Annotated in this window: 63 protein-coding genes (2 of these 63 only partly in view); 25 read left to right on the top strand and 38 right to left on the bottom strand. The window is 61.0% G+C overall.

The window, feature by feature from the left end; translation table 11 throughout:
- The 8 genes from SPHINGO391_RS10325 to SPHINGO391_RS25235 form a co-directional block, all read right to left on the bottom strand.
- Positions 1 to 1,389, bottom strand: partial view of a hypothetical protein gene (locus SPHINGO391_RS10325; RefSeq protein WP_152008752.1) — the 5' portion only. It extends 921 nt beyond the left edge of the window; the window shows 1,389 of its 2,310 coding nt (coding positions 1–1,389); it begins with the start codon at positions 1,387 to 1,389; the stop codon falls past the left edge of the window.
- 122 nt (positions 1,390 to 1,511) lie between these two features.
- On the bottom strand, positions 1,512 to 2,795 hold the full coding sequence (locus SPHINGO391_RS10320; protein WP_152008751.1) for a flavin-dependent oxidoreductase: 1,284 nt from the start codon (positions 2,793 to 2,795) through the stop codon (positions 1,512 to 1,514).
- A 106-nt stretch (positions 2,796 to 2,901) separates the two neighbouring features.
- Complete coding sequence (locus tag SPHINGO391_RS10315) at positions 2,902 to 4,050, bottom strand: NADH:flavin oxidoreductase/NADH oxidase (protein ID WP_152008750.1); 1,149 nt, start codon at positions 4,048 to 4,050, stop codon at positions 2,902 to 2,904.
- Positions 4,051 to 4,236: 186 nt separating this feature from the next.
- Entirely contained in the window at positions 4,237 to 5,031 is a 795-nt protein-coding gene (locus SPHINGO391_RS10310) for a heme ABC transporter ATP-binding protein (protein WP_152008749.1), read from the bottom strand.
- 1 nt (position 5,032) lies between these two features.
- Complete coding sequence (locus tag SPHINGO391_RS10305; protein ID WP_152008748.1) at positions 5,033 to 6,124, bottom strand: iron ABC transporter permease; 1,092 nt, start codon at positions 6,122 to 6,124, stop codon at positions 5,033 to 5,035.
- A complete protein-coding gene (locus tag SPHINGO391_RS10300; RefSeq protein ID WP_152008747.1) occupies positions 6,114 to 7,031 on the bottom strand; it encodes an ABC transporter substrate-binding protein in 918 nt (305 codons plus the stop codon). Before SPHINGO391_RS10300 ends, SPHINGO391_RS10305 begins: the two co-directional genes overlap by 11 nt.
- Positions 7,028 to 8,101 carry a ChuX/HutX family heme-like substrate-binding protein gene (locus SPHINGO391_RS10295; RefSeq protein ID WP_152008746.1) on the bottom strand — a complete coding sequence of 358 codons (1,074 nt, stop codon included), beginning with the start codon at positions 8,099 to 8,101 and terminating at the stop codon, positions 7,028 to 7,030. Before SPHINGO391_RS10295 ends, SPHINGO391_RS10300 begins: the two co-directional genes overlap by 4 nt.
- Before the next feature lie 8 nt (positions 8,102 to 8,109).
- The gene (locus SPHINGO391_RS25235) at positions 8,110 to 8,301 is read right to left on the bottom strand and encodes a hemin uptake protein HemP (RefSeq protein ID WP_244615162.1); all 192 of its coding nucleotides are present in this window, start codon (positions 8,299 to 8,301) and stop codon (positions 8,110 to 8,112) included.
- 230 nt (positions 8,302 to 8,531) lie between these two features.
- Here SPHINGO391_RS25235 and SPHINGO391_RS10285 point away from each other — a divergent pair, with 230 nt between their 5' ends.
- The 8 genes from SPHINGO391_RS10285 to SPHINGO391_RS10250 all read left to right on the top strand — a co-directional run bounded on the left by SPHINGO391_RS10285 (position 8,532) and on the right by SPHINGO391_RS10250 (position 14,668).
- Entirely contained in the window at positions 8,532 to 10,658 is a 2,127-nt protein-coding gene (locus SPHINGO391_RS10285) for a TonB-dependent receptor (RefSeq protein WP_210385781.1), read from the top strand.
- 18 nt (positions 10,659 to 10,676) lie between these two features.
- Positions 10,677 to 11,117, top strand: coding sequence for a hypothetical protein (locus tag SPHINGO391_RS10280; RefSeq protein WP_152008745.1), 441 nt, complete (start codon positions 10,677 to 10,679; stop codon positions 11,115 to 11,117).
- Complete coding sequence (locus SPHINGO391_RS10275; RefSeq protein ID WP_152008744.1) at positions 11,114 to 11,755, top strand: MotA/TolQ/ExbB proton channel family protein; 642 nt, start codon at positions 11,114 to 11,116, stop codon at positions 11,753 to 11,755. The genes SPHINGO391_RS10280 and SPHINGO391_RS10275 overlap by 4 nt, the downstream gene beginning before the upstream one ends.
- Positions 11,756 to 11,786: 31 nt before the next feature.
- Entirely contained in the window at positions 11,787 to 12,131 is a 345-nt protein-coding gene (locus SPHINGO391_RS10270) for a biopolymer transporter ExbD (RefSeq protein ID WP_210385780.1), read from the top strand.
- Positions 12,132 to 12,138: 7 nt separating this feature from the next.
- Entirely contained in the window at positions 12,139 to 12,543 is a 405-nt protein-coding gene (locus SPHINGO391_RS10265; protein WP_152008743.1) for a biopolymer transporter ExbD, read from the top strand.
- A 32-nt stretch (positions 12,544 to 12,575) separates the two neighbouring features.
- The gene (locus tag SPHINGO391_RS10260) at positions 12,576 to 13,514 is read left to right on the top strand and encodes an energy transducer TonB (RefSeq protein WP_152008742.1); all 939 of its coding nucleotides are present in this window, start codon (positions 12,576 to 12,578) and stop codon (positions 13,512 to 13,514) included.
- A gap of 179 nt (positions 13,515 to 13,693) precedes the next feature.
- Positions 13,694 to 14,008, top strand: a complete 315-nt coding sequence (locus SPHINGO391_RS10255) for an antibiotic biosynthesis monooxygenase (protein ID WP_152008741.1) — start codon at positions 13,694 to 13,696, stop codon at positions 14,006 to 14,008.
- Positions 14,009 to 14,299: 291 nt separating this feature from the next.
- Positions 14,300 to 14,668 (top strand): hypothetical protein, encoded by a 369-nt coding sequence (locus SPHINGO391_RS10250; protein ID WP_152008740.1) that lies wholly within the window; start codon positions 14,300 to 14,302, stop codon positions 14,666 to 14,668.
- 30 nt (positions 14,669 to 14,698) lie between these two features.
- On the opposite strand, the gene SPHINGO391_RS10245 is transcribed toward SPHINGO391_RS10250, so the two are convergent.
- Positions 14,699 to 15,493: a creatininase family protein gene (locus SPHINGO391_RS10245; RefSeq protein ID WP_152008739.1), complete on the bottom strand. Its 795-nt coding sequence runs from the start codon at positions 15,491 to 15,493 to the stop codon at positions 14,699 to 14,701.
- A 19-nt stretch (positions 15,494 to 15,512) separates the two neighbouring features.
- Positions 15,513 to 15,899: a RidA family protein gene (locus SPHINGO391_RS10240; RefSeq protein WP_152008738.1), complete on the bottom strand. Its 387-nt coding sequence runs from the start codon at positions 15,897 to 15,899 to the stop codon at positions 15,513 to 15,515.
- 296 nt (positions 15,900 to 16,195) lie between these two features.
- Here SPHINGO391_RS10240 and SPHINGO391_RS10235 point away from each other — a divergent pair, with 296 nt between their 5' ends.
- From SPHINGO391_RS10235 to SPHINGO391_RS10205, 7 genes are all read left to right on the top strand, one after another.
- Positions 16,196 to 17,197 (top strand): ABC transporter substrate-binding protein, encoded by a 1,002-nt coding sequence (locus SPHINGO391_RS10235; protein WP_152008737.1) that lies wholly within the window; start codon positions 16,196 to 16,198, stop codon positions 17,195 to 17,197.
- Positions 17,198 to 17,269: 72 nt separating this feature from the next.
- The gene (locus tag SPHINGO391_RS10230; RefSeq protein WP_152008736.1) at positions 17,270 to 18,055 is read left to right on the top strand and encodes an ABC transporter ATP-binding protein; all 786 of its coding nucleotides are present in this window, start codon (positions 17,270 to 17,272) and stop codon (positions 18,053 to 18,055) included.
- Positions 18,042 to 18,893, top strand: a complete 852-nt coding sequence (locus tag SPHINGO391_RS10225) for an ABC transporter permease (RefSeq protein ID WP_152008735.1) — start codon at positions 18,042 to 18,044, stop codon at positions 18,891 to 18,893. The genes SPHINGO391_RS10230 and SPHINGO391_RS10225 overlap by 14 nt, the downstream gene beginning before the upstream one ends.
- Positions 18,894 to 20,216: a cytosine deaminase gene (locus SPHINGO391_RS10220; RefSeq protein ID WP_244615161.1), complete on the top strand. Its 1,323-nt coding sequence runs from the start codon at positions 18,894 to 18,896 to the stop codon at positions 20,214 to 20,216. It abuts the gene before it with no gap.
- A gap of 3 nt (positions 20,217 to 20,219) precedes the next feature.
- Complete coding sequence (locus SPHINGO391_RS10215; RefSeq protein ID WP_152008734.1) at positions 20,220 to 21,617, top strand: FAD-binding oxidoreductase; 1,398 nt, start codon at positions 20,220 to 20,222, stop codon at positions 21,615 to 21,617.
- A gap of 9 nt (positions 21,618 to 21,626) precedes the next feature.
- The gene (locus SPHINGO391_RS10210; protein WP_152008733.1) at positions 21,627 to 22,208 is read left to right on the top strand and encodes an NAD(P)H-dependent oxidoreductase; all 582 of its coding nucleotides are present in this window, start codon (positions 21,627 to 21,629) and stop codon (positions 22,206 to 22,208) included.
- A complete protein-coding gene (locus SPHINGO391_RS10205; RefSeq protein WP_152008732.1) occupies positions 22,208 to 22,795 on the top strand; it encodes an NAD(P)H-dependent oxidoreductase in 588 nt (195 codons plus the stop codon). Before SPHINGO391_RS10210 ends, SPHINGO391_RS10205 begins: the two co-directional genes overlap by 1 nt.
- A gap of 1 nt (position 22,796) precedes the next feature.
- Here the strand turns inward: SPHINGO391_RS10205 and maiA are convergent, their stop codons facing one another.
- The 7 genes from maiA to hmgA all read right to left on the bottom strand — a co-directional run bounded on the left by maiA (position 22,797) and on the right by hmgA (position 29,524).
- Positions 22,797 to 23,438: a maleylacetoacetate isomerase gene (gene maiA / locus SPHINGO391_RS10200; protein WP_152008731.1), complete on the bottom strand. Its 642-nt coding sequence runs from the start codon at positions 23,436 to 23,438 to the stop codon at positions 22,797 to 22,799.
- Between the two features lie 11 nt (positions 23,439 to 23,449).
- Positions 23,450 to 23,992: a VOC family protein gene (locus SPHINGO391_RS10195; protein ID WP_152008730.1), complete on the bottom strand. Its 543-nt coding sequence runs from the start codon at positions 23,990 to 23,992 to the stop codon at positions 23,450 to 23,452.
- A gap of 16 nt (positions 23,993 to 24,008) precedes the next feature.
- Positions 24,009 to 24,203 carry a DUF2783 domain-containing protein gene (locus tag SPHINGO391_RS10190; protein WP_152008729.1) on the bottom strand — a complete coding sequence of 65 codons (195 nt, stop codon included), beginning with the start codon at positions 24,201 to 24,203 and terminating at the stop codon, positions 24,009 to 24,011.
- 3 nt (positions 24,204 to 24,206) lie between these two features.
- Positions 24,207 to 25,814 carry an FAD-dependent oxidoreductase gene (locus SPHINGO391_RS10185; RefSeq protein ID WP_152008728.1) on the bottom strand — a complete coding sequence of 536 codons (1,608 nt, stop codon included), beginning with the start codon at positions 25,812 to 25,814 and terminating at the stop codon, positions 24,207 to 24,209.
- Between the two features lie 239 nt (positions 25,815 to 26,053).
- Positions 26,054 to 27,004 (bottom strand): MBL fold metallo-hydrolase, encoded by a 951-nt coding sequence (locus tag SPHINGO391_RS10180; RefSeq protein ID WP_152008727.1) that lies wholly within the window; start codon positions 27,002 to 27,004, stop codon positions 26,054 to 26,056.
- A gap of 9 nt (positions 27,005 to 27,013) precedes the next feature.
- A complete protein-coding gene (locus SPHINGO391_RS10175; protein ID WP_152008726.1) occupies positions 27,014 to 28,024 on the bottom strand; it encodes a fumarylacetoacetate hydrolase family protein in 1,011 nt (336 codons plus the stop codon).
- A 168-nt stretch (positions 28,025 to 28,192) separates the two neighbouring features.
- A complete protein-coding gene (hmgA, locus tag SPHINGO391_RS10170; protein WP_152008725.1) occupies positions 28,193 to 29,524 on the bottom strand; it encodes a homogentisate 1,2-dioxygenase in 1,332 nt (443 codons plus the stop codon).
- A 196-nt stretch (positions 29,525 to 29,720) separates the two neighbouring features.
- On the opposite strand from hmgA, the gene SPHINGO391_RS10165 reads away from it, so the two are divergent.
- A complete protein-coding gene (locus tag SPHINGO391_RS10165; protein WP_152008724.1) occupies positions 29,721 to 30,245 on the top strand; it encodes a hypothetical protein in 525 nt (174 codons plus the stop codon).
- Positions 30,246 to 30,291: 46 nt separating this feature from the next.
- Here the strand turns inward: SPHINGO391_RS10165 and SPHINGO391_RS10160 are convergent, their stop codons facing one another.
- The 8 genes from SPHINGO391_RS10160 to SPHINGO391_RS10125 form a co-directional block, all read right to left on the bottom strand.
- Positions 30,292 to 30,789: a GNAT family N-acetyltransferase gene (locus SPHINGO391_RS10160; protein ID WP_244615160.1), complete on the bottom strand. Its 498-nt coding sequence runs from the start codon at positions 30,787 to 30,789 to the stop codon at positions 30,292 to 30,294.
- Between the two features lie 202 nt (positions 30,790 to 30,991).
- Positions 30,992 to 31,846, bottom strand: coding sequence for a 3-hydroxyisobutyrate dehydrogenase (gene mmsB, locus SPHINGO391_RS10155; protein ID WP_152008722.1), 855 nt, complete (start codon positions 31,844 to 31,846; stop codon positions 30,992 to 30,994).
- Positions 31,847 to 31,892: 46 nt separating this feature from the next.
- Entirely contained in the window at positions 31,893 to 32,915 is a 1,023-nt protein-coding gene (locus tag SPHINGO391_RS10150) for an enoyl-CoA hydratase/isomerase family protein (protein ID WP_152008721.1), read from the bottom strand.
- Positions 32,912 to 34,060, bottom strand: a complete 1,149-nt coding sequence (locus SPHINGO391_RS10145) for an acyl-CoA dehydrogenase family protein (RefSeq protein ID WP_152011509.1) — start codon at positions 34,058 to 34,060, stop codon at positions 32,912 to 32,914. Before SPHINGO391_RS10145 ends, SPHINGO391_RS10150 begins: the two co-directional genes overlap by 4 nt.
- A gap of 46 nt (positions 34,061 to 34,106) precedes the next feature.
- Positions 34,107 to 35,606, bottom strand: a complete 1,500-nt coding sequence (locus tag SPHINGO391_RS10140; protein WP_152008720.1) for a CoA-acylating methylmalonate-semialdehyde dehydrogenase — start codon at positions 35,604 to 35,606, stop codon at positions 34,107 to 34,109.
- A 118-nt stretch (positions 35,607 to 35,724) separates the two neighbouring features.
- Positions 35,725 to 36,501 carry an SDR family NAD(P)-dependent oxidoreductase gene (locus SPHINGO391_RS10135; protein WP_152008719.1) on the bottom strand — a complete coding sequence of 259 codons (777 nt, stop codon included), beginning with the start codon at positions 36,499 to 36,501 and terminating at the stop codon, positions 35,725 to 35,727.
- A gap of 3 nt (positions 36,502 to 36,504) precedes the next feature.
- Positions 36,505 to 37,530, bottom strand: a complete 1,026-nt coding sequence (locus SPHINGO391_RS10130; RefSeq protein WP_152008718.1) for a phosphotransferase — start codon at positions 37,528 to 37,530, stop codon at positions 36,505 to 36,507.
- 1 nt (position 37,531) lies between these two features.
- Entirely contained in the window at positions 37,532 to 38,365 is an 834-nt protein-coding gene (locus tag SPHINGO391_RS10125) for an SDR family oxidoreductase (RefSeq protein ID WP_152008717.1), read from the bottom strand.
- A 190-nt stretch (positions 38,366 to 38,555) separates the two neighbouring features.
- On the opposite strand from SPHINGO391_RS10125, the gene SPHINGO391_RS10120 reads away from it, so the two are divergent.
- The 6 genes from SPHINGO391_RS10120 (at position 38,556) to greA (ending at position 43,787) form a co-directional block, all read left to right on the top strand.
- Complete coding sequence (locus tag SPHINGO391_RS10120; protein WP_193217253.1) at positions 38,556 to 39,215, top strand: TetR/AcrR family transcriptional regulator; 660 nt, start codon at positions 38,556 to 38,558, stop codon at positions 39,213 to 39,215.
- 24 nt (positions 39,216 to 39,239) lie between these two features.
- Positions 39,240 to 40,484, top strand: coding sequence for an acyl-CoA dehydrogenase family protein (locus tag SPHINGO391_RS10115; protein ID WP_152008715.1), 1,245 nt, complete (start codon positions 39,240 to 39,242; stop codon positions 40,482 to 40,484).
- Between the two features lie 6 nt (positions 40,485 to 40,490).
- On the top strand, positions 40,491 to 41,456 hold the full coding sequence (locus SPHINGO391_RS10110; RefSeq protein WP_152008714.1) for an NADPH:quinone oxidoreductase family protein: 966 nt from the start codon (positions 40,491 to 40,493) through the stop codon (positions 41,454 to 41,456).
- A gap of 23 nt (positions 41,457 to 41,479) precedes the next feature.
- Positions 41,480 to 42,517, top strand: a complete 1,038-nt coding sequence (locus SPHINGO391_RS10105; protein ID WP_152008713.1) for a zinc-binding dehydrogenase — start codon at positions 41,480 to 41,482, stop codon at positions 42,515 to 42,517.
- 169 nt (positions 42,518 to 42,686) lie between these two features.
- The gene (locus SPHINGO391_RS10100; protein ID WP_152008712.1) at positions 42,687 to 43,121 is read left to right on the top strand and encodes a DUF4864 domain-containing protein; all 435 of its coding nucleotides are present in this window, start codon (positions 42,687 to 42,689) and stop codon (positions 43,119 to 43,121) included.
- Between the two features lie 183 nt (positions 43,122 to 43,304).
- Positions 43,305 to 43,787: a transcription elongation factor GreA gene (gene greA / locus SPHINGO391_RS10095; RefSeq protein ID WP_152008711.1), complete on the top strand. Its 483-nt coding sequence runs from the start codon at positions 43,305 to 43,307 to the stop codon at positions 43,785 to 43,787.
- Between the two features lie 78 nt (positions 43,788 to 43,865).
- Here greA and SPHINGO391_RS10090 read toward each other — a convergent pair whose 3' ends face one another.
- Positions 43,866 to 44,057: a hypothetical protein gene (locus SPHINGO391_RS10090; RefSeq protein WP_152008710.1), complete on the bottom strand. Its 192-nt coding sequence runs from the start codon at positions 44,055 to 44,057 to the stop codon at positions 43,866 to 43,868.
- A gap of 47 nt (positions 44,058 to 44,104) precedes the next feature.
- Entirely contained in the window at positions 44,105 to 44,362 is a 258-nt protein-coding gene (locus SPHINGO391_RS10085) for a hypothetical protein (RefSeq protein ID WP_152008709.1), read from the bottom strand.
- 271 nt (positions 44,363 to 44,633) lie between these two features.
- Here SPHINGO391_RS10085 and SPHINGO391_RS10080 point away from each other — a divergent pair, with 271 nt between their 5' ends.
- A complete protein-coding gene (locus tag SPHINGO391_RS10080; RefSeq protein WP_152008708.1) occupies positions 44,634 to 44,966 on the top strand; it encodes a hypothetical protein in 333 nt (110 codons plus the stop codon).
- 8 nt (positions 44,967 to 44,974) lie between these two features.
- Here SPHINGO391_RS10080 and tgt read toward each other — a convergent pair whose 3' ends face one another.
- The 8 genes from tgt to SPHINGO391_RS10040 form a co-directional block, all read right to left on the bottom strand.
- On the bottom strand, positions 44,975 to 46,111 hold the full coding sequence (gene tgt / locus SPHINGO391_RS10075) for a tRNA guanosine(34) transglycosylase Tgt (protein WP_152008707.1): 1,137 nt from the start codon (positions 46,109 to 46,111) through the stop codon (positions 44,975 to 44,977).
- A complete protein-coding gene (gene queA, locus SPHINGO391_RS10070) occupies positions 46,108 to 47,184 on the bottom strand; it encodes a tRNA preQ1(34) S-adenosylmethionine ribosyltransferase-isomerase QueA (RefSeq protein ID WP_152008706.1) in 1,077 nt (358 codons plus the stop codon). Before queA ends, tgt begins: the two co-directional genes overlap by 4 nt.
- 72 nt (positions 47,185 to 47,256) lie before the next feature.
- The gene (locus tag SPHINGO391_RS10065) at positions 47,257 to 47,772 is read right to left on the bottom strand and encodes a peptidylprolyl isomerase (protein ID WP_152008705.1); all 516 of its coding nucleotides are present in this window, start codon (positions 47,770 to 47,772) and stop codon (positions 47,257 to 47,259) included.
- 36 nt (positions 47,773 to 47,808) lie between these two features.
- Positions 47,809 to 48,372, bottom strand: a complete 564-nt coding sequence (locus SPHINGO391_RS10060) for a peptidylprolyl isomerase (RefSeq protein ID WP_152008704.1) — start codon at positions 48,370 to 48,372, stop codon at positions 47,809 to 47,811.
- A 177-nt stretch (positions 48,373 to 48,549) separates the two neighbouring features.
- Positions 48,550 to 49,044, bottom strand: coding sequence for a pantetheine-phosphate adenylyltransferase (gene coaD / locus SPHINGO391_RS10055; protein ID WP_152008703.1), 495 nt, complete (start codon positions 49,042 to 49,044; stop codon positions 48,550 to 48,552).
- A 113-nt stretch (positions 49,045 to 49,157) separates the two neighbouring features.
- On the bottom strand, positions 49,158 to 49,418 hold the full coding sequence (locus tag SPHINGO391_RS10050; protein WP_152008702.1) for a DUF1488 domain-containing protein: 261 nt from the start codon (positions 49,416 to 49,418) through the stop codon (positions 49,158 to 49,160).
- 34 nt (positions 49,419 to 49,452) lie between these two features.
- A complete protein-coding gene (locus tag SPHINGO391_RS10045) occupies positions 49,453 to 49,593 on the bottom strand; it encodes a hypothetical protein (protein WP_193217252.1) in 141 nt (46 codons plus the stop codon).
- 113 nt (positions 49,594 to 49,706) lie between these two features.
- The gene (locus SPHINGO391_RS10040) at positions 49,707 to 49,919 is read right to left on the bottom strand and encodes a hypothetical protein (RefSeq protein WP_152008701.1); all 213 of its coding nucleotides are present in this window, start codon (positions 49,917 to 49,919) and stop codon (positions 49,707 to 49,709) included.
- A 376-nt stretch (positions 49,920 to 50,295) separates the two neighbouring features.
- Here SPHINGO391_RS10040 and SPHINGO391_RS10035 point away from each other — a divergent pair, with 376 nt between their 5' ends.
- Both SPHINGO391_RS10035 and SPHINGO391_RS25345 read left to right on the top strand, forming a co-directional pair.
- Entirely contained in the window at positions 50,296 to 51,207 is a 912-nt protein-coding gene (locus tag SPHINGO391_RS10035; RefSeq protein ID WP_152008700.1) for a transglutaminase family protein, read from the top strand.
- 118 nt (positions 51,208 to 51,325) lie between these two features.
- Positions 51,326 to 51,451 (top strand): hypothetical protein, encoded by a 126-nt coding sequence (locus SPHINGO391_RS25345; protein WP_267661544.1) that lies wholly within the window; start codon positions 51,326 to 51,328, stop codon positions 51,449 to 51,451.
- An 89-nt stretch (positions 51,452 to 51,540) separates the two neighbouring features.
- Here the strand turns inward: SPHINGO391_RS25345 and SPHINGO391_RS10030 are convergent, their stop codons facing one another.
- From SPHINGO391_RS10030 to gyrA, 3 genes are all read right to left on the bottom strand, one after another.
- Positions 51,541 to 51,912 carry a VOC family protein gene (locus SPHINGO391_RS10030; protein WP_152008699.1) on the bottom strand — a complete coding sequence of 124 codons (372 nt, stop codon included), beginning with the start codon at positions 51,910 to 51,912 and terminating at the stop codon, positions 51,541 to 51,543.
- A gap of 85 nt (positions 51,913 to 51,997) precedes the next feature.
- Positions 51,998 to 52,711 (bottom strand): YafY family protein, encoded by a 714-nt coding sequence (locus tag SPHINGO391_RS10025; protein ID WP_152008698.1) that lies wholly within the window; start codon positions 52,709 to 52,711, stop codon positions 51,998 to 52,000.
- A 198-nt stretch (positions 52,712 to 52,909) separates the two neighbouring features.
- A protein-coding gene (gyrA, locus tag SPHINGO391_RS10020; RefSeq protein ID WP_152008697.1) for a DNA gyrase subunit A crosses the window boundary here: on the bottom strand, positions 52,910 to 54,651 show its 3' portion. The gene runs 1,072 nt beyond the window's last position; only the last 1,742 of its 2,814 coding nucleotides appear in the window; its start codon lies beyond the right edge, outside the window; it ends in the stop codon at positions 52,910 to 52,912.

The following is a 54,651-nucleotide window of genomic DNA, read 5'->3' as shown; positions in this document are numbered from 1 at the left end:
TGGCCGCGGCAGAGCAGGCAACGATGCTGCAAACGCTGAAGCGGCAAACAGCGCGATCAGCGGCTGGAAAGTCAACGGGTACCGAGGATTACGGATCGCCGCGTCAGAGCCTGCAAGGGTGATCGCGAAAGCGAAGGCAAACCAGAACAGGATTGCGGTGCCCGATGCCAGCAGGACAGCTACCGATCCGGCCGGAAGCGGTGTTCTGCGCCAATAGGTCGAGACGGCAAGCAGCACAGCACTTCCAATCGCCGCGTAAAGCCAGACTCCGAATCCTTCAAAGTCTGAGAGGCCGCGAAACACCGCTCCCAGACGCTCAGCCAAAGAACTGATGCCGCGCTCCCTCGCCTGCAATTCCAGAAAGGAAAGCGCAGGCAGATTCCAGACCGCATGACTGTCGGAAACCAGTGTCCCTATCTGGCTCAGGTTGCGTAACCACCAGATTCCCACCACAGCGTGGGCAACGCCGATCAGAAGTCCTGTTTCACTATACGCCAGCCGACCTTGCCGTGCGCCGATCAGTAGCACGATGGCGACCGAAGCGCCGAGTGCGAGAACCCCGGCTGAATGCGCAAAAAGAGCCAGACCGCACATCAACCCGGCTGCGACGGCCCTGCGAGGCGTGACCGCAAACCCGGCAAGCAAGATTGCAGATGTGAATGCATAAATCCTCAAGGGATCGATATGGGCGGATGCCACCGAATGCCAGTACCAGAAAGTCGTGAGCAGCATCAGGGACGCGGCGGCTCCGACGGCAGGCCCCGAAACCGCGATGAGCACGACGACAGTTGCGACCGTGAAGTAAGGGGCTATGAGCCGGGAAAGCCCTGTGTGTTCAAAGTCCCCCGGAAAGCTCTGAAGCCATGCCATCATTCCGACGAAAGCCGGAGGGTGTGTCCATGGTCCGTAGACGGTTCCGGGGTCTGTGGACGGGTAGTTCCTGATGGATTCGGTGTTGAAAATCTGACGCGCAACCGCAGCGTATTCGAGCGGATCATTCTGGTTGAAGGGGAGAGAGAAGGCCAGAACAGTCAGAATGGCCGCAATAGCACCAGCAACTGCAAGCATGGGTAGAGCAGAGACGGAACGCCACCCCCATTCCGCATCAATACACCTTGGCAACGGCTTGAGTTCATCCCGCCAGACATAGACCGCTACCGCCAGGATGAGCACCGTCACTAGGTGAGCCGCCAATAGACTGCCATCGATCACCAGCAACGCGGTTGTAAAGATCCAGATCATGGCAATGGGGCCAGCCCCAAACGAAAGCCCTGCCAGGAAACGGGTCTCATCGCGCGACCCCGGTGCAAAAAGCCTGGACGCGAAACAATAGAACGCGAACCACGAGAGGCCAACGAGCGAAACCAAGATCAGCAATTTGACGGCCATGAATTTATCTCTGGAAATTCCGAAGCATGCTTCAATACCATGATTCATGAAAAATGAGCGGGTTGGGCAATTGAGTTCTCACCATGAAAACCCGTCGCAAGGCATGGCTTCGCCGGTCTTTCTCAGGCTCCCACCCGGGCTCCTGCCGCTATCGTCGCAGGCGCGGCGTTCAGGGTGTCGCGGGCAAAGCCTGCGGCGGCCTTGTATTTGCCCATGAACTCGGACCGCTCGGCCTTCGGAATCACCTCTTCGATATCGTCGAATTCGCCGCCGCAGCGGTCATTGACCATGTTGAGCAACCCGAACGGCCCTGCCCCGCGATTGCGCAGGATGAGCGCCGAGACCGGCGCGCACAGCTCGGCATTGTAGGCCTCGAGCGCGTCCTGACCGACGCCATGCGCAAGAAACTTCGCCCCCAGGATCCGCGCATCGATGATCGCCTGGCTCGCACCATTCGAGCCTGTCGGATACATCGCATGTGCCGCATCGCCCATCAGCGCCACCGGCCCGTCCACCCAGGTCGGCACCGGGTCGCGGTCGATCATCGGGTTTTCAAAGGCGATATCGGCGCCACGGATCAGCGCCGGGACATCGAGCCAGTCATAGGTCCAGTCCTCGAAATGGTGAATGAAATCGTCGATTCCGACCGGCCGGAACCAACCCATGGTCTCATGGGCTGAAGGGTCGTCATAGGTGACTTCGGCAATCCAGTTGGTCAGCGCCAGCCCGGTTTCGGGATCGGGAGCCGAAATCGGGTAGATCACCATCCGGTGCTTGTGCGTCCCGAGGCCGATGAAGGACGAGCCGGTCCGGACCGGCTTTGCCAGCGACGTCCCGCGCCACATCACCGCGCCACCCCAGTGGATCGGCGGCTGGCCGGGGTGCATCTGCGCCCGGATCGCCGAATGGATGCCGTCCGCTCCGATCAGCAGGCTGCCGGTTTCGCGGATCTCGCCGGATCTGGTCTGGAACGTCACGGTCACGCCGCCGTCGGGAGCGATCTCATAGCCGGTGGCGCGGCATCCGGGCCGCACCGCGTCGGATCCCGCCAGTTCGACGAAGCGGCGATAGAGAGCCATGTGGAACGCGCCCCTGTGCACGGCATATTGCGGCCAGTCATAGCCCGCCTCCAGCCCACGCGGCTCGGAATAGATGTCCTGGCCTTTCATGCCGACCAAAGCCCACTCCTTGACCGGCACCCCAAGCGTGTTCAGATCGTCGGCTGTAAAGCCGAGATCAAGCAGTTCCCGCACGGCATTGGGCTGCAGGTTGATGCCGACACCGAGCGGCTTGAGTTCGTTGACGGATTCAAAAACCGTACACTCGACCCCGATCTGGTGCAGGGTCAGCGCCAGCGTCAGCCCGCCGATTCCCCCACCGGCGATGATCACCCTGTTTTCCGACATGTCCTGCTTCTCCGCCCCCTGATTGACACGCACTCCAGCGCGCCACCCCCATTACCATATCGGGCAGGCAAGTCGACAGTTTGCAGGCGCCACGCAGGCAAACATCTCAGTCGCGCGGCTGATAGAAATCGGAAGTCTTCTGCCGGCCCGCCAGCCACCAGCCTGATTGCTCCGGCCATGTTTCGAACAGCGTGTCATGGCCGAGATCGCGCGCCGCATGCAGAGCCCAATTCGGATTCACAAGCGCCTCCCGCCCGATGGCAATGAGATCGGCGCGTCCTTCTACCAGGATTTCTTCCGCCTGTTGCGGATGGGTGATCAGCCCCACCGCCATGGTCGTCATGCCAACGTCGTTTCGCACCCGTTCGGCATAGGGCACCTGGAAACCGGGCTGGCGCTTCTGGCCCCCGCCAGCGGTCGCGGCACCGGCGATGCCGCTTGAGGAGCAGTCCATCACGTCAACACCGATGCGCTTGAGTTCGCCCGCCAGAACCACCGTATCGTCAAGCGTCCAGCCTTCCGGCACACCATCAACGGCGGATGTGCGGAAGAACAGCGGCAGATCATCGGGCCAGACGGCGCGTACCCGTTTGGAGATCTCGAGCGCCAGCCGCATCCGCCCCTCGAGGCTTCCGCCGTACCCGTCGGTCCGCTTGTTGGAGAGCGGCGAGAGGAAACTGTGCACCAGATAGCCGTGGGCGCCATGAATTTCGGCAATCTTGTATCCGGCTTCCAGCGCGCGCCGTGCAGCGGCTTCGTAGTCATCCAGCAGTTCGCCGATTTCCTGTACTGTCAGCGCATGCGGCACCGGCCAGCCTTCAGCCACCGGCAATCCGGACGGGCCGACAGGTGTCCACGGCATGTCACCGCGTGCGAAATCGGCATCGTTGAGCGGCCCGTTTCCGAACCACGGCCGCTGCATGCCTCCCTTGCGTCCGGCATGGCCGAGCTGGATCGCCGGAATGGCACCGTTGCGGAGCGCAAACTGCGCCACCCGGGCATGCCCCGGGATCTGGCTGTCTGTCCAGATGCCCGGGCATCCATGGGTGATGCGGCCGCGTTTTTGAACTGCGGTGGCTTCCGTGAAGACGATCCCGGCGCCACCGATGGCGAACCGGCCGAGATGGGTCAGGTGCCAGTCGTCCATGTGCCCGTCATGGGCCGAATACTGGCACATGGGAGAAATCACCACCCTGTTGCGGGTTGAGATCGAGCGTAATGTCAGCGGTTGAAACAGACGGGGGACTGCAGTCATCGGAATTCCTTGCGTGATTTTCGCCAGACGCTATCGCCTGGGTCAGCCAGAGGCAATCGACTGCGGCCAGATTTCAACAAAGCGGCCAGTCGGGCCGCCCGCACCCTGCCGGCCCGATGGATGGAGAAAATCGAACTGCAACAGGGAGAGAAGACGCGATGCGTCGGCCCGGCCGCCTGTGGCGTATCAGGCCGTCTGGCTCGAGCTGATCAGCGGCAGAACGAAGAAATCCATCCCTGCCGGAACAGTACCAACCGCCATCGGACAGCCATAGACAGCCTCGAGGTTGGATGGCGTGAGAACTGCGTGTGGGTGACCGCTGGCATGCACCCTGCCCCCGCTCATCAGCACCACATGGTCGGCGAAATGGGCGGTCAGATTGAGATCGTGCAGGATGGCGATGACGCCGCCGCCAGCCTCGGCATAGCGCCGCGCGATCTGCATGATCTGCAGCTGGTGCCTGATGTCGAGACTGGAAATGGGCTCGTCCAGAAATAGACATCGCGGTTTCCCCTCGAAAACCGGCTCCCAGACCTGGGTGAGAACCCTTGCCAGTTGAACTCGCTGCTGCTCCCCACCGGACAGTTCCTGGTAAAAGCGGCCCCCGAACCCCTGAAGGTCGACCGCGGCCAACGCCTGGTCGACGCGGCTGCCTGCATCGGCTCCGGTCTGGATGCCTGTGGTCAGCCCCAGTCGCACCACTTCATGCACGGTGAAGGGAAACGATAGGTTGGCAGATTGCGGCAGCACTCCGCGCAGGCTGGCAAGCTCCACCGGCCGGGCGCTGGCGATATCGACACCGTTGAGGCTTACATTGCCCTCGAAGCCGATCTCGCCGGTCAGCGCCCGCAGCAAGGTGGTCTTGCCCGAACCATTCGGGCCTATGATCACGGTGAACTGCTCTTTTGCGGCCTGCATGTCGATCCCATGCAGGATTTCGGTCTTGCCCAGACGGACATGAATGTTTCGCACGTCCAGCATGTCAGATATCCATCAGCCCGCGCCTGCGCAGCAGGATCCAGAGAAAGAACGGCGCGCCAATGGCCGCGGTGACGATACCGATCGGCAGCTCCGCAGGCGCCACGATCTGCCGCGCGATCGCATCGGCAAACAGCAGCATCACAGCCCCGAGCAGCGCGCAGGCCGGCAGTAGAAACCGGTGATCCGGACCGATCAGCAGCCGCAACAGGTGTGGCACGACGATCCCGACAAAGCCGATACCGCCCGACACCGCCACACATGCACCGGTGGCCGCGGCAACCATGACAATCGCCACGCGTTTGAAGACCTGGACATTGACACCGAGATGCTGCGCGGTCGCTTCCCCCAGCGTCATGGCGTTCAGCCCGCGCGCCATGAAGGGGGAAAAGACCAGGATAGGAACGATGATCGGGGCAACGGCCAGCACCTTGATCCATGTCGCCCCGGCGATTGAACCCAATCCCCAGAAGGTGAGATCGCGCAACTGCTCGTCATCGGCCCAGAACACCAGAAGCCCTGTAAAGGCGCCCGCCATTGCCCCTAGCGCAATGCCGGCAAGCAGCATGGTCGCAACCGAGGTCCTGCCGTTCCGGGTCGATATCCGGTAAAGCGCCATGGTGAACACCAGGCCGCCGATAAAGGCCGCGAACGGAATGTGGTACATGCCGAGAAAGGACGCCACCGGCGCCAGGGCTCCCGCTCCGAGCACGATGAATGTCACCGCACCGAGGCTGGCGCCGGCCGAAACGCCGACAATGCCGGGGTCGGCGAGCGGGTTGCGGAACAGGCCCTGCATGGTCGCCCCCGACACCGCAAGCGCCGCGCCGATCAGCATGCCCAGCAATGTACGGGGCATGCGGATATCGAGGATCACCACGCGCTCGACCTCGCTGATCAGATCGTCCTGCCCGGAGACAAGCGCCCATGCGACCGAGACCACTGATGTATCGGTGGCGCCCGAAGCAATGCTGAACATCGCCGTCAGCACGAGCACGACCACCAGCGCCAGCAGCATTCTGCGGGCGAACCAGGTCCGGTCGCCCGCATATGCGCCGTGTGGCGGGTTCATGCCGGTTTCAACACTAATGCTCATGGCCGTAGAGCGCCCCTGCAAGCTGGCTGATGGCCTCGCCGGTCCGTGGGCCGAACCCGAGCATCAACAGTCCGTCCATCCTGATGATCCTGCCATTCTTCACCGCCGGCGTCGTCGACAGCGCCGGATGGGCCTCGATCAGCGCGTCCATAGCCGCATGATCGGCGGTCGCACCGCGCCCGTTCATCATCAGGATCACTTCGGGTGCGGCATTGATCACCGCTTCGTTGCTGATCTGCTTGTAGCCCTTGAACTCGCTGATGACATTCTCGGCGCCGGCCAGTTCGATGATGTTGCTTGCCGCGGTGCCGGTGCCGGACGCGTTGACCTTGTCATCCGTCAGCGCCAGCACGAACATGACCTTGCGCTTGTCTTCAACGCTTGCCAGATGCTCGCGGGCCGTGGCGATATCATTGGCGACTTTCCGCTTCAGCGCCTCACCCTTTTCTTCCACACCGAGTTCGCGGGCGATGATGGTGATGTTTTCATCAATGCCTTCAAGCGTGAAGGTGTCGGGCACATCGACCCAGCGCACCCCTGTGCTCTTGAGCACCTCGACCGCTTCGCGCGGGCCGTTGTTCTCGCGGGCAAGAATCAGGTCCGGTTTTACCGACAACACGCCTTCTGGCGAAAGCGCGCGGATGTAGCCCACATCCGGCAAGGCGGTCGCCTCCGGCGGATAGCTAGAGGTCGAATCGCGACCGACCAACCGCTCCTGTTCACCCAGCGCATAGACAATCTCGGTCACCGCGCCACCGATGGCGAGGACCCGCTGCGCCTTGGCGTCGCCGGCAAGGGCAGCACCGGAAGCCAGCGGCAATGCCAAGAAGACAGCGCAGCCGAACCCGGCGAGAAGCGCGCCGCGACGGGTGAAATGGCTTGGCCCTGATGTGTTCACGGGACTCATTGCGCCACCTCCAGACCTTCCATCTCGCTGATGCGCGGCAGCGCATGAATCATGGCGTCCCAGCGCGAGACACGCTCTGAAACATCACCGCCACGACGGTCACCATTGATCAGGATGATCTGCTCGTCATGCTCGTCGAAGACCTCGATCGAAAAGATATCGCCGTTCTTGGTCGGTTTCCGTACAACCCAGATCGCGGCAAACCGGTCCGAGCGAAGATGCAGATGAAAGCCGCTGTCGAGGACGTTCAGCCACGGCCCGACCTGCTTGATGTTGCGCACTGGTCCGGAATGGATCTGCAGGATCCCCGGATTGCGCACAAAGGCCATGATCGGCACCTGTTCCTCGGACAACCGGTCAAACAGGATGTTGACGGCATCACCGGTCAGTCTTTCGGCAAAATCCTCGCCTATCAGACGGATGGCGTCGTGCCGTGAAATCCTGGCCTTGCGCAGCATCGTCTGGAACTGATGCGTGTCTTCCATTCCGGCCCAGCTTTCTCGCAAGGCGGCAACCGCCTTTTCCGCCGGTGCTTCAAATGCCTTGGCGGGCGTGGCCACCTTGAAAACCGGCCCGGCGTCTTCCCTGTGCAGCCGTTCGCGCATCAGGTTCCACTTTTCGAGATCTGTGGCCTCGCGGGCGAAGACCTTGTGGACAGCGTCGCCATGAGCGTCGAAAAACTGGAAGCTGCGCTGCACCGACCCATCATCCAGAGGCTTTGCAACATGATAGGCGTGCTGCCAGTGCTTGGGGAAAATGCGCAGGTCGATGTCTTGCCCCAGCACCATTGATGCGTGTTTTCCCGCCGAAAACTTTTCATAAACACCGGTCTTCTCGTGAACCGCATTGTCGTTGCGTGACAGCGCCATCACTTCCCCGGCTTGATTGAGCATCGGGAAGAACACATCGAGATCGGGTTCAATCCGGTCGACATGGTCTCCGACGAAGGCTTCGAGAAACTGGGCCTCGGATATCCCCAACTGGGTGGCGAGATCTCGCTCGCGCATTTTCAGATTGTTGCGGCGGGCCTCCTTGATGGCGGCCGCGTCGGGAAGAGAATTCGTGTTCATTTGCCAGCTCACTTGTTGAGAATCAATTTGCCTTGCCTGGTGATTTTCAGGCGGTAGACGGCACCGTCATGCTCGATGCCGATCTCTTTGCGATCTCCGAACAGGGCTCGGGATTCGATGATCCGTTCGGCCGAACGGTCCGCTTGCGAAAGCTCGAACCGCTGCGCTGCAGCGCTTTCTTCGCGAGAGTTCTTGTCCATGGTCAACATCCGTGTGTTGGCCTGGCTGGCTTGACGCTGGCTTGGCGAAATTAATTGCGCGTTTATATCTTGACGAAAGCGCTCAAGTTTTAGTAATCGGTGTCTCGCATAAGCTGAGCAAAATTGTCAAGTTTGATTTTGAACTTCGATAAACCGAAAAAGCCAGCAAGCGAGCAAGCGTACCGCCAGCCAGCTAATCATCAATCAGATGGATCCAAGGTAAGGGCGTTATGACTGCTATGAGAATCAACCTAACCCGCACTGCAGTGACATTGGCACTGTGCACCACAACGGCGCTGACGGCGGTGCCGTCGGCACATGCGCAAGAGGAAGCAAAGCCGCAAAATGGCTTTACCCTGCTGCAACGGCTCGTGCTTGGCGCCGGGCGCGCCAAGGTCGCAACCGAAACACCGCAGGCGGTCACCGCCCTCGAACAACAGGATATCGATGAGAGGCAGGCCTCCACGGTGACCGACCTGCTCAAGGACGTGCCCAATGTCAGCGTGATCGGCGGCGCCAACCGCGCACTCGGCCAATCCTTCAACATTCGCGGTATCGGCAAGGGCGAATCCGCCTCCGATGAAGGCCGCATCATTGTAAATGTGGACGGTGTCCCGCAGTTCTTCGAGCAATACAGGATGGGCGGTTTCTTCAATGATCCCGAACTGTTCAAGCGGGTGGAAGTGCTGCGCGGCCCAGCCTCATCGACGCTCTACGGCTCCGGTGCGCTCGGCGGCGTGGTCAATTTCGAAACCAAGGACGCGTCCGATTTTCTCGCGGACGGTCAGACCGGCACACTCAAGCTTAAGGGAACCTATGATTCAAACCCGAACGGCTATCTGACCAGTGCCATTCTCGCTCTCCGCCTCAGCGACTACGCTGAAGTGCTGCTCACCGGCAACTACCGCACGGCTGACGCATTCAGGGACGGCGGCGGGCTCGAGGTGCAGGGCTCAGAGTTCACCACACCGAATGGAATGGCCAAGGGCACGTTCTACCTCGATGAAGCCAGGGAGCGCAAAGTCCAGCTCAGCTACAGCCAGTTTACCAGTGACCAGGACAACCAGGGCTATTCGCAGTTGCAGCCGACCGGCGCCTTTGGCACGGTCGACCGCGTAGTCAACAACAAGCAGGCGCAGATTTCCTACGAGGATGCGGCAACCGACAATCCCTGGCTCGATCTGAAGCTTTCGTTGTCCTACAATAACATCACAAACGAGCAGACCAATGCCTCGCTCGGCGCATTCAGCTCAATCGGCCAGGATTCGACCTACGGCTACGAGAGCTACCAGTTTCTCGGGCAGAACACCTTCGAATGGACCGGCGACACTTACGAGAACTATCTCACCGTCGGCGGCCAGATCATCCGCCAGAACCGTACCACCGGCACGGCCACTCCTCTCGGCCACCATCCCGAAGGCACCGACTTCCAGACCGGGATCTTCGTCCAGAACGAATTCATCTGGAACGACAGGCTGACGCTCATTCCGGGCGTCCGCTTTGATTACCAGCGGCTTAGTGGCGGGGATTCGGTCGGCGTGCTGACAGGCGCCGCAGTGCCCGCGGACAAGTCCGACACCGCCTTTTCTCCAAAGATCGCCGCTCTCTACAAATTCACCGACACTTTCTCGGTGTTCGGCTCCTATGCGCACACCGAGCGGTTTCCCTCGATCGATGAAATCTATTCCAACGATTACGGTGTCGGGCGAACCCCGAACTACAGCCTCGGTCTGAAGAAGGAAAAGTCGAACAATTACGAAATGGGCTTTGTCGTATCGACAACCGACCTGATCCAGGCCGGTGACAGCTTCGATTTCAAGACCACCGGCTTTTACAACAAGATCGATGATCTCATTGTCCGCCAGCGCAACATGTATCCGCAATACGTCAATGTCGGCCGGGCGGAGATTTACGGTGTCGAGTTCGAGGCCGGTTACGAGAGCAACAATTTCTTTGCGGATGCCGGTCTTGGCCTGACGGTGGGAACCGACCTGACCAACAACACGGCGCTGACGGAAGTTGCACCGGCTGAACTCAACATCGGTGCCGGCTATCGCCTGCCCGATCGCGGCCTGAGCTTCGGTTGGGAAGGCCGCTTCGTCTTTGCAGAGACAAAGGTACCCATGCCCACCGCAGCAACGACGGACTTCGCCGCTGAAAGACTCCGCCGCGCGTCCTTCAACACCCATGATGTCTACATCAACTGGCGGCCGGACATGGAAAGCCAGTTCGCCGGATGGGAAGCATCCTTCCGGGTCGAGAACGTGTTTGACACCAGGTACCGGGACTTCCTGTCCAATGACAACGGCAAGGGCCGCACCTTCAAGGTCAGCCTCGCCAAGCAGTTCGGCTGGTAAGTTCCAAGGAGACCAACAATGCCAATCGCAAGCTCCAAACCTGCAATCCTGACGCTCGTCGTAGGGCTTGCGATTGCCGCAACGGCTGCGCAGGCCGATCAACAGGACCGGCCTGCGCTTTCCCTCGACCTCAATGCGCTCGAACAGGTCGGCCCTGCCTGTCGGCTCGTGTTCGTGGCCACCAACAAGACCGGCGTCGAGATCAGCGAGATGTCCCTGGAAACCGTGCTGTTCAACCGCGCCGGCACCGTTGAGCGTTTCGCCCTGTTCGATTTCCAGGCGCTTCCGCAGGGAAAGACGCGGGTACGCCAGTTCGATCTGCCCGAAAGTCGCTGCGGCGACATTGGCCGCGTCCTGATCAACGGCGTCGCATCCTGCAAGGGCGAAGCCCTGAAAGGAAACGAATGCATGGATCACCTTGAGCTCAAGAGTTCCTCAAAGACGGAGATCGTCGGATGACACTTCTCGAAGACCCGATTGCCCGGTTCCGCGACTTCATCGATATCGGCGGCCCTGTGGTCATGCTGCTGCTGTTCTTGTCGGTGATCGCGGTGGCCATGATCCTTTTCAAGCTGTGGCAGTTCAGCTCGCTCCGTCTCGGCACCCAGAAGGGCGTCCATAGCCTCGAAATGCTGGCTGTCCGCCTCAAACGTCAGTCCGCTGAAAGCAACCTTGCCCGGACCGACATCGAGGATGTGCTCGCGGTCAACGCCAATGCGCAGATCAAGGCACTTCAGCGCGGTTTCCGGGTTCTCGACACGATTGCCCAGATCGCCCCGCTGATCGGTCTTTTCGGCACGGTCCTGGGAATGATCACCGCCTTCCAGGCCCTGCAGCAATCGGGCAACAATGTCGATCCCTCGATCCTTGCCGGCGGCATCTGGGTGGCACTGCTGACCACCGCCGTTGGCCTCGCCGTGGCCATGCCGACGAGCATTGCGCTGACCTATTTCGAAAGTCGTGTCGACCGCCATCAGCAGGCCATCGAGATGGCGGTTACCCGCATCCTCAACCCGGTTGCGCATCACTCCTATCAGGACCCGCGCGCATCAGCGTCCATGACAGGTGCCTGGCCTGTTCCCGCCGATGCGGCTTGAAGTCTCCGGTTACAGGCGGCGGCAGATATCGATGACATCGCTCATCGATATCATCTTCCTTTTGCTGTTGTTTTTCATGCTCAGTTCAACCTTCTCACGCTTTGCCGATGTCGAACTTGATGCCTCCAGTGGCGGCAATCCGGCGAAGCAGACAAATGCGCCCGCCTTTCTTAAGCTTTCGGCGGATCGGCTGCTCCTCAACGGCTCAGAGCTGACCACCCTGACACTGCAGGCTGAAATCGAAAGGTTGAAGACGACGTCCAATCTCAACGCCGTCATCTTGTCGGTCGACGAGACCGCGACTTCGCAACAACTGGTCGACACCATGCTGGTGCTCCGGCGCTCCGCCGGTATCAGCTTGCAGATCGTACGGTAGGATCCCGATGCGGCTGGCTACAAGATCATCAAACCGGGCAAAACCCGAACCGACAATTGCCCTGATCAACATTGTCTTCCTGATGCTGATCTTCTTCATCGTCGCAGCCCAGATCGCGCCGCCGCTCGATGGCGAGGTCAAACTTGTCTTGACAGAAAGCCTTGATAACCGTCGGCCGCCGGACGCGCTGGTGGTGATGCCGGACGGATTGATGAAATATCGCGGCGCGCTGGTGACCCCGGCGCATTACGTCACGATCAAGCAGGAATCCGCCCCGGACGATATCAGGGAGATACGGCTGGTCCCCGATCGTGAGCTCCCGGCCGCCAAGCTCATCGACATCGGGCGTGAACTGCGCGGCCTCGGCGCGGAGAAGATCATGCTGGTGACCGAAGAGGGGCTGAAACGTTGATCTCGACTCCATCCCGCTTTCGGCTTGCGGCAGTGTCTGCTTTGCTGGCTTCGTCATTGTTGCATGTTGCGGCAATGGCCGTTTCCCCAGATCTCGGCGAGGAAGTGCTCATCGAGGGCGGAGCCGACGCCCGGGAAGCAACATTGGGCAACAGTTTTGCTGACCTGATCAAGGCCGGAGACACTCTCGACCCTGTTGAAACGACGCAAGCCGCTGGTGCCAGCCCGTCTCCTGTGACACCGCAACCTGCGGAATCCACCGCCATTCAACCGGTCAAGCAGCCACGCGAGCTGGTTTCACCGGCTGCTTCGACGGTCGAGGACGTACCTGCTCAACTCCCAAACAGGCTTGAGCCTGTGAGTGAAGCGGGACTCATCCCACCGTCCAGGACGGATAAACTGGACGTGTCCGTATCCGATGTCTCCGTGACCCTTCCGACCCCCGAAATGACACGTCCGGTCAAACCCGCCGAGAGCTTGAAACCGGTTAAAGACCCACTGCCAGTTGAAACCGCGATCCCGGCCAACGTTCCCACGCCCGTGGCGAAACCCGAACAGCCCAAACAACCACCAAAAAAGACAGCCGGAAACACAAAGTCGAAATCGGAGGTCAACAGCAAGGCCGGCACCCGGGACGGCAAGGCAACAGCCAAAGCGGCATCGAGCGGCAAGGTTGAATCCAGATCGGCATCCGCCAGTTCCGGCAATGCCGCGGCTGCAAATTATCCCGGCAAGGTCTTTGCCAAGATCGCCAGGACCCGGCAGCGCAATGCTGGCGGCAGAGGGGTGGTCCATGTTAGCTTCCACGTCTCCACCAGCGGTCAGGCAGTGCGTGTCACCGTATCAAGAAGTTCGGGCAATGCCCGGGTAGACAAGGCTGCATTGGCGCATATCAAGCGCGCGGCGCCTTTCCCCCGGCCACCTTCGGGCGCGCGCACCCGCTTCGTCATTCCGATCGAATTTCGGAGATAATCGGATGCATCGTTGCCAGAAACTGTTTTGCTTTCAACTTCATCTCGGGCTGTCCACCGATCAGGTTCGGTCAGGCTTGCAGGTGAGGTGCTGGCTGCATCCGTTCGACCGAACCCGCCGGAAGCAATGCTTCCCGCGCGCAAATCAATCCGTACACCAAACACATAGGAGAAGACTGCATGTTTATCGCAATGAACCGCTTCATCATCAATGAAGGCCATGAGGAAGCGTTCGAAAACGTCTGGCGCAACCGCGATTCCAGCCTGAAAGAGGTCCCTGGCTTCAAGACCTTTCACCTGTTGAAGGGCCCGAGAAACGATGCGACCGGACAGACACTGTATGCGTCTCATACAGTCTGGGAGTCACATGGGAGCTTCGTGGACTGGACCCACTCCGAAAACTTTCGCAACGCCCACAAGAATGCAGGCAACAACAAGGCGATGTACGCAGGCCACCCGAATTTCGAGGGGTTCGAGGCCGTACTCGACGCCTGAATTCGCTTTGGTGGTTGAGACAAACACGATCAGGGGCCGGGTGCACAAACCCGGCCCTCTGCCGCGGTGAAGATGATCAATACCCGGAGGCCTGGCCCGCGGCTGCGTTGGGCTGGTCCATTCACTAAACTTTCGGAATTCAAACCACGCCACGCAAACCAAAGGTTGCAGAAACGCGGCCCATCAAGCAACAATGTTCAAGAACCCCTCACTATCGAGCAAATAAATAAACACTTAATTAGCTTCCGGCGGGCAAGAATCAGACTTAGCTAAAAGCGGCTAAGTGAGGATATGTCCATGAAGCCGAAAAATTACTTGATCACCCACAACCTCGATGAGATCAAGGAAGAAAGGCGCGTCTATCCGCGTCGTGATGCCAATTGTCCGGTGATCGCCCGCGTCCGGCAGCGCGGCCGCGAAGAAGAGTTTTCCATCCCCTGCTGGATGGTCAATCTGTGCGAAGATGGCTGCCTGCTGACCTCGGACCATTTTCCCCGCAAGATCGACGATGTGAGCCTGACGATCCCCGGCATATCGACAAAGGTGCGCGGCAAGGCCAGAACGCAGGGCAAGTTCACCGTAAATGTGAAGTTCTCAAAACTTCTCAAGATCGAGATAGTGGATATGGTCGGTCGTATACGGACCATTCCCAAATCGTAAGCATATCAGCGCGCGCTATCACCACACCTCTCAGGCGAGCCAATCCGAGAGCTTCGCCGCCCTGACATCATTCATCAACTTGAGAAAACCTTCGGCCTGATGCCGGGCCGTCGCCTCGCCTTTGGCTGCGGTCGCAAGGGCTGCCTCTCCGACGGCACCGGCGGGATTGACGTCGCTCGCGATCCACGCGAAGGCATGCGTGCCGGTGTGCCGCAGGAGTTCGAATTCCGCCTCGGCACGGCTGACCGCCGAGACGAAGTTTTCCGCCTTGTCAAAGGCAACCAGGTCCGGCTGGAAATGCAGCATCAGCGATGTTTCGACATCACCGCCATGGATGCCGTAGGAGGTCTCAGCCGGGCTGTACAAACCGGTCGGCAGACCAAACCGCATCCATGAGGTCTTGACCGCAAGCATCCGCGCCCGGACCCTGAGTTCACGTGCAACGATCCCCATCACTTCTTCGTTTCCGCCATGGGAATTGACCAGAACCACTTTCCGGATGCCTGCACGCGCCACCGAATGTCCGAGCTCGACCCAATGATCGATCAGCGTCGTGACAGGGATGGTCAGCGTTCCAGGCGCATGCTGGTGTTCGTTGGACTTGCCGACAGACTGGATCGGCAGGATCCTGATATCGAGATCCGCAGAGACGAGGTCGATGACGCTCTCCAGCATGCCCTGCATGATCGAACTGTCCGTCGAGACAGGCAGATGCGGGCCGTGCTGCTCGGTTGCCGCCACGGGCAGCACCGCGATAGTGTTGTCCGGGTCCAGCCCCTCGAACTCGCGCGTGGTAAAGTCACCCCACCAGATCTTCCGCTTCATTTCACCATTCCTTCGATCCTCACGCCGGCGCGGCGGCGATGACTTCAATTTCCACCTTGAAGGCTTCACGCGCAAACCCCGAGACAATCATCAGCGTCGAGGCTGGAGCGGGGTCCCCGAAAAGCCGGTCGCGAACCTTCATGTATCCCGGCAAATGCGCCCGGTCGGTCACATAGGCGTTGATCCGGACGATGTCATCGAGCCGCATTCCCGCCGACGCGAGAATGGCGGCGACATTCTCAAAACAAAGCTCGGTCTGCGCTTCGGCAGATGGCGGGATCGCATCATCCAGCGTGATCGACAACTGCCCGGAACAGATCATCAGCCGGTGTCCGGCAGGCACTTCCACGCCGTGGCTGTAACGGGCAAACGGGGCCCTGATGGTGCTTGGCGTGTGATGCTTCATGGCGGAAATCCTCGGCAGACCTGATTGATGTTCATTAACCCCACAAAGTTTTGTCCGTCTATTCCAAACCGCCCGGGAATGGTTCAATCTGCAAGGGTGTCGCCAGATCGAGGCAGTTTTTTGGGCAGTCAGCCCGCAAAGCAAGCAATGTGTGCGGCAAACCCACGCGGCGAGGTGCCGGAAAACCGTGACACTGAGGATATGGCCTGTGATGGCATGACGCTTGCAAGGTTAGACAGTTGGCAAAATCACGAGGGGTGATTCGCAACCCCCAACCAAACCAAGGGATGGTGTAAATGACGCTTATTCTTCGTTCCTCAGCTGCTCTGGCAGTTGTTCTGGCCTTCGGTGTCCAGGCCTCTGCAGCCGAGAAGGTCACGTTCGGAACAAACTGGCTCGCCCAGCCCGAGCATGGCGGATTCTACCAGTCCGTCGCCGACGGCACCTACGCTGCCTGCGGCCTCGATGTGACCATCGCCCAGGGCGGCCCGCAGGTGAACAACCGCGCGCTGCTGCTTGCCGGCAAGATCGACTTCCACATGGGCGGAAACCTGCTCGAAGCATTTTCCGCCGTCGAACAGAACATCCCGGTCAAGGTTGTCGCTGCCTCCTTCCAGAAGGAGCCGCAGGTGCTCATGACCCACCCCGGTCAGGGCCTCGACACCTGGGAAGACCTCAAGAATGCCGAGCAGTACATTCTCGGCGACGCCGGCTTCCAGAGCTACTTCCAGTGGATGATCACCGAATTTGGGTTCGATGCATCCAAGCGTGTTCCCTACACCTACAACTCGGCACCCTTCATCGCCAATCCGAAGTCGGTTCAGCAGGGCTACATCACATCAGAGCCTTTCGCAGTTCAGCGTGAAGGCGGTTTCATGCCCAACCTGTTCCTTGTCGCCGACTACGGCTTTGACACCTACTCGACCACGATCGAGGCCATGCAGGCAACCATCGACAGCAAGCCCGACGTGGTCAAATGCTTCGTCGAAGGCTCGATCAAGGGCTGGTACAACTACCTCTACGGCGACAATGCTGCCGCCAACGCCATGATCCAGAAGGACAATCCGGACATGAGCGACGAACAGATCGCGTTTTCGATCAAGGAGTTGAAGGAATACGGCATCGTTGATTCCGGTGACACCGAGACCATGGGCATCGGCGCCATGACTGACGAGCGGATTGCCAGCTTCTACGACAAGATGGTCAAGGCCGGGGTGGTCAAGGACGGCATCGACATCAAGGCCTCCTACACCCTTGACTATGTCAACGCCGGGGTCGGGCTCGACCTGAAGAAGTAAGACCTCAACCCGCCCGGATCACACGTGTCCGGGCGGGCCCTCTTGTACTGCTAGACGATCCCCTGGACACCCATGCCCGACCGGACCAATCCCTTTCTGATCCTGCAATCCATCGGCAAGACCTTCGCATCCGGCGTCACCGCGCTGGACCGGGTCAACCTGACCGTCAACGAAGGCGACTTCATGAGCCTGCTCGGACCGTCAGGCTGCGGCAAGTCGACGGCCTTGCGGATTATCGCCGGGTTGTCATCGCCGACTTCCGGCGTCGTCGACTGGCGCGGGCCGCCACTTCAGCAGAATGACATCGGGTTTGTCTTCCAGGAACCGACGCTGCTGCCCTGGGCAAGCGTCTATGACAATGTCTGGCTGCCCCTGCGGCTGCGCGGCGTCTCGCGCAAGGAGGCCGAACCGCAGATTGCCGAAGTTCTCGAACGCGTCCACCTGACAGGCTTTGAGAATGCAGTTCCGCGCGAACTCTCCGGCGGCATGAAGATGCGCGTCTCCATCGCCCGCGGACTGGTGACACGTCCGCGCATCCTGCTGATGGACGAGCCTTTCGCGGCCCTCGACGAGATCACCCGCTTCAAGCTCAACAATGATCTGCTCGAACTCTGGCAGGAACGCCGGTTCACCGTGCTGTTTGTCACTCATTCGGTGTTCGAGAGCGTGTTTTTGTCAAACCGCATCACAGTGATGGCGGCACACCCCGGTCGTGTATTCGAAGAGCTGACGATCGATGCGCCCTATCCCCGGGATGCCGCTTTCAGAACCTCACCGCACTATGCCGAATTGTGCCGCAACACATCGGACACCCTGTCAAGGGCGATGGGCATGGAGGCCGCAGATGCCGTCCATTGAGACTGTCCCGCCCGTCATCGACGCAGAGGAAGCCCGCCGCGAGCGCAGCCGCAAGCTCGAACGCACCGGCCGCTGGCTGCTGCCGCTGCTGATCATGGCCGCAGCGCTTTACTTCTGGGATCGCGTCTGCGTCTGGAACGAGATCCCGCAATATATCCTGCCGCGCCCCGGTGTTGTGCTCAACACCCTGATCGAGGACGCAGGCCTTCTGTTTGCGTCGCTTCTGGTCACCCTCAGGATCACCATGCTGTCGTTGGCGCTGGCCGTTGTCGGCGGCGTCGGGCTGTCGGTTCTCTTTACTCAATCCCGCTGGATCGAGATGAGCCTGTTCCCGTTTGCGATCGTATTGCAGGTCACGCCGATCGTGGCGATCTTCCCGCTGATCAACATCTATGTCGATGACCAGACCACGAAACTTCTGCTCTGCGCCTGGATCGTCGCCTTCTTTCCGATCCTGTCCAACACCACGCTGGGGCTCAATTCCGTCGACCGCAACCTGATCGACTATTTCAAGCTCAACGGCGCCAGCCGCTGGCAGACGCTCTGGCACCTGAGGCTGCCGGCTGCGATGCCGTATTTTCTCGGTGGGCTCAAGATTGCGGGCGGCTTGGCGCTGATCGGTGCCGTGGTCGCGGAGTTCGTCGCCGGTACAGCCGGCCAGTCATCCGGGCTGGCCTCGCGGATCATCGAAGCGGGCTACCGGCTCAATGCCCCGCGACTGTTCGCGGCCCTGATCCTCATTTCCCTGACCGGCATCATCATCTTCCTCGCCCTGTCATGGATCTCTCACCTCGTGCTGCACCGCTGGCACGAGAGTGCGCTGAAACAGGAGCAATGAGTGACAACGCGCAGTCTCTCCATACCAATCTCTGGCGCCTATACTCTGGGCAATATCCGGCTGCACCGGTCGCATCTGGCAAGTGTCGAGGGCTTTGCCTTCGACGTCGAAGGATTTGCGCCGGCAGCCGTTGCTGTCACTCACGGAGAGATCGGAGCCATCCATCCCGCTGGTGGCGCGCCTGCTGCTGCTGAAACAGTCGACTGCCGTGGCGGCATCGCATTCCCGGCCTTCGTCGATTGCCACACCCATATCGACAAGGGCCACATCTGGGCCCGCAAACCGAACCCCGACGGCAGTTTCCCCGGTGCGTTGAACGCCGTCGGCGAGGACCGTGCGGCCCGCTGGACAGCCGAAGATGTCGAGCGGCGCATGGAATTCTCGCTCGCCTGCGCCTATGCCCACGGCACGCGGGCGCTGCGCACCCATATCGATTCCGTGCCGCCGCAGGAGGACATCTCCTGGCCGGTTTTCAAGACGGTGCGCGAGCGCTGGAAAGGCCGGATCGAGTTGCAGGGCGCCTGTCTCTTCGGCATCGACCAGGCCCAGGACGAAAGCTGGTTCAATCAGCTCGCCGATACCGTCGCCCGCCACCGGGGCATTCTCGGCGCGGTCACCTACATGGTTCCCGATCTGGATGCACTGCTCGATCGCCTGTTCAAAAAAGCCATCGATCTCGGGCTCGATCTCGATTTTCACGCCGACGAGACCGACGATGTCAACGCGGTCTCGCTTGACCGGATCGCCGATGCCGCGCTGCGCCATGGTTTCGAGGGCAAGATCCTGGTCGGCCATTGCTGCTCGCTTGCAAGGCAGCCCGATGACCGGGTCAGGGCAACACTCGACAAGGTTGCCCGCGCACGCCTTTCCGTCGTCTCCCTGCCGATGTGCAACATGTATTTGCAGGACCGCCGCCCGGATGCGACCACGCCGCGCTGGCGGGGTGTCACCCTGCTGCACGAAATGGCCGCGCGCGGCATAAATGTCGCGGTCGCTTCCGACAACACCCGCGACCCGTTCTATGCCTATGGCGATCTCGACGTGCTCGAAGTCTACCGCGAAGCCACCCGCATCGTGCATTTCGACCATCCCGTCGGCGACTGGCCCGCGACCGTGACCGCAAATCCGGCGCGTGCCATGGGGCTCGATGAGGCCGGAGTGCTGGCGCCCGGCGGCAAGGCCGACCTTGTGCTGTTCCACGGCCGCAGCCTGACCGAGCTTCTGTCGCGTCCCGAAAGCCACAGAACCGTAATCCGCAACGGCAAGGCGATTGACGCAACCCTGCCCGACTATTCCGAACTTGACGATTTGATGGAGCCCTGAGCCATGGACATGACCGCACTGATCGCCGATCTGGACGGCATCCGCATCGAGCAGAATGACAAGATCATTCAGCAGAAGAGCCGGGATTTTTACTGGTATTCCCCTGTGCTCAAGCGGCAGCTCGATCACGTGACCGCAGACCTCGTCGCGTCTCCGCAGAACGAGGAAGAACTGGTCCGCGTGCTCAGGGCCTGCTACCGCCATGATGTCCCCGTCACCCCGCGCGGCACCGGCACCGGCAATTACGGCCAGGCCATGCCCCTGTCCGGCGGCCTCGTCCTCAGCCTCGCCGACATGAACGAGATCAAGGAGATTTCTCCAGGCCGCGTGATCTGCGGGCCCGGCGTGATCTGCTCCGATCTCGACAAGGCGGCGGGCGAAGCCTCCAGGCAGGAACTGCGCATGCACCCGTCGACGGCCCACACCGCCACCATCGGCGGCTTCATCGCTGGCGGTTCCGGCGGTGTCGGTTCGATCTCCTGGGGCGGCCTGCGCGACTTCGGCAACATCATCCGCCTGCGGGTGGTCACCATGGAAGAGGAACCGCAGGTGCTCGAACTCACCGGCGAGGATCTGCACAAGGTCACGCATGCGTACGGCACCAATGGCATCATCACCGAGATAGAGATGCCGCTGGCGCCGGCCTATGACTGGGTCGATGCCATCGTCGGCTTTGACAGTTTCGAGGCCGCGGCCGCTTATGCGAATGGGCTGGCGCGTCAGGACGGGGTTCTCACCAAGCTGATCACCGTTGTCGCCGCCCCCTGCCCGTTCGATTACTTCAAGCGCCACCAGAAATTCCTCCGCGAGGGCCAGAGCGTGGTTCTGGTCATGGTGGCGCCGCAGAGCCATGACGCTTTCAAGGCCTTCACCGCGCGGAATTCGGGCGAGATCGTATTTGACGCTACCACGGCTGGTGACCTCAAGGGGCTTCCGCCGGTGTTTGAACTGGCCTGGAACCACACCACCCTGCGCGCGCTCCGGGTCGACCCGGCCTGGACCTACCTGCAGGTACTCTATCCATTCCCGAACCAGCTCGAACTGGCCTCGAAGATGGACCGCATGTTCCCCGGCGAGCTGATTTCGCATCTCGAATTCGTGCGCTTTGACGGCGACATCACCTGCTTCGGCCTGCCGCTGGTGAAATTCACCTCCGAGGAGCGGCTCGAGGAGATCATGGATCTGCACAACGAAAACGGCTGCCCGATCTTCAATCCGCACCGCTACACGCTTGAGGAAGGCGGCATGAAGCAGACCGATGAAATCCAGCTCGCGTTCAAGCGCGAGGCCGATCCCAAGGGCCTACTCAACCCGGGCAAGATGATCGCCTGGGACGATCCGGACTATGACTTCGATTCTGGAAAGACATGGTTGTTCAAGGGCTTGAAACAAGCAAGCTAGGGCGATCACATGCGCGTTCTCGTGGTTCATGCCCATCCGGTCGGCTCAAGCTTCAACGCAAGCCTGTTCCGCATGACGGCTGAACGGCTTCAAAGGAACGGCCACGAGGTCGATGCGATCGATCTCTATCAGGATGGTTTCAACCCGGTGATGAGCGAAGCCGAACGGCTCAATTACCATAATCTTGAGATCAACCGGGAGCCGGTCGAGAATTATGTAAAGCGTCTGCTCAATGCTGAGGCGCTGGTGCTGGTTTATCCGGTCTGGAATTACGGCTTTCCGGCCATTCTCAAGGGCTGGATCGACCGGGTGTTTCTTCCCGGCGTGAGTTTCGGGCTGGTCAACGGCAAAGTGCGGCCGACCTTGCACAACATCAACCGGATCGTTGTCATCACCTCCTATGGCGGATCGCGGTTCCGCACCTGGTTGATGGGTGATCCACCGCGCAAGATCGCCAATCGCATGCTGCGCGCGACGGTGAAGCCCGGCGCGCAGGTCAACTACCTCGCCCATTATGAAATGAATCTCTCCACCGACAGGACGCGGCACGCGTTCATGTCGAAGGTGGAACGCGCCCTGGACAGGATCTGATGCGAATTCTCCTGGTTTACTGCCACCCGGTGCCCGAAAGTTTCTGCGCCAGTATCCGCGACACAGCAGTTCGCACACTTGAGCAAAACGGCCATGAGGTTGATCTGCTCGATCTTTATGCCGAAGGCTTCGATCCGGTTATGCCGGCCGATGAACGCCGCCATTACAATGAAATGAAATTGGCCGATCACCCGTTTCCAACACATGCGGAACGGCTCCGGGCTGCAGAGGGTCTGCTGTTTGTCTATCCGACCTGGTGGTACGGGCTGCCGGCCATGCTCAAGGGCTGGCTCGACCGGGTCTGGACGCCTGACCTGACATTCCGCATCCCCGACGGCCCCGGCCCGATCGAACCGCTGATGACCCACATCAATCTGCTGGGTGTGATCACCACTTGCGGCGCGCCGCGCTGGTGGTCCTATGTCGTCGCCCACCCCGGCAAGCGCACCATCCTGCGCGGCATGCGCGCGCTCTGCGGCAAGCGCTGCCGCCGCCTGTTCATGGCGCATTACCTGATGGACAAGTCCACGCCGGAAAGCCGCGCCAGATATCTCGCCAGCGTGGAAAAGCGCCTGGCCAGGATCTGACTCAACTTTTGAAATTGTTCCGATCGGGATGCGCCCTGGCGAAAGCCGGCAGTGCGTCGCAGGCCTGCCGGATCATCTGGATGCGGCTCAGTCCGGAGATGTCTGCGCCCCAGCGTTCGGCATTGTAGATCTGCGGGATAAGGCAGATATCCGCCAAACCCGGCGCATCGCCGTGGCAGAAGGTTCCGGTATCCGGATGATCGAGCATCTTTTCGAAGGCTTCGAGCCCGGCGCCGATCCATTTCTGCATCCAGGCTGACCGGACCGCGTCGCCGCCGCCGGTAAGTTCGAGCAGATGCGCCACCACCGACATGTTGCAGACTGGATGGATATCCATGGCAATGCTGTCCGCCAGCGCCCGCACCCGCGCCCGCCCCGCCGCATCGTCAGGCAGCAGCGACACGCCGCGTGTCTCTATCACATACTCGATGATCGCCAGCGACTGCGTCAGCATCAGCCCGTCGATCTCGAGCGCCGGAACCAGCCCTTGCGGATTGCGCTTCAGGTGTTCCGGGCTCTTGTGTGCCTTGCTCAGCAGGTCCACCACCACGGGCGTGTACTCGACGCCGGCGAGGTTGAGCGCAATGCGCACGCGGTAGCTCGCTGACGAGCGCCAGTAGTCATAAAGAACGGGCGTTGCCATTGATGATGTCCTCAGGCTTTTGACAGCTCCTTGGCGTGCAGCCAGTCTGCATGCTTGGGCGCCCTTTTGGTCTTCGACCATTCTTCAAGCATGTCCCACTTGACCGAGTCCAGCCGCTTGATCATGGCATCTTCGTCCGGGTCCGGGCAGGCCAGTTCGACGCGATGGCCGTTCGGATCGAAGAAATAGATTGAATGGAAGATCGAGTGATCGGTCACCCCGAGAACATCGATGCCGTTGGCCTCGAGCCTTTCCTTGAAGGCAACCAGCGTATCGCGGTCCTTCACCTTGAAGGCGATATGTTGAACCCAGATCGGGGTGTTCTCGTCACGCCCCATCTCTGGCTTGGTCGGCAACTCGAAAAAGGCCAGCACGTTGCCGTGGCCCGCATCGAGGAACACGTGCATGTAGGGATCAGGTTCGTGCGTCGAGGGAACCTTGTCCTCGGCAATGGCGAGCACGAAATCCATGTTGAGATTGTCGACATACCAGTTGACGGTTTCCTTGGCGTCCTTGCAGCGATAGGCCACGTGATGGATCTGTTCGATTTTCATGGCAATGCTCCTCCGTTCAATCTTTCAGCGCGGCGGCACGCAGGGCCTGCGACAGCACCTCGCGGTCGCCGATATGGTTGGCCATAAGCAGGATCAGCCGCGCATTGAGCGCGTCGCTTTGCTCTTTGGTGAGGCCCTCGTGCACCGAGAGCAGATCGGCATAGAATTCGTCAGGCCCGTTGATGTTGGCCTTTGTGTTGAGCGCGGTCATCGATTACCTCCCGATCGCCTTGAGAAGTGCCGCCTTGACGGCCGCTTCGTCGTAATGGTCCCATCGCGCCGCCACATGCTGGTCCGGACGGACCAGATAGACCGCCTTGCCAGCATCGCCGAGGTAGCGCTGCTTGAGATAGCCATCCGCATCGCCGGCAGTCGCCAGCGCCAGCCGCTTCACCTCGATCCCGTCTACACTAAGGGCTTCAGGAGCATATTCATCTATGGTCATCAGCTGAAAGCCGAATCCCGTCCGGTCGAGCAGCCAGCCGCCCGGAACCGGCGCGTCGACCATCGGCGAGCCCGGCCGCGTACGCGCCGGCATCAACGCGCAATCATCGCCATTAAGTGGCGAACCGTCATAGGTGCATGGCACCGACAACCGTCCCGAATTGACCATCGGCCGTGTCGCCTCGTAGCGCTCCGACAGGTCCAGAACCGCATCGCGGAAAATGCGGCTGATCTCCGATTTCGGCGTGATGAAATCGGTCGACCGCGACGAGTTGAGAATGTTCTCGTCCGCTCCGTGAACCCGTTCGGCATCATAAGAGTCAAGAAGCGTAACCGGCGACTTACCATCGATGATCAGTTTGAGTTTCCAGGCCAGGTTGTCGGTGTCCTGCAGGCCCGAATTGGCGCCGCGGGCGCCGAATGGCGAGACCTGATGCGCGGCGTCGCCGGCGAAGATCACCCGGCCCTGATGGAACTTGTCCATACGCCGGCACTGGAACGTGTAGATCGAGCTCCATTCGAGCTCGTAGCTGATGTCGTCGCCAAGCATCGCCTTCAGCCGCCGGTCGATGTTCTCGGGCTTGAGCTCCTCGGCACGGTCGATATCCCAGCCGAGCTGGAAATCGATGCGCCAGACATTATCGGGCTGCTTGTGCAGGAGCGCCGACTGCCCGCGATTGAAGGGCGGGTCGAACCAGAACCAGCGCTCGGTCGGAAACTTGGCCTCCATCACCACATCGGCAATGAGAAAATTGTCCTCGAAGACGCGGCCGACGAAGTCCAACCCCATCATGGTCCGGATCGGCGAAGCCGCTCCGTCGCAGGCAATAGCAAAGTCCGCCTGCACCCTGTAGGGGCCGTCTGGCGTGCTGATCGTCAGTTCGGCGCGTTCGTCATCCTGGGTCACCTCGACAACCTTGTTGCCGCCGCGCAGCTCGATCGGCTTGCCTTCGGCCTGCAACTGGCGCACCCGGTCGACCAGATACTGCTCCATGTAGTATTGCTGCAGGTTGATGAAGGCCGGACGCTTGTGCCCCTCTTCGGGCAGCAGGTTGAAGCCGAACACCTGGCGTTCGTCGAAATAGACCTTGCCGAGGTTCCAGACCACGCCCTTGTCGACCATCGGATCGCCGCAACCGAGCCGGTCGAGAATCTCGAGCGGCCGCTTGGCAAAACAGATCGCCCGCGATCCCCAGGAAACCTTGTCATTCTCGTCGATCACGACAACCGGTACGTCTTGCATCGCAAGATCGATTGCCAGCGCCAGCCCCACAGGTCCGGCGCCGACAACCACCACCTTGTGGCGCACCGGCGTTGCCTGATCCTGGTCAGCAGAGCGCTGATACGGATAGAGCGGAACCTCGAATATCTTGCTCATGATCTCCCTTCCTGCCGATCACCGGGCCGATCCTGAGCTGATCGGACCGGACATCGCACGCCTCAAACCAAAAATATTAGTTACAGATGTAACTATCAACCCGCGAATTGTCTTTTGGATGGACGGTCCATGCAAACCTCGAACCCGGAAGACCTGTGCTGAGGTTGCATGTCCCAATGCCCGATGGAACTCATCGCGTTGCGGTGGATGCAACGGGCGGACTGCGCCGCCCGCGCGCTTCAGCCCTGCAGCTGCGCCCACATGTCCGCATCGCGTTCCGCGGTCCAGATTCGTGGCGTATCGATGCCGCGGGCTTCGTCATAGGCGCGGGCGACATTGAACGGAAGGCAGTGCTCGTAGATCGCGAAATCCTTGAACTTCGGATCGCATTCGGCCCGCACCGCGTCCCACGCTTCTTTCAGCGTGCCGCCGCGCGCCACCACCTTGGCCACCGGGCGATAGGTGGAATCGACGAAGTCGCGGGTGCTGTCGATCGCCGCATTGACCATCTCGCGGCCGACCAGCGCATCTCCGCGTCCGGGACCGATCGCCTGCGGATCAAACATCCGGATCATGTCGAGCGTATCGCCCCAGTCGTCGAAATGGCCGTCGCCGCAATAGCACGCCGAGTGGTACTCGACGATGTCGCCGGTGAACATGACTTCCTCATCGGGCACCCAGGCGACGATGTCGCCGGCGGTGTGGGCGCGGCCGAGATGCATCAGGTCAACCTTGCGCTTGCCGAGATAGACGGTCATCCGCTCGGAAAAGGTGGTCGTCGGATAGGTCAACCCGGGAATGCTCTCATGGCCCTGAAACAGCCGCGGAAAGCGTTCGAACTCCGACGCCCAGTCCTCGGCGCCGCGCTCCTCCACCATCGCCCGCGCCACGTCGCCCATGATCACGGTCGGCGCATTGTAGGCAGACGCCCCGAGCACGCGCACGGCGTGGTAATGGGTCATCACCAGATGGCTGATCGGCTTGTCGGTAACCGAACGGATCTTCTCGATCACCTTGTTTGCCAGACGCGGGGTCGCCTGCGCCTCGATCACCATGACGCTGTCATCGCCGATGATGACGCCGGAATTGGGATCTCCTTCAGCCGTGAAAGCCCAGATGTCCCGGCCGATCTCGGTAAAGGAGATGTTCTTTTCCGTCATGTCACCGGCGGATGCGAATTTCTTGCTCATTGATCTGTCCTAAACTTTTTCAACTGTCTGCTCGATGGCGCCGAAGATCGAATGGCCATCGGCGTCCTTCATTTCGATGCGCACGGTATCGCCGAAGCGCATGAACGGCGTTGACGGCTTGCCCGATGCGATCGTCTCGATCATGCGGATCTCGGCAATGCAGGAATAGCCTGCGCCGCCCTCGCTCACCGGCTTGCCGGGGTCACCGTCCGGCCCCTTGTTCGACACGGTGCCGGAACCGATGATCGTTCCGGCGCACAGCGGACGGGTCTTTGCTGCATGTGCGATCAATTGCGGAAAATCGAAGGTCATGTCGACCCCGGCATTGGCGCGGCCAAAGGCTTCACCATTGAGATCGACATCGAGCGGCAGGCTGAGCTTGCCGCCATCCCAGGCATCGCCCAACTCGTCAGGCGTGACCGTGACCGGCGAGAATGCAGACGACGGCTTGGCCTGGAAGAAGCCGAAGCCCTTTGCAAGCTCCGCCGGGATCAGCCCGCGCAGGCTCACATCATTGACCAGCATCACCAATTCGATCGCCTCGCGGCAGGTGTCGATATCGGCCCCCATCGGCACATCACCGACGATGACTGCGACTTCGCCTTCACAATCGATCCCCCAGGCTTCATCCGCCATCCGGATCGGGCCACGCGGAGCCAGGAAACTGTCGGAGCCGCCCTGGTACATCAGCGGTTCTTCCCAGAAACTCGCCGGCATCTCCGCGCCGCGCGCCTTGCGCACCAGCTCGACGTGATTGACATAGGCCGAACCGTCGGCCCACTGATAGGCCCGCGGCAGCGGCGACAGCGCATCGCGCTCGTGAAACCGTTCGGTCGGCTCCGCGCCGCTTTCCAGCATCTGGGCCACATCCCGAAGCCGCGGCGCCACGTGCTTCCAGTCATCAAGTGCCGCCTGCAGCGTCCGCGCGATGTGCGGCACCCCCGACGCACGGGTGAGATCACGCGAGACGACGACGAGACGCCCGTCCCGGCTGCCGTCACGAAGAGTGGCTAGTTTCATGCGATGTTCCTCTGTGGTTTGTCAGATGGACCTCAGGTTCCGGTCCATCTCTCCCTTTGTCTCGTCCCGGAACGGGATAACTTGGCCCCCGCGCTCAGGCCGGCCGGGCAGTCTCGGCATGCCCGGAGTACCGCTCGGCTTCCGCGTCGCGGCAATCTAGATGATGGCCTACTTGGCGCCCGACCACCCGCCGGCTTCCGGCGTGCCGTCGAATTTCCGCTCGATCCCCTCCCAGCAGTTCACATAGCCGTTCTGAAGCGTTTCCAGCTCTGCCGCGTAACGGGTGACCATCTGCGGGAAGCGGGTTTCGAACATGAACGCCATCGTATCGGACAGCTTGACTGGTTTCAGGTCCACCGTCGAGGCCTTTTCAAAGGCATCATGATCAGGCCCGTGCGGCATCATCATGTTGTGCAGGCTCATGCCACCGGGCACGAAGCCTTCTTCCTTAGCGTCGTACTGGCCTTCGATAAGGCCCATGAATTCGCTCATGATGTTGCGGTGATACCAGGGCGGACGGAACGAATGCTCGGCCACCATCCAGCGCGGCGGGAAGATCACGAAATCGATGTTCGCCGTTCCCGCCTCGCCCGAAGGCGCTGTCAGCACCGTGAAGATCGACGGATCGGGATGGTCGAAGCCGATCGCGCCAACCGGCGAATAGGTCCTCAGATCGTACTTGTAGGGTGCGTAATTGCCGTGCCAGGCCACCACGTCGAGCGGCGAATGGCCAATGGCCGTGACATGAAAGACGCCGCACCATTTGATGTGCACAAGGCAGGTCGTTTCCTTGTCCTCGTAGGCCGCGACCGGGGTCTTGAAATCGCGCGGATTGGCCAGGCAGTTGGCGCCGATCGGCCCGCGTTCGGGAAGCGTGAACTTGGCGCCGTAATTCTCGCAGACATAGCCGCGCGCCCGTTCGACACCTTCGCCGCGCATCACCTTGAACATCATGCCGCGCGGCAACACCACGATCTCCAGCGGAGCAACTTCAATGATGCCCATTTCCGTGAAGATTGTGAGGGCACCTTCCTGGGGCACGATCATCATCTCGCCGTCGGCATTGAAGAAGTAGTCGTCTTCCATATCGGCGGTCAGCGCATAGACATGCGTCGCCATGCCGGCCTGCCCGACCACGTCGCCGGCGGTGGTGATGGTGTGCAGCGAATCAAGAAAATGCACGTCCCCGTCCGGATAGGGTGTCGGATCCCAGCGCCGCTGGCCCAACGACAGGATACCCGAATCCTGGGCCGGCGCCGAACGCCAGTACGGCCGGTCGATCACCCTGAAATCCGTTGTGTGACGAACGCTCGGGCGGATACGGTAGAGCCAGGAGCGCTCGTTGGTGCCGCGCGGCGCGGTGAACGGAGAGCCGGAAAGCTGCTCGGCATAGAGCCCGTAGGCGCAGCGCTGCGGCGAATTCTGGCCCTGCGGCAGAGCACCCGGCAGGCTTTCCGTTTCAAAGTCGTTTCCAAAACCCGGCATATAGGCAAGCGACATTGCAGCACTCCGATAACTGGTCAGATCAGGCCCGCATAAAATCAGTTGTAAATGTAACTATCAACCTTGTCGCGCACGATATGGATGCGCCGTCGGAAGCATGGTGAAAATTGAGGAAACCCATTAGCATCGGATCAGACCTAATGGATCAACCACAGAAACCAGAGCTGCCACAGCCGCTATCCGGGAGGCTCATGTGTCCCTAGAATCAGAGTTGCGCACCTGGGACCGAAAGTCCGTAAAAGCCATCATTCAGATCCACGAGAACAATGCCGCGGACGAAGACTTGATGGACAGGCTTGTTACCCTGGCGGGCACCCAGGATCTCGAAACCGGCGCCACATGGCTTTTGAAGCACAGGCTGGAAAATGCGCTCGACAGGCTCGATCCTGACCTGACCCTCAAACTGGTGGCTTTGCTGCCCGGACTGTCAGACTGGGAGGCCAAGCTGCATTGCCTGCAGATTTTTCCCCATATCGCCTTCTCCGGGCCGAGCAAGGAGACGGCGTGGCGTTTCGTGCTGGCCTGCAGCCGGGAGCCAAACAAGTTTGTAAGGGCGTGGGCCTATTCCGGCCTGCATCAGCTTGCTCTTGACCATCCGACGTATCGCGAGCAGGCACGCGCCGTTCTGGAAGCCGCCGAACGAAGCGAAACGGCCCCTTCCGTGAAAGTGCGGTTGCGCCGGGTTCTCGAGCAGGGCTTGCCGGAAGGTCCAGCCTGAAGCCGCAAGGCCGGTGTTTGCCTGCGCTCTCCCGGTCGGTTTGATGTCACAATTGGCAGTTCATCCGCGTTGAGGATCGGAATCCGAAAACATGGCGAAAAAGGCCCGTTTCGCTTGTCTCCAGGGCAACAAATCCCTGTCTTTCATAGAGCGCACGAGCGCGTGGATTGCTGTCGATCACATCGAGACGAATACGCGCCAGCCCAAAATCGATGGCTTTCAACCGGACGGCGTCGAGGAGCATGGTGCCCACACCCTGCCCCCGCGCGGAAGCGGAAACGAAGATTCCATCCATCAGCAGCGTGCCAGCTTCTACCGGCCGCTCCAGCACTGAAAGCAACAAACCGCGCCAGAATCCACCAACCGGCCCGTAAACCTTTGTCATCTCCCGCAAGCCGCCGCCGACAAACCCGCCTTCGGTCGTCTTGAAGCCGACGATCCCGAGAAGTTCTCCGCGTTCCGACACGGCGCTGATCGCATGCGACGGGTCGATAGCGCTAACCAGGAAAGCAAGCGCCTTGGTTTCGGGTTTCATCACCGGCATCAGCTTGCCCTTGAAGGCTTCCCAGAACAGGGCGGCTGCGACGTCGCGATGATCCGTTCTCAGACCTTGCTCAATCGAGATCGGTGCGGAATCGGTCATTGATAGTGGCCTCGTTGAAAAGATCCGGCGCTGCCGGTAGCGTCAGCGAAGACGCGGCTGTGATGAAAGCCACCAGCGGCACAAGGCGCGCCGATGCCCTCTTCTATTTCAGTTCCTCGATCATCGCCGAGAAATCGCGTCCCTTGCCCTCACCCGCCACGAACTGATCATAGAGTTCTGTTGCCCGCGCGCCCATCGGCGTCATCGCTGAAACGCTCTCGGCTGCCTGTTGCGACAGCTTCAGATCCTTGAGCATCAATTCAGCGGCAAACCCAGGCTTGTAGCCATTGTCGGCCGGGCTTTGCGGACCGACGCCGGGCACCGGGCAATAGGTGTTGACCGACCAGCAGGAGCCCGACGAGGTCGAGACGACGTCGAACAGGCTCTGCGCCGACAGACCCAGCTTCTCGGCCAGCGCGAAGGCCTCACAAGCGCCGATCATCGAGATGCCGAGCAGCATGTTGTTGCAAATCTTGGCCGATTGCCCTGCCCCGGCCGCGCCGCAATGCACCGCCTTCTTGCCCATGATCTCGAAGAGTGGTGCGGCGCGCGAGAACGCCTCGTCGCTGCCGCCGGCCATGAAGGTCAGCGTCCCGGCAGCTGCTCCGCCAACGCCGCCCGATACCGGCGCATCGACGGAAAGCAGCCCATATGCGGCCGCCATCTCATGCGCGGCACGGGCGCTGTCCACGTCAACGGTCGAGCAATCGATGAACACCGAGCCCTTCGCGCCCGCAGGCACAATCTCCGCATAGACCGTCCGCAGGATCTCGCCATTCGGCAGCATGGTGATCACCGCATCCTGGCCGGATGCCGCTTCCGCCGCAGAGCCCGCCTTGGCCGCCCCTTCAACGGTCACGCCCGCGACGTCAAAGCCGGTCACATCATGTCCGGCCTTGATCAGGTTCGCCGCCATCGGCGCACCCATGTTGCCCAGTCCGATAAATCCGATTTTCATGACGTCCTCCCAAACACTTCATTCCCGAACGGCAACAGAGCCGTGGCTAAATATCGATATCGCCGCCCAGTGGTTCAGACAGCATCGCTGCCACCGTGTCAGCCGTCACCTCTTCAACGCTCGCGTGACGCCAGCGCGGGTTCCGGTCCTTGTCGATGATCGCCGCACGGATACCCTCGACGAAGTCTCCCTCAGACGCACTGCGCGAGGTAAAGCGGTACTCCTGTTGCAGCGCCGCGCGGATATCGTCGCTGGTTCGCGCCCGCCGCACCAGTTCAATCGTGCAGTTGGTTGAAAGCGGCGATCCGGCGCGAATGGCCTTGACTGTGGCCGCTCCCCAATCATTGTCCGGCAAGTCCGCCAGAATGTCGGTCAGCCTCTCACCGGCGAAATGGTCGTCCACCTGCGCGCGAAGCCCCATCAGCGGGCCGTCTTCCGGGTCTCGCGCAAGCGCCGCGACCGCCGACCAGTCTCCGCTTTCGATCAGGGTTTCGGTCAAACCCGGCCACTCGGTTTCCGGTATGAAATAATCGGCAAAGCCCGCGAGAATCGCGTCCGACGCGTTCATCCGGTAGCCGGTGACCCCGAGATACTCGCCGAGCCGTCCAGGCGCCCGCGCAAGCAGCAGCGTTCCGCCAACATCGGGCACCAGCCCGACCGCGCATTCCGGCATGGCGATTTTCGAGCTTTCCCCGACCACACGGTGCGAGCCGTGCAGCGACACGCCGACTCCACCGCCCATGGTAAATCCCTGGCACAGTGCAATATAGGGTTTCGGATAGGTCGCGATCTTGGCGTTGAGCCTGTACTCGTCGCGCCAGAAGGTCCGGCCCGCATCGAAATCGCCCTTGGACGCGGTGTCGTACATGTACTGCAGGTCGCCCCCGGCGGAAAACGCCTTGTGGCCTTCCGCGTCGATCAGCACGCAGGCGACGTCATCGTCGTCACGCCAGCCGTCGAGCGCCGCCTCGATCGCCAGCACCATCTCGTAGGTAACCGCATTGAGCGCTTCGGGCCGCTGCAGCGTGATCTGTCCGATCCGGCCGATCTTGCGGATGCGGATGCTCATGCGGCGCGTTCCGCCAGCAGCGCCCGCGACACGATCAGCCGCATGATCTCGTTGGTGCCTTCCAGAATCTGGTGGACCCTGAGATCGCGGACGATCTTCTCGACGCCATAATCCGCCAGATAGCCATATCCGCCATGCAGCTGCAGCGCGTCATTGGCGACATTGAACGCCGTGTCGGTGACGAACCGCTTCGCCATCGCGCAGAACTTGGTCGCATCGGGGGCCTTGCGGTCAAGCTTGCTCGCCGCCTGGCGCAGGAAGATCCGCGCCGCCTGCATTTCGGTTTCCATGTCGGCCAGCCGGAACTGAAGCGCCTGGAACTGGTCGATGGTCTTGCCGAAGGCTTCGCGCTCGCCCATATAGGCGAGCGTCTTGTCGAGCGCCGATTGCGCGCCGCCGAGTGCCGAGGCTGCAATGTTGAGCCGCCCGCCGTCGAGCCCGCTCATGGCATAACGGAAACCGGCGCCCTCCTCACCAAGCAGATTTTCGGCCGGGATCACGCAATCGTCGAACTGCACCTGCGAGGTCGGCTGCGACCGCCACCCCATCTTGTTCTCCGGCGCACCGAAGGAAAGTCCTGGCGTGCCGTCCTCGACGACCACAGCAGAGATCCCTTTGGGGCCATCCGCCCCGGTGCGGGTCATCACCAGGTAGAGATCGGAAAACCCGCCGCCGGAAATGAACGCCTTGGTGCCATTGAGCTTGTAGCCTTCATTGGTCCGTTCGGCGCGGGTCCGAAGCGCCGAGGCATCCGATCCCGAGCCCGGTTCGGTCAGGCAGTAGGAGGCGATCTTGTTCATCGTGACCAGATCAGGCAACAGCCGCGCCTTCATTTCGACCGAGCCGTAGGACGAGACCATCCAGGTGCACATGTTGTGGATCGACAGGAACGAGGCCACCGAAGGACAGGCCATCGATAAGGCCTCGAACACCAGCGTCGCGTCGAGCCGGGTCAGACCCGAGCCACCGTCCTCTTCCGGCACGTAGATTGCCGCGAGCCCGAGGGCGGCGGCGTCCTCAAGCACGGAGCGCGGGATCGCCTCTTCCTTTTCCCATTGCGCCGCGAAGGGCGCGATCTTTTCGGCGCCGAAGTCGCGCGCCATGTCGAAGATCGCCTGCTGTTCCTCGTTCAGCTCAAAGTCCATGGCCATTCCGCCTCCCGGTGCCTGACAATATCTTTGCGTGGTTCGTTCAACCCATGGTCGGGATGACGAACTCGGCTCCTTCCTTGATACCGGAAGGCCAGCGCGCGGTCACCGTCTTGGTGCGGGTATAGAACCGGAATGCATCCGGGCCGTGCTGGTTGAGATCGCCGAAGCCGGATTTCTTCCAGCCGCCGAAGGTGTGATAGGCCAGCGGCACCGGGATCGGCACGTTGACGCCGACCATGCCGATATTGATCCGGCTGACGAAATCGCGTGCGGTGTCACCATCGCGGGTGTAGATCGCGGTACCGTTGCCGTATTCGTGCTCCATCGGGTAGCGCAGCGCCTCGGCATAGTTGGGCGCACGAACCACGGAGAGAACCGGCCCGAAGATTTCCTGCGTGTAGATGTCCATATCGCGGGTGACATTGTCGAACAGGCAGCCGCCGATGAAGTTGCCGTTCTCATAGCCCTGCAGCTTGAAATCGCGGCCGTCGACCACGAGCTTGGCGCCCTGCTCGACGCCGGAATTGACGAGGCCAAGGACCCGGTCGCGCGCCTGTTTCGTCACCAGCGGGCCGAAATCGACGTCATCACCGCCGGTGTACGGCCCGATCTTCAGAGCTTCAACGCGGGGTGCCAGTTTCTCGATCAAGAGATCGGCGGTCTTTTCGCCGACCGGCACTGCCACCGAAATCGCCATGCAGCGTTCGCCCGCAGCCCCATAGCCGGCACCGATCAGCGCATCGACGGCCTGGTCCATGTCGGCGTCCGGCATGATGATCATGTGGTTCTTGGCGCCGCCAAAACACTGCACCCGCTTGCCGTTGGCGCAGCCGCGGGCATAGATGTACTGCGCGATCGGGGTCGATCCGACAAAGCCGATCGCCATGATTTCGGGATGATCGAGAATGGCATCCACCGCATCCTTGTCGCCGTTTACGACATTAAGAATGCCGTCCGGCGCACCCGCCTCGCTCATCAGTTCGGCCAGCATCAGCGGCACCGACGGATCGCGCTCCGAGGGCTTGAGGATGAAGGCATTGCCGGCGGCGATCGCTGGGCAGAATTTCCACATCGGGATCATAGCCGGGAAATTGAACGGCGTGATGCCCGCCACCACACCCAGCGGCTGGCGCAGCGAATACATGTCGATGCCGGGACCTGCGCCCTCGGTGAACTCGCCCTTGAGCAGATGCGGCGCGCCAAAGCAGAACTCGGCCACTTCCAGACCGCGGATCACGTCGCCCTTGGCGTCGGGAATGGTCTTGCCGTGTTCACGGGAAAGGGCTTCGGCGAGCTTGTCCATGTCGCGGTGCAAGAGCTCAACGAACTTCATCAGCACGCGGGCCCGCTTCTGCGGATTGGTCGCAGCCCAGCCGACCTGCGCGCGCGCCGCAATGGCCACGGCTTCGGCCATTTCATCGTTGGAGGCCAGCGGCACCTTCGCCTGAACTTCGCCGGTTGCCGGGTTCATCACGTCGGCAAACCGGCCCGACTTGCCCTTCACGTGCTGGCCGCCGATATAGTGGGTGAGTTCTTGCATGGTCCTGCCTCCGGAATGGTCACGTTGAGTACATCTTGCACTCACCGAACTTGAAGCTCAATCAGCCGGATTGCTCAACCGATGTGCACAAACTGTAGCCCGGCAGGATCAGACGGTGTCAGGCAGCCGAAAGCCCGCCGTCGACCTGCAAGGTCTGGCCGGTAACGAAACTTGATGCCGGATCAGCGAGATAGATCATGCCGGTAATCACTTCATCGACTTCGGCCAGCCGCCGCATCGGTATTGCCTGAACCATAGCGGCCTCCGCCGCCGCGCGGTCCTTGCCGGCCCTGTCGAGAAAATCCGTCGCCATCGGCGTCCGCGCGAACGAAGGACACAGCGCATTGACCCGGACGCCGCGGCGCGCATATTCGATCGCCGCCGACTTTGTCAGGCCCACGACACCGTGCTTGGCCGCCGCATAGACCGAAAGCATCGGCGCGGCCACCACGCCGGCGACAGAGGCGACATTGACGATTGCGCCGGTCTCGCCGGTCTCGCGAAAACGCTGCTCGAGCGCCGGCAATTGCGCCCGCATCGCATAAAACACACCCATCAGGTCGATATCGATGACCTTGCGGGCGTCAGCGATCGGCGTCCTTGGCAACGGCATCATGTCATGCACGATGCCGGCATTGTTGATGGCAATGTCGAGCCGGCCGAATTCCGACAACGCCTTTTCCACCAGCCGTTCGGACAGTTCCGGATCGGAAATGTCACCGCTGACCACGACCGCCTGGTCGCCAAGTTCTTTGGCCAGGGCGTCAAGCCGGTCGGAGGCGAGATCGCTGATTACCAGCTTTGCCCCGGCCTTTGCGAAATGCTGTATCGCCGCTTGACCAAAGCCGCCGGTGGCGCCGGTCACGATGATTGCACGTCCTTGAAAATCCGCCATTGTTCAAGCCTTTCCGGCCATGATGTCATTCGCCATGTCCGCGAGCTGCGGCACGGCCTTGCCGATTTCACGGGCGCGTTCGGGGTTGGAGGCATTGCCGTCGAGCGCGCGCTTGTAGACGCCTTGCAGGATCGCAGCGAGCCTGAAAAACGAGAATGACAGGCAGAACGTCCAGTTGTCGACCGTGATGCCGCTGCGCTCCGAGTAGAGCGCCACATAGTCTGCTTCACTCGGGATGCCGAGTTCAGCCCGATCAAGCCCGCCCAGGCCCCGGAAGCCGCTCTTGTGCGGCAGCCGCCACTGCATGCACTGATAGGAAAGATCGGCCAACGGGTGGCCGAGCGTTGAAAGTTCCCAGTCGATCAGTGCCCTCACTTCCTCGCCATGGGGTGCAAAGATCATGTTGTCGAGTCGGTAGTCGCCGTGCACCACCGAAACCATGCCGTCATCGTCGGGCAGGTTTTCCCAAAGCCATTCCATCAGCCGATCCATGGCCGGCAGTTCCTCGGTCTTGCTGGCGATGTACTGTTCGCTCCAGCGCCGGATCTGCCGCGCGAAATAGTTTCCCGGACGCCCGTAATCGGACAGTCCGGCAGCCTCGACATCAACCTTGTGAAGCCGCGCCAGAACATCGTTCATGCCGTCATAGATGGCAGAGCGCTCCTGCTTGTTGACTTCAGGCAAGGCCGGATCCCAGAAAATGCGGCCCTCGACCAGTTCCATGACGAAATACATCCGGCCGATGGCACTGTCTTCTCCGGAAAGCCCATAGACCTTCGGCACCGGCACGTTGTTTGCAGCCAGCGCCTTCATCACCCGGTACTCGCGGTCGACCTGGTGGGCCGATTTCAACAGTGTCCCGGGTGGCTTGGCCCGAAGCACATAGCGGCCACTGTCGGCCTCCACCCTGTAGGTCGGGTTGGACTGGCCAGTGTTGAATTTCTCGATCGCATGAAGCCCTGAAAAACCCGGGACGAGCTCGTGCAACTCGTCCGCCAGGGCTTCCATGTCGAAGGGTTGTTCTTCCATCTCACGCATCCTTGAAAAGGCGGATATCGTGTTGCACCGACAGCCCGCCGTCAATCGGCAGGATCGCGCCGGTGATATAGGCCCCTGCCCGGCTGCACAGATAGAGCGTGGCGCCGGCCACATCGTCGGGGCCGCCAATGCGCCCAAGCGGAACACCGGCGCTGACCCGTTCGACCTGTTCTTCCCTGGCGGTGGCGAAGGCTGTCATTCTGCTTTGAAACGGTCCGGGGGCGAACGCATTGACAGTAATGCGCCGTCCGGCAAGTTCTTCGGCGAGGATCCTGGTCAGGTGGTGAACCGCAGCCTTTGAGGCCGAATAGGAATAGGCCCCGTCGGCGGCCGGCTGGGTTCCCATCACCGAGCCCAGATTGATGATCCGCGCCGGATCGGCATCACTCGCCGCCTCGACCAAAAGTGGTGTCAGGTCCCGCGTCAGAGTGAAAAGCCCCGCCACATTCACCGACATCACCTTGGCCCATGCGGCGTGGGAAAACTCTTCATAAGCCGCACCCCAGGACACGCCCGCATTGTTGACGAGTATGTGGAGACGGTCAGTCCGTACCTTCACGGCCTCGACCAGGTCGGCAACACCTTCGGCCGTGCCGACGTCTCCGGCAAATCCCTCGGCCGAACCTGCCGCGCCCAGCGCATTGATCTCTTCAGCCACACGCACGCAATCCTCCCCCTTGCGCGATGCGATCATCACGCGAGCGCCGGCCTGAACCAGACCTGTGGCGATCATGCGTCCGATACCGGTCGCACCACCCGTGACCAGGGCCGTTTTGCCCTTCACTCCGAAAAGATCGCCAAGATAGCTGTCGCTCGCATCACTCATGTCTTCTCTCTCCCCGTGCGATGAACGGCCTTACCAGCGCCGCATCACGTTCTGACGATAGCGTTGTCTCGTCGATTGACAACATACTCGATAGTATGTTCAAGTCGCCGCCAACTGCAAGACGGTTTGAAAATTATCTTTGCAACACACGGCACGAATGCCGCAGGACGGGATGGAGGCAGATCCAGGGATGGCGACCGCGACGCGATCGACCAAATACCGGCGTCAGAGCGACACCGACCTTTCCCGCATGGAAATCATGGAGGGCGCCGCCCTCTGTTTCGAGGCGCGCGGATATTCTGCCACCAGTCTCGACGAGGTCGCGGCCAGGATTGCGTCCACCAAGGGACGTATCTACCACCACTATGCCTCGAAGGCAGAACTGTTCCTTGATGTCTACCGCACCGGCATGTTGATGAACTTTCAGGCCATCGAACCTATCCTCGAACGCGACATGCCGCCCATCGAGCGGCTGAAGGCCGTGCTCAGGGCGCATGTCATGTGCGTGATCCGCACCAAGGCTTTCCAGAACGTCGTCGGCCAGGGCGTTGACATGCTCAGGCACGGGACCATGCCCGCCAACGAGCACGCCGAACTGCGCCAGCTGGCGCAACTGCGCGACACCTATTCTGAGCATTTCAGCAAGGTGCTGGAAGATGCCATGGCTGCCGGTGACATCGAATTCGGCAACATCAAGATCGCTCTCAATTCGGTCTTCATGTGCATCAACGGACCCATTGTCTGGTTCACGCCACGAAAGGGCCAGGGCCAGAAGGAAATCGAAGCCGTCGCGGACGAGTGCGTGCTCTACGCCATCCGGCTTCTTGGCTACACGGGCAAGACGCCCTGAACGAACATCTGGAGGAGGATTTCCATGACCGAAGCAAAGCCGATGGATCTTGGCGTTACCAAGCATCTTCAACCCATTCTCGAAGCCGTCCGCAACATGGTCCGCAACGAGATCATGCCGCTTGACGAGGAATTCCTCGCCGAAGTCGGCGCATTGGGCGACCGCTGGAGCTACACCCCGCGCCAGACCGAAATCCTCGAAGGCCTCAAGGCCAAGGCCAAGGAACGCGGCCTGTGGAACCTGTGGCGCAGCCAATCCGAGAGAGGTCTGACGACGGTTGAATACGCCTATCTCGCCGAGGAAATGGGTAAGGCGCATATCGGTGCCGAAACCTTCAACTGCTCGGCGCCGGACACCGGAAACATGGAAGTGTTCGACCGCTACAGCACGCCCGAACACAAGAAGCAGTGGCTCGAGCCGCTGCTCAATGGCGAAATCCGCTCCGCCTACCTGATGACCGAACCCAATGTTGCGTCGTCCGACGCCACCAATGTCTCCATGGCCTGCGTCCGCGACGGCGACGACTATGTGCTCAATGGCGAGAAATGGTGGGCCTCTGGCGTGGGCGATCCGCGCTGCAAGATCTACATCGTCATGGTCCGCACAGGTGGCGAGGACACGCCGAAGCACGCCCGCCACTCGATGATCCTGGTTCCTGCCGACACTGCGGGCATCGAGAAGCTGCGGCCGATGCAGGTCTATGGCCAGGATGACGCGCCACACGGCCATTTCCATCTCAAGTTCACCGATGTCCGGGTGCCCGCAGGCAATCTGCTGGTTGGCGAAGGCAAGGGATTCGAGATCGCCCAGGGCCGTCTCGGGCCGGGCCGCATCCATCACTGCATGCGGGCGATCGGTCAGGCCGAAATGGCGCTGGAACTGATGTGCAAGCGCTCGCTCGAGCGCGAGGCCTTTGGCAAGAAGCTGGCCCAGCTCGGCGCCAATTACGACATCATCGCCGAATGCCGCATGGAGATCGAACAGGCCCGGCTTCTGTGCCTGAAGGCCGCCTGGATGATGGATCAGGGCAACCCCGTCGCAGCCGCCCCGTGGATCAGCCAGATCAAGGTGGTGGCGCCGCGCGTGGCGCTCAAGGTCACTGACGAGGCGGTTCAGATGTTCGGCGCCCAGGGCATTTCCCAGGACACGCCGCTGGCCCGCAGCTGGACCCACCTGCGCACGCTGAGGCTCGCCGATGGTCCCGACGCCGTGCACCGGCGCCAGGTGGCGCGCACCGAACTCAAGCGCTACACGCAGGAAAAGGTGTGATCTGTCATGAAGGCGATTGTCTGTCCCGAATACGGTCCGCTCTCCAACCTGGAATTCCGCGAACTGCCCGATCCCGAGCCCGGCCCCGATGAGGTCGTGGTTCGGGCCGAAGCCATCGGCGTCAACTATCCCGACGGCCTGCTGGTCCAGGGGCTTTACCAGATGAAGCCCGAAACGCCGTTTGTTCCGGGCATGGAAGCGGCCGGGATCGTCGAGGCGATTGGCGGCAATGTGAGCCACGTCAAACCCGGCGACCGAGTCGTGGTGATGCTCAACAATGGGGCTTACGCCGAGAAGGTCCTTGCCTCGTCAAACCGGGTCTTCCCGCTTCCCGAAACCATGCCCTTTGCCGACGCCTGTGCGCTGATGTGCGCCTGGGGAACCTCGCATCACGCGCTCAAGCAGCGGGCAAATCTGCAGCCGGGCGAGACCCTGCTGGTGCTTGGCGGTGCGGGGTCCACGGGCCTGGCCGCCATTTCCATCGGCAAGGCCATGGGTGCCCGCGTCATCGCCGTGGCCTCCACCTCCGAGAAACAGAAGGCCTGCATCGAGACGGGCGCCGAACTTGCCCTGCCCTATGAGGGATTGCGCGATGCGCTCAAGCAGGAAGCCCCGGGTGGTGTCGACGTTGCCTTCGATCCGGTCGGCGGCGCAGCCTTCGACGTCGCCGCGCGGGCCATGGCCCGCAATGGCCGGCTCCTGGTCATCGGTTTTGCTTCGGGCGAAATTCCCAAGCTCCCGGTCAATCTCGTGCTGCTCAAGGAGTATTCGCTGGTCGGCGTGTTCTGGGGCGCCTTCGTTGCAAAGGAACCAGAGGTCTACGCTGCCAACAACCGGGAACTATTCGCCTGGCACGCGGAAGGCCGCATCAAGCCGCACATCGATGAAAGCCAACCGCTGTCCGAGGCGGGGACCGCGCTCAAACGCATTCTCGACCGTGGCGGTATCGGCAAGACAATCCTTGTTCCATGAGGACTGCCCCAAAGGACTGAAAAATGACCCTGCCCGCCAGCATGAATGCCCTGATCCTCAAGGGCCACGGTTTCGCGCCAACCCGTGAGGGCGCGGCGATCGAAACCCTTGAACCATACCTTGAATATGGCTCGCTGCCGGTTCCGAAGCCGGGTCCGGGCGAGGTCTTGATCCGGGTGCGCATGGCATCGGTAAATCCGTCCGACCTCTATTTCATCAAGGGCGAGTACGGCCAACCGCGGATCAAGGGCGCGGCTGCAGGGTTCGAGGGTGTCGGCGACGTCGTCGCTGGCTCCGGTCTTTACGCCACCTATCTCAAGGGCAAGCGGGTTGCCTTTGTCGGCGGCGTCAACGGATCCGGCGCCTGGGCCGAGTACATCATCGTGCAGGCCGCCATGTGCGTTGTGGTCAAGCCGGCGATGCGCGACGAGGATGCCGCGGGCCACGTGGTCAATCCGGTGACCGCCTGGACCATGTTCGACATCGTCAAGGCGTCGGGCTCGAGGAGCTTCGTTTTCACCGCTGCCTTCTCGCAGCTCGGCAAACTGATGGCCGGACTGGCGCGGGACAACGGCTACGCGATGATCGCCGTCATCCGCAAGGAAAGCCAGGCGGCGCACCTCAGGGAGCTCGGCGCGAAACATGTGCTGCTGCAGTCGGACCCTGACTTTGCTGCCAAATTCGCAGCTCTTTGCAAATCCGAAAAACCCCGCATCCTGCTCGACGCAGTCGCCGGCCAGGTTTCTGCCGACCTGTTCACCGCCATGCCCGCTCGCGCGCGCTGGATCATCTACGGCAAGCTCGAAACCGAAATGCCGACACTCAGGGAGGCGGGCCAGTTCATTTTCATGAACAAGAAGATCGAGGGCTACTGGCTGATGAACTGGTTCCGGCAGGCTTCCATTCTGACAAAGCTCAAGACGCTGCGCGCCGTCCAGAACCGCTTCATCTCGGGCGCCTGGAGCACCGAAGTGGTGGCGACAGTCAGGCTCACTGATGCGATCCGCGACCTACCCGACGCCCTGAAACTTGGCGATGGCAAGGTGATGATCGTGCCATGATGCGACAGAGGCCTAAATCATAACATTAGGAATTCATCCTATCCTAATGTTATGATTCATCATTCGGCGACTCCTCATGAACCGGATGAACTGCCACCGTTTGCCGAAAAAACGTGAAACTTTCCAATTCCGTTCTCCGTCCTATCTTCAACACCATGGAGGTACGGTCATGACAAGAAACGTCCAGTTCATTGCATTTCTGACGGCATCACTCGCTGCCCTGGTACTCTCGCTGACGCCCGCTCGATCCGATGATGCGGCAACGGCACGGTCTGTCATCGAAAGCCAGATCAATGCCTTTCTCAATGATGACATGGCGGCGGCCTATTCCTTTGCCGCGCCTTCGATCAAGCGGATGTATCCGGATCAGAACCGCTTCTTCGATATGGTCAAGCGCGGCTACCAGCCTGTTTACCGTCCCGGCAACTTCGCTTTCGGCCGGTACAAGGGCGCACAGGACGGATCGGGCATGGTTCAGGAGGTCATCATCCAGGGGCCCGACGGACAAGACTGGACTGCCCTCTATTCGCTCGAGAGGCAGCCAGACGGCAGCTTCAAGATCAACGGCGTCCAGATGATCAGGGCCGCAGCCCCACAGACCTGATCCATTCCCCTGCTGGAGAAGAAAGGACACGTGACGCTCCTAAACCGACCGGAACCGGACAGCTTCTGCAACGTTGGACCATAGGCCAGCCGGATTGCCAGTTGGCTCTGCATCACCCTATGATCGATCTCAATGCTGCTCTGGCGGTATGTGCATCAGCTAAAAGCAGAATGGAGAATTGCCGTGAGTGTGGCCTTCACCAAGGAAGAGAGTTCCGAAACCGCGGCAGAAACCCAACTCCCGGATCGGCCGGTCTCGGATCATCCCAACCTGGTAACGTTGAATGGACTGAAGCAGCTCGAAGCCGAACTGGAGAAAGCCCGCTCAGCCTATGATGCCACCGCCGCCATCGACGACGTCAACGAACGCCGCAGGCAGCAGGCAGTTCCGGTGCGCGATGCGCGCTACTTCGCCGAACGCGTTCGCACAGCACAGATCATGCCCGATCCGTCTTCCCGCGAGACTGTCGCCTTTGGCTCAACCATAACCTATTCACGCGACGACCGGCCGCCGCAGACCTACCGTATTGTCGGCGAGGACGAGGCCGATCCAAAGACCGGCACCATATCGTTTGCTTCACCCGTTGCCCGCGCGTTGATGGGCAAGTCGGTGGGCGATGTGGTGGAACTGGGCGACCAGGAACTCGAGATCATCGCCATTGCCTAACGAGACCCTCGGAACCGAGGAAAAGGCTTTTCAACCGGTCCCTTCGGCCACACGCAGTCTTCCGGCTCTGTCAAAGCCCTACCGCCGGGCGGAATAGTAGAGCACGCAGGCAATCAGCAGCAATATGAACGCGCCAGCGCCGGTTACCAACGGGATGATTCCGGCCATCTCGTCAAAATGACTTCGCCCGGAGACCGTCTCCAGCCCCCACCAGCCAAAAACCATTCCGGCAAGGCTGACGAGCGCCAGACCGATCGCCAGCTTCTTCATCAGGCAGTTGCCGTGTTCATGACCAAGCCCAGCAAGCTCACATCCTGCTATCGCCGCCAGTGGCAGCGCGTGGTGTAAATCTTGCCTCTGGAATTGCGGTACTGGCATTTGCCGTCAGCCGTTTCGAACAGGTAGGTACCGAACCCGCCAATGAGAGCGCCGGCAACGGCTCCACCCACACTGTTTGAGGCAATCGCGCCGACGGCTGCGCCGATGCCCGCTCCGCTCGCGGTTTTCTCGGTTGTCGTGCAGGCGGCCAATGTGGCGGCTGCAGCGATAACGATAGCCACTTTCACAACATTCATAGCTTTGTCCTCGATCTGATGCAGTGCGGAGATCCCGATCTCCCCACTTGATAGTGCGCCCGAAGAATTTTCCGGTCAAGCGAGGGCGAGATCGGTTGCCATGACGGCACCGGCCGATCCCGTCGCGCCCGGGTGGGCCCATCTGCCGCAACTTTTGTCGCATCACCCGCCCCGACAAACGATTTTCCCCGGGCAGCGAATCCGCTATGAGAGAGCGCGGCGGACGATCCGGCCGCACAAAGGTTCACCCGCGTTCAAGGATATGTCGACCATGCGATTCCGGCTTGCACTCCTGGCAGTCTCCGCCGCTGCCCTTTCAGCCTGCACAACCGCCGGGGTGGCGTCAAACCCGCTTGAAGCACGCTGGAACGGCAAGTCGGCCGGTGCTTTCTTCGCCGCCTACGGGCCTCCGGTGTCCGATACGGCCGGGGCTGGCGGTACATCCACCTACATCTGGCGCGGCGGCTTTTCGCGGGGCAAGTCCTGCCTTGTCGAACTCTCGGTCGGCAAGGACTATCAGATCAGGAGGATCAGGGCTCTGTCAGACCGGCCCGGCACAAACGGCGGTCCTTCACATTGCGAACAGACGCTCGACGCGGCCTGAAATCCTCTCTAGCCGAGCGGCGCGATATCGCCGCTTGCCCAGCGCTCCTGAGTCTCGGCAGAGAACGCCTCGAACTTCTGCGCTTCGATCGAGGCGCGGATGCCGGCCATCAAGTCCTGATAATAGCTCAGATTGTTCCAGGTGATCAGCATCATGCCGAGAATTTCGTTTGAGCGGACCAAGTGGTGCAGGTAGGCACGGGAATAGTCGCGCGCGGCGGGGCATGAACTTTCCTCGTCCAGCGGCCGGTGATCCTCGGCGTGGCGCGCATTCTTGAGGTTGATCTTGCCGTGGCGGGTGAACGCCAGCCCGTGGCGGCCGGCACGGGTCGGCATCACGCAGTCGAACATGTCTATGCCGCGGCCGACCGACTTGAGCATATCGTCGGGTGTACCGACGCCCATGAGATACCGCGGTTTCGCCGCCGGAAGCAGCGGACAGGTGACGTCGAGCATGTCGAGCATGACATCCTGCGGTTCGCCGACAGCGAGGCCACCCACCGCATAGCCCTTCAGATCAAGTCCGGAGAGGCCCTGCGCAGAACGTTCGCGCAGCTTCGGAATGTCTCCGCCCTGAACGATCCCGAACATCGCCTTGCCGGGCTGATCGCCAAAGGCCACGCGGCAGCGCTCGGCCCAGCGCAGCGACATTTCCATGGCGCGCGCGATCTCGGTCTCGCTGGCGGGCAGCCGCACGCATTCATCCAGTTGCATCTGAATGTCGGATCCGAGCAGTCCCTGGATCTCGATTGAACGCTCCGGGCTCATCTCGTGGCGCGAGCCGTCGATATGCGACTGGAAGGTGACACCCTGCTCGCTGATCTTGCGCAGGGCCGAGAGCGACATCACCTGAAAACCGCCGGAATCGGTCAGGATCGGGCGCTCCCAGCGGGCGAAATTGTGCAGCCCGCCGAGCCGCGCCATCCGTTCGGCGCCGGGCCTGAGCATCAAGTGATAGGTGTTGCCCAGTATGATGTCGGCACCAAGATCGCGCACCTGGTCCATATACATCGCCTTGACGGTGCCGCCGGTGCCGACCGGCATGAAGGCAGGCGTCCGGATCGTACCGCGCGGCATCGAGATTTCGCCGCGCCTGGCCTTGCCGTCGGTGGCGAGAAGCTTGAACTGGAAAATGTCGGTGGTCACAGATCGCTCCGGAACAACAGGCTCGAATCGCCGTAGGAATAGAACCGGTAACCGGTGTCGATGGCATGACGATAGGCATTCCGCATGGTCTCAAGTCCCGAGAATGCAGACACCAGCATGAACAGCGTCGAACGCGGCAGGTGGAAGTTTGTCATCAACACGTCCACGGCACTAAAGGCATAGCCGGGCGTGATGAAGATGTCGGTCGGGCCCGACCAGGCCTTTATCGTGCCGTCCTCATTCGCAGCGCTTTCCAGCAGCCTGAGCGAGGTGGTGCCCACCGAGACGATCCGTCCTCCGCGTGCGTGCACCGCATTGAGTGCATCGGCCGTCTCGGCACTGACATGACCGATTTCGGAATGCATCTTGTGCTCGGTGGTGTCGTCCGCCTTGACCGGAAGGAAGGTGCCGGCGCCGACATGCAGGGTGACGAAGTGACGCTCAATGCCGCGCGCATCCAGCCTGTCGAACAGATCCGGTGTGAAATGCAGCCCGGCGGTTGGCGCGGCAACCGCACCATCCTCACGGGCGTAAATTGTCTGGTAGTCCTTGCGGTCCCGGTCATCCTCGCCGCGTTTGGACGCTATATAGGGCGGCAACGGAATGTGGCCGGTCGCCATCACGGCTTCATCCAGTGCCGGGCCGGAAAGATCGAAGATCAGCTCGATCTCGCCCCCCTCGCCGCGCTCGCCGGCGGTCGCATCGAGCACCCCTTGGAGACAGGTCTGACCATCTCCGCCAAAGCAAAGCCTGTCGCCCGGTTTGATCCGCTTGCCCGGACGGACGAAAGCCTTCCACCGATCAGGACCCGACCGCATATGCAGCGTCGCCGAAACCCGAACCTGGTTTTCCTCGCGAAACCGAAAACCCTCAAGTTGCGCAGGTATGACGCGGGTATCGTTGAACACCAGCGCGTCGCCCGGTTCGAGCAGGTCGGCCAGATCGCGGACGATCCTGTCGTCAAGCCCACCACCCTTTCCGACACACAACAGCCGTGCGCTGTCGCGCGGGTTCGCAGGCCTCAACGCAATGCTTTCGTCAGGAAGGTCGAAATCGAAAAGGTCTACCCGCACCGGCGTATCCCGAGAATCAACACGCGGAATCGGCGGACATCGGTCCGGCCAATCCCGCGTGAATGATGTTGCTTATGCCTTGGCGTCTGCCGCGACCTTCATCGAAACGATCTTGTCGGGATCGACAACCGGCTCGCCGCGCTTGATCTTGTCGACATTGTCCATGCCGGACGTGACCTGGCCCCAGACCGTGTACTGGCGGTTGAGGAAGCCAGCATCATCAAAGCAGATGAAGAACTGCGAGTTGGCCGAATTCGGATCCTGCGCGCGTGCCATCGAGCAGGTGCCGCGGGAATGGTTCATGTTGGAGAATTCGGCCTTCAGGTCCGGCTTGTCCGAACCACCCATGCCGGCGCGGCGCGGATCGAACGACTTGCCGTCGCTCTTGCCGAACTTGACGTCGCCGGTCTGCGCCATGAAGCCTTCGATCACCCGGTGGAACACGACACCATCATAGGCGCCCTCGCGGGCCAGTTCCTTGATGCGGGCAACATGTCCCGGCGCCAGATCGGGCAGCAGTTCGATGGTCACCTGGCCTTGCGTGGTTTCCAAGATGAGTGTGTTTTCGGGATCCTTGATCTCCGCCATGAGGTCTCTCCTGTGTTGAATGAATATCGTTTGATTTCAGCCGCCTGAGCGGACCTTGATCATGCGGTCGGGATCCTGGACCGCGCCGGAGCCGGGTGCGCCGCGCTTGATCTGATCAACCAGTTCCATGCCCTCGATCACCTTGCCCACAACCGTGTATTCGCCGTTCAGATGCGGCGCCGGCGCAAACATGATGAAGAATTGCGAGTTGGCGGAGTTCGGGCTCTGCGAACGGGCCATGCCGACCGTCCCGCGCTCGAACGGCGTGTCTGAGAACTCGGCGTTGAGATCCGGCTGCGACGACCCACCCATCCCGGCCCGGTTGGGCACAAACCCGTCTTGCATGTCACCGAATTCGACATCGCCGGTCTGGGCCATGAAACCATCGATCACACGGTGGAAGGCGACGTTGTCATATTCACCGGCATCGGCCAGAGCCTTCAGACGCGCGGCGTGCTGCGGCGCCACGTCATCGGCGAGTTCGATGACCACGTCACCGCTGGCTAGCGTGATTGTCAGTTTCTCAGCAGCTGCTGCGATGGAGGTTGAGACCAGGCCAAGGGCCAGGGTCGCGGCAATAAGAAGACGTGAAGAACGCATGGGAGCTCCCGGTAAAGCGGCAGCCGGGTGGCGGTTCATGCACCCGGCGGCAATCGTTTGACATACCGCCGCGGGATTGGCAACGCCGCGGCGAAACTGGCTGCTCAAGCGCCGCACGTCCGACTGGACCCGCAAAACCTGCCGCAGCACCCTGATATGATGCAGGAATGCTGCCGTTCAACCCGAATGCCGAGCCGCAAGCGCTTTTTGCACGACCATCGGAACAAACGGCGTGACATCCCCGCCCATCTTGGCGATCTGCCGGACAAGCGTGGCGGTGATGTGGCGGGATTCGGGATAGGCCGGAGCAAACACCGTCGTGATCCCCGGCGCCATCGCCCGGTTCATGCCGGCCATCTGCATTTCGTAGTCGAGATCGGTACCGTCGCGCAAACCCCGGACAAGCACGGTGGCGCCTGCCTGCTTTGCGGCCTCGACAACAAGCCCCTGAAAGGACACGACCTCGACGTCAGCGGCCCGTGCCGGAAAATCCGTCTTCAGCGCCTCTGCGATCATCGCGGCTCGTTCATCGAAGGAAAACATCGGGGTCTTTCCGGGATGCACGCCGATGCCAACCACCAGCCGGTCGCACAAGGCCAGCGACTGCTCGAGCACATGAATATGGCCATTGGTCATGGGATCGAATGATCCGGGATAAAATGCTGTCCGCATGACAAAACCCTCTTTGCGAGGCCTTTTGTCATGGCGGCCGGAACGCATCAAGCCATGATCGCTCTGATCGCACTGATCAGCATGGAATCTTCTGGAAAAACCTTGCCGTTCCGTCAGAAGTCCGCGAACGACAGGCGTACAAGCGAGGCACGCTTCTTACCGTAGGAACGGATTGCGGCGGTTTCGATCTGCTTCCGGTACCGGTCAAACGCATCGAGATAGGCAGTGTCCGGTGAACGGGTCAGCCCTGCCAGTCTTTCAAGTGCCGGCGCTTCGAGAAGAAACCGGATCTCCATGACGCCGTCATAACCGGAAAAGCGGATTGTCCCGGCGTCCTCGTCAAAACTGCGCATCGAATTGGGAAATCCGATCATTGCGCGCCACCGCACCGCCCGGATCGCGCGCTCCTCATTTCTTGGCTTTCTTCTGGAAAGGGTTGGTTTCCAGCTGCTTGACTGCCGAACCGGGCACTGTGGCGGATTTTGCGACCGCCTTGTCCTTCTTCGGTTTGCGGATTTCCTTGCTCGATCTCATCTGACCCTTGGCCATGACTGTCCTGTTCCGCGCTGCCGCAGGATGGCCGGGATTGGCCTGGTCCAGCGATGCAACGCAATATGGTGTCCCCTCGCCGTCGCCGGCAAACCCGGCGAGCACGAATGGCGTCAGTGACTGCTAACCGAAGCCATGAGTTCAAGGTTGCTGCCTTGTTCTACGCGCTCGTGCCCATGCTCTTCATTGCGAATCCGGTACTGCGCCTTGCCCTGATTGTCTGGCAACCGCATCAGCACGGTGAAATCCATCGGTGTGCGCGGCGAGAGCCCAACGCGTGATTGAAGCGTGACCCGCTGCCCCTTGGTGAATATGTTCTTGGCCATTGTGATTATCCAATACTGTCTGCACCCGGCGCAGCGCTGCTGCGCACCGAGCGGCAATTTCCAATTCAAAGACAAGATGCAAGCGATGAGGCTTTAGGCCCGTTCCGGGCGATACCACGCGACGCTTGAGGTATTACTCCCCACTCATACGCCTCTATTGCGGTTTCTCAAAGGCGAAACTCGATACCGGCCCCGGACGCGGCCGACCGTGGGGTGATATTTTGCAGCAGCGAAAAGAACCGGGCCAATCGCATCGCACCGTGCCATACTGGATTGCGCCTTGTCTGGCGCCCGGCCGGCTTCGAATACCCGAAACCGGCTTTGGAACCAAGTGGAGCGGCGGGCGTTTCATCGGTTCACAACATGAGGTGTCCAGATGCTGATCAGGTTCGGGTTTGAAATCATTGTCGACTGTCCCGCACCGGTCCCGATGCTGTTGGCGCTCTCAACCCACACGGAATTCCAGGGTCGCCTGATCGGGCAGGATTATGTGCGTTCCACCGGCGTCACGCCCATCCGCTCTTACGTGGACCGCTACGGCAATCGCATCTCGCGCGCTGTTGCCGACCAGGGCAGAACAACATTCTGGTCCGATTGCGCAACCGAAATTGTCGGCGAGCCCGACAATCAGCCGGACTACGCCATCCAGCACCGGATTGAGGACCTTCCCGATGACACGCTGACCTTCCTCACCGCAAGCCGCTATTGCGATTCAGACAGCCTGAGCAATTTTGCCTGGGCCACTTTCGGCGCCACGCGGGAAGGCTGGCCGCGGGTACAGGCCATCTCGACCTTCGTGCACAACCACGTCACCTTTGGCTACAAGTTCGGCCGGCCCGACAAGACCGCGCGCGACGTTCTGGAGGAGAAGTCCGGCGTCTGCCGCGATTTTGCACATCTCGGCGTCAGCCTTTGCCGGGCGATGAACATCCCGGCACGTTATGCCAGTGGTTACCTTGGCGATATCGGCGTTCCCGATACCGGATTTGACGACTTTTGCGCGTGGTTCGAGGTCTATCTCGGTGGCGAGTGGCACACTGTGGACGCAAGATACAATGTGCCCCGCATCGGCAGGATCCTGATGGTCCGTGGTAGCGACGCCTCCGACGTGGCGATGATCACCTCTTTTGGCGGCTATGAACTGGCGTCGTTCCGTGTCTGGACCACCCAGATAAATGACGGCACAAGCGACAACGACATCCTGTCGATGATGGAAACACTGCCGCCGCCACGTTCTGGCGGGCCCGACTTCGGCCTGGCGATGCCCGGCGCGGTTCATCTTTTCTGAGGTTCCAGAAGGCCACGCGCCTCACCAATCATTAGTCATGTTTCCATTCAGCTTGGGTTCATTCACATTTTGTCATGGTGTCTGCATCAGAGTTTGATGTGACGAAAGGACAACCGTGATGACTGTAGCGCTCGCCTTGCTTGCCCTGATGATCGTCGCACTTTTCAGCGGCCTGGTTCTTGGCGCCCTGCGCCAGGAAATCCCCGGCAAGACCGCCGATCCGGTCTGGCCCCGAAATCACTAGACTTCTGCGGCTCCCACCTCCGGCCTCTTCCGGCCCGGCTCGCGATACCAACCGTGAGCCGGGCTTTTTACTGAACCCGGGTGTACTGGTCAGGATTTCACGCCGGCGACGACCCTGATTCTGTGGCCATCCGGATCTGCCGCGACGAAAGTATGGCCGAATGGCATTTCAACGGGCTCGATCAGGATCGGCAGCCCCTTTCCGGTCCAGTCAGCGTGGATCTCACTGAGCGCGGCGCCATCGGCAACATCAAAGGAAATCTCGCTGGCGCCCGGTCTGCCACCACCACCGGGCGCAGCATCGGAAGCCAGCCACAGCCCGAGCATGACCTTGTCGTTGAGCGGCAACATGGCAAAACCGGGACTGGATTCCACCACAGGCTTGCCGAGCAGTCCGGAATAGAAGTCGGCGCTCACCAGCGGGTCGGCCACATGCAAAAGCACGAAATCGAAATTCAGCATCTTGTCTCTCCGTCATTTTTTGAGATCCATGACCGTGTGGTCATGAACGGAGACTACAAATCTGTGCTGTCACTATTTGTCAGCATTAAACATCGCTCCCATCGCGCCGTTTGCGCAGATGCAACCCAACCTTCTCCTGCCATTGCTTCATCAGAACCGCGCGCCGCTGCGGGTAGCCGATTGCCTCGACCTTCAGGCCAAGGATCCGGTCGGCCCGAAAATGCCGGAAATCATTGCGCAGTTCGCACCACGCAACGATGACGCGGGCCTGATCAAAGAATGCCAGCGCAATCGGCCAGATCACCCTGTCGGTGCAGTTCCCGTTCACATCGGCATAGGAGATTGTCAGCTTGCGTTGCCGCCGGATCGCGTCACGTATCACCGGCAATTCGCTTTCCCCGGCGGCAAGAGGCGCACCAGGCCCCACCATCAATGTGGACTCATCAAGCCCGGCTTTGAGATCGGGCGGCAGCACAGCCGCGATTTTGACCAGCGCATTGCGCGCCGCCTGGCCGAGCGGCTGGTCGGTCCGTTCCGCCACCCAGCGCGACCCGAGCACCAGCGCTTCGATCTCATCTTCGGAGAACATCAACGGCGGCAGCATGAAACCAGGCTTGAGCACGAAACCCACACCCGCCTCCCCGTCGATCGCCGCCCCTTGCGCCTTCAGGGTCTCGATATCGCGGTAGATGGTTCTGAGCGAAACGCCGAGCTCGTCCGCCAGTGCGGCTCCACTGACCGGGCGCTTGTAACGCCGGAAAGCTTGCAACAATTCAAGAAGGCGCGCGGCGCGGGACACATTGAGGCTCCATCTGGTGCGGGACACACGGGCCCGGCCAGGACTGCATGGGTCGAGCTGTGCAACTGCCCTAGCACAAAATGAACCGACACCAAACGAGACGAGCCAATGTCCAACTGGCTGTCGAACCAGTTGCCCTCACAAAAAAGGCCGGGACATTCATCCCGGCCTCCTGCAGTCTCTCTCGTTGATACGCCGTCAGTCCTGCGGAGCCTCGTCGGCTCCCGGTTCGCCGGCATCGGAATCCGGGTCGATCCCGAGAACCGCCGTTGCCGCGTCGACGACTTCGTCCAGTTCGTCCTCTGCCTCGGGTTCGCTGATCCGGTCGACCGAGACCACGCGCTCGTCCTTGGCGGTCGAGAAGATGGTCACGCCCTTGGTGGCGCGACCGGCCATGCGGATGCCGCCGACCGGAACCCTGATCACCTGGCCGCCATTGGAAACCATCATGATCTGGTCGCCGTCTTCCACCGGGAAGGCGGCGATCAACGGGCCGATCTCTCCGGTCTTGGAGGTATCGGTTGCGCGAATGCCCTTGCCGCCACGACCCGAGATGCGGAACTCATAGCTCGACGACCGCTTGCCGTATCCCTTTTCCGAGACCGTCAGGATGAACTGCTCGCGGGCTTTGAGTTCCTCGTAGCGGTCATTGGAGAGTTCGCCGATCTCGCCGGCCTCCTCGCCCACCAGTCCGACATCCTCGACCTCTTCACCGGTTGCGGCCCGGCGTTCGGCCATGGCGCGCTTGAGATAGGCGGCGCGCTCGGCGGCATCGGCATCGACATGATGCACGATGGTCATCGAGATCAGGTGATCGTCCGCCCCGAGATTCATGCCGCGAACACCGATCGAGTTGCGGCCGGCAAAGACGCGCACATCATCGACGCGGAAGCGGATGCACTGTCCCAGCGCCGTGGTCAGCAGCACGTCGTCGAACTCGTTGCAGGTCTCGACATTGAGGATGGCGTCACCCTCGTCGTCGAGCTTCATCGCGATCTTGCCGTTTCTATTGACCTGAACGAAGTCGGAAAGCTTGTTGCGCCTAACGGTGCCGCGCGTGGTGGCGAACATCACGTCGAGATTGGCCCAGCTGTCCTCGTCCTCGGGCAGCGGCATGATCGAGGTGATCCGCTCGCCCTTTTCCAGCGGCAGCATGTTGATCAGCGCCTTGCCCTTCGAGGTCGGCGTGCCGATCGGCAGGCGCCAGACCTTCTCCTTGTAGACGATGCCGCGCGAGGAGAAGAACAGCACCGGCGTATGGGTATTGGCGACGAACAGGCGCGTGACGAAATCCTCGTCCCGTGTCGACATGCCCGAGCGGCCCTTGCCGCCGCGGCGCTGCGCACGGTAGGTGGCAAGCGGCACCCGCTTGATGTAGCCCGCATGAGACACGGTCACCACCATGTCCTCGCGTGCAATCAGGTCCTCATCGTCCATGTCCGGACCACCCTCGGCGATCACGGTGCGCCGCGGCACGCCGAATTCATCGCGCACGGCGATCAGTTCAGCCTTGACGATCTCCTGGACGCGAACCCGTGAACCAAGGATCTCGAGGAAATCCTTGATCTCCTCGCCGATCTTGTTGAGTTCGTCACCGATTTCATCACGGCCAAGCGCGGTCAGGCGGGCAAGCCGCAGTTCCAGGATGGCGCGCGCCTGTTCTTCCGAAAGATTGTAGGTGCCGTCATCATTGATGCGGTGACGCGGATCGTCGATCAGCCGGATCAGCGCCTCGACATCCATCGCCGGCCAGCGCCGGGTCATCAATTGCTCGCGCGCGGTCGCAGGATCGGGCGCATTGCGGATCAATGCAATGACTTCGTCGATATTGGCAACCGCGATGGCGAGGCCAACCAGCACGTGGGCCCGCTCGCGCGCCTTGCGCAGCAGGTACTTGGTCCGCCGCGTGATCACGTCCTCGCGGAACGAGACGAACGCCT

Source organism: Hoeflea sp. EC-HK425 (genome assembly GCF_902498795.1).
GTDB classification, from domain to species: Bacteria; Pseudomonadota; Alphaproteobacteria; order Rhizobiales; family Rhizobiaceae; genus Hoeflea; species Hoeflea alexandrii.
Note: the sequence above shows the minus strand (reverse complement) of the source record. Positions and strands in the feature narration are given on the sequence as shown.

Bases quoted from the DNA above. Each gene is read 5' to 3' on its own strand.
- SPHINGO391_RS10320 (WP_152008751.1), bottom strand. From the start codon at position 2,795: ATGTCGGAAAACAGGGTGATCATCGCCGGTGGGGGAATCGGCGGGCTG.
- SPHINGO391_RS10315 (WP_152008750.1), bottom strand. From the start codon at position 4,050: ATGACTGCAGTCCCCCGTCTGTTTCAACCGCTGACATTACGCTCGATC.
- SPHINGO391_RS10310 (WP_152008749.1), bottom strand. From the start codon at position 5,031: ATGCTGGACGTGCGAAACATTCATGTCCGTCTGGGCAAGACCGAAATC.
- SPHINGO391_RS10305 (WP_152008748.1), bottom strand. From the start codon at position 6,124: ATGAGCATTAGTGTTGAAACCGGCATGAACCCGCCACACGGCGCATAT.
- SPHINGO391_RS10300 (WP_152008747.1), bottom strand. From the start codon at position 7,031: ATGAGTCCCGTGAACACATCAGGGCCAAGCCATTTCACCCGTCGCGGC.
- SPHINGO391_RS10295 (WP_152008746.1), bottom strand. From the start codon at position 8,101: ATGAACACGAATTCTCTTCCCGACGCGGCCGCCATCAAGGAGGCCCGC.
- SPHINGO391_RS25235 (WP_244615162.1), bottom strand. From the start codon at position 8,301: ATGGACAAGAACTCTCGCGAAGAAAGCGCTGCAGCGCAGCGGTTCGAG.
- SPHINGO391_RS10285 (WP_210385781.1), top strand. From the start codon at position 8,532: ATGACTGCTATGAGAATCAACCTAACCCGCACTGCAGTGACATTGGCA.
- SPHINGO391_RS10280 (WP_152008745.1), top strand. From the start codon at position 10,677: ATGCCAATCGCAAGCTCCAAACCTGCAATCCTGACGCTCGTCGTAGGG.
- SPHINGO391_RS10275 (WP_152008744.1), top strand. From the start codon at position 11,114: ATGACACTTCTCGAAGACCCGATTGCCCGGTTCCGCGACTTCATCGAT.
- SPHINGO391_RS10270 (WP_210385780.1), top strand. From the start codon at position 11,787: ATGACATCGCTCATCGATATCATCTTCCTTTTGCTGTTGTTTTTCATG.
- SPHINGO391_RS10265 (WP_152008743.1), top strand. From the start codon at position 12,139: ATGCGGCTGGCTACAAGATCATCAAACCGGGCAAAACCCGAACCGACA.
- SPHINGO391_RS10255 (WP_152008741.1), top strand. From the start codon at position 13,694: ATGTTTATCGCAATGAACCGCTTCATCATCAATGAAGGCCATGAGGAA.
- SPHINGO391_RS10250 (WP_152008740.1), top strand. From the start codon at position 14,300: ATGTCCATGAAGCCGAAAAATTACTTGATCACCCACAACCTCGATGAG.
- SPHINGO391_RS10245 (WP_152008739.1), bottom strand. From the start codon at position 15,493: ATGAAGCGGAAGATCTGGTGGGGTGACTTTACCACGCGCGAGTTCGAG.
- SPHINGO391_RS10240 (WP_152008738.1), bottom strand. From the start codon at position 15,899: ATGAAGCATCACACGCCAAGCACCATCAGGGCCCCGTTTGCCCGTTAC.
- SPHINGO391_RS10235 (WP_152008737.1), top strand. From the start codon at position 16,196: ATGACGCTTATTCTTCGTTCCTCAGCTGCTCTGGCAGTTGTTCTGGCC.
- SPHINGO391_RS10230 (WP_152008736.1), top strand. From the start codon at position 17,270: ATGCCCGACCGGACCAATCCCTTTCTGATCCTGCAATCCATCGGCAAG.
- SPHINGO391_RS10225 (WP_152008735.1), top strand. From the start codon at position 18,042: ATGCCGTCCATTGAGACTGTCCCGCCCGTCATCGACGCAGAGGAAGCC.
- SPHINGO391_RS10215 (WP_152008734.1), top strand. From the start codon at position 20,220: ATGGACATGACCGCACTGATCGCCGATCTGGACGGCATCCGCATCGAG.
- SPHINGO391_RS10210 (WP_152008733.1), top strand. From the start codon at position 21,627: ATGCGCGTTCTCGTGGTTCATGCCCATCCGGTCGGCTCAAGCTTCAAC.
- SPHINGO391_RS10205 (WP_152008732.1), top strand. From the start codon at position 22,208: ATGCGAATTCTCCTGGTTTACTGCCACCCGGTGCCCGAAAGTTTCTGC.
- maiA (WP_152008731.1), bottom strand. From the start codon at position 23,438: ATGGCAACGCCCGTTCTTTATGACTACTGGCGCTCGTCAGCGAGCTAC.
- SPHINGO391_RS10195 (WP_152008730.1), bottom strand. From the start codon at position 23,992: ATGAAAATCGAACAGATCCATCACGTGGCCTATCGCTGCAAGGACGCC.
- SPHINGO391_RS10190 (WP_152008729.1), bottom strand. From the start codon at position 24,203: ATGACCGCGCTCAACACAAAGGCCAACATCAACGGGCCTGACGAATTC.
- SPHINGO391_RS10185 (WP_152008728.1), bottom strand. From the start codon at position 25,814: ATGAGCAAGATATTCGAGGTTCCGCTCTATCCGTATCAGCGCTCTGCT.
- SPHINGO391_RS10180 (WP_152008727.1), bottom strand. From the start codon at position 27,004: ATGAGCAAGAAATTCGCATCCGCCGGTGACATGACGGAAAAGAACATC.
- SPHINGO391_RS10175 (WP_152008726.1), bottom strand. From the start codon at position 28,024: ATGAAACTAGCCACTCTTCGTGACGGCAGCCGGGACGGGCGTCTCGTC.
- hmgA (WP_152008725.1), bottom strand. From the start codon at position 29,524: ATGTCGCTTGCCTATATGCCGGGTTTTGGAAACGACTTTGAAACGGAA.
- SPHINGO391_RS10160 (WP_244615160.1), bottom strand. From the start codon at position 30,789: ATGCCGGTGATGAAACCCGAAACCAAGGCGCTTGCTTTCCTGGTTAGC.
- mmsB (WP_152008722.1), bottom strand. From the start codon at position 31,846: ATGAAAATCGGATTTATCGGACTGGGCAACATGGGTGCGCCGATGGCG.
- SPHINGO391_RS10150 (WP_152008721.1), bottom strand. From the start codon at position 32,915: ATGAGCATCCGCATCCGCAAGATCGGCCGGATCGGACAGATCACGCTG.
- SPHINGO391_RS10145 (WP_152011509.1), bottom strand. From the start codon at position 34,060: ATGGACTTTGAGCTGAACGAGGAACAGCAGGCGATCTTCGACATGGCG.
- SPHINGO391_RS10140 (WP_152008720.1), bottom strand. From the start codon at position 35,606: ATGCAAGAACTCACCCACTATATCGGCGGCCAGCACGTGAAGGGCAAG.
- SPHINGO391_RS10135 (WP_152008719.1), bottom strand. From the start codon at position 36,501: ATGGCGGATTTTCAAGGACGTGCAATCATCGTGACCGGCGCCACCGGC.
- SPHINGO391_RS10130 (WP_152008718.1), bottom strand. From the start codon at position 37,530: ATGGAAGAACAACCCTTCGACATGGAAGCCCTGGCGGACGAGTTGCAC.
- SPHINGO391_RS10125 (WP_152008717.1), bottom strand. From the start codon at position 38,365: ATGAGTGATGCGAGCGACAGCTATCTTGGCGATCTTTTCGGAGTGAAG.
- SPHINGO391_RS10120 (WP_193217253.1), top strand. From the start codon at position 38,556: ATGGCGACCGCGACGCGATCGACCAAATACCGGCGTCAGAGCGACACC.
- SPHINGO391_RS10115 (WP_152008715.1), top strand. From the start codon at position 39,240: ATGACCGAAGCAAAGCCGATGGATCTTGGCGTTACCAAGCATCTTCAA.
- SPHINGO391_RS10110 (WP_152008714.1), top strand. From the start codon at position 40,491: ATGAAGGCGATTGTCTGTCCCGAATACGGTCCGCTCTCCAACCTGGAA.
- SPHINGO391_RS10105 (WP_152008713.1), top strand. From the start codon at position 41,480: ATGACCCTGCCCGCCAGCATGAATGCCCTGATCCTCAAGGGCCACGGT.
- SPHINGO391_RS10100 (WP_152008712.1), top strand. From the start codon at position 42,687: ATGACAAGAAACGTCCAGTTCATTGCATTTCTGACGGCATCACTCGCT.
- SPHINGO391_RS10090 (WP_152008710.1), bottom strand. From the start codon at position 44,057: ATGAAGAAGCTGGCGATCGGTCTGGCGCTCGTCAGCCTTGCCGGAATG.
- SPHINGO391_RS10085 (WP_152008709.1), bottom strand. From the start codon at position 44,362: ATGAATGTTGTGAAAGTGGCTATCGTTATCGCTGCAGCCGCCACATTG.
- SPHINGO391_RS10080 (WP_152008708.1), top strand. From the start codon at position 44,634: ATGCGATTCCGGCTTGCACTCCTGGCAGTCTCCGCCGCTGCCCTTTCA.
- SPHINGO391_RS10065 (WP_152008705.1), bottom strand. From the start codon at position 47,772: ATGGCGGAGATCAAGGATCCCGAAAACACACTCATCTTGGAAACCACG.
- SPHINGO391_RS10060 (WP_152008704.1), bottom strand. From the start codon at position 48,372: ATGCGTTCTTCACGTCTTCTTATTGCCGCGACCCTGGCCCTTGGCCTG.
- coaD (WP_152008703.1), bottom strand. From the start codon at position 49,044: ATGCGGACAGCATTTTATCCCGGATCATTCGATCCCATGACCAATGGC.
- SPHINGO391_RS10050 (WP_152008702.1), bottom strand. From the start codon at position 49,418: ATGATCGGATTTCCCAATTCGATGCGCAGTTTTGACGAGGACGCCGGG.
- SPHINGO391_RS10045 (WP_193217252.1), bottom strand. From the start codon at position 49,593: ATGGCCAAGGGTCAGATGAGATCGAGCAAGGAAATCCGCAAACCGAAG.
- SPHINGO391_RS10040 (WP_152008701.1), bottom strand. From the start codon at position 49,919: ATGGCCAAGAACATATTCACCAAGGGGCAGCGGGTCACGCTTCAATCA.
- SPHINGO391_RS10035 (WP_152008700.1), top strand. From the start codon at position 50,296: ATGCTGATCAGGTTCGGGTTTGAAATCATTGTCGACTGTCCCGCACCG.
- SPHINGO391_RS25345 (WP_267661544.1), top strand. From the start codon at position 51,326: ATGACTGTAGCGCTCGCCTTGCTTGCCCTGATGATCGTCGCACTTTTC.
- SPHINGO391_RS10030 (WP_152008699.1), bottom strand. From the start codon at position 51,912: ATGCTGAATTTCGATTTCGTGCTTTTGCATGTGGCCGACCCGCTGGTG.